The sequence below is a fragment of the Actinomadura harenae genome (genome assembly GCF_003696215.1).
In the GTDB taxonomy this organism is placed as follows: Bacteria; Actinomycetota; Actinomycetes; order Streptosporangiales; family Streptosporangiaceae; genus Spirillospora; species Spirillospora harenae.
The window spans coordinates 57,672-105,699 of the sequence record NZ_RFFG01000022.1; the positions used below are offsets into that span (position 1 = coordinate 57,672).

Sequence of the window (48,028 nt, forward strand, 5' to 3'; positions counted from 1 at the left end):
GGAACCTCCGGCGAGGGCATTCTGGTGCCGGGCAGACCAGACGCCGCATCCGTACCGAAATCACCACCCGTTGCCCATCGACCGGGACGTCGCTGACCGTCCGGCCGTAGAAGCGTGCACCGGCCCGGTCAGCGTCCCGCACACCGGACACTGCGCCGGCTCATCACGAGTACGGGCCATGACCCGAATCAGAACGCTCTCGTCCTCCACGCCCCGATGACCAGGGCAGAAAGCCCCGAGAACACCACGCTCACAAGCTGCTCGATCTCCAGCACGCACCAGCCTGGCAGGCGATCACCCAGCGCCACCACCGACTACGAGACACAGTGGAAAAACATCGACAGAGCCGGAAAACTCGACAATCCCCCGCTCCCGCCCTCCGGTTGGAGGGCGGACCGGGTCAGGGGTTCGTGGTTGGTCAGGGCTTGCGGGGGCTCTTGGGGGTGCGGTGCTGGTCGGGGGTGAGGCGCCGGCGGGTGGTGTCGGCCTGGGAGCGGACGTCGGCCAGGACGTGCGGAGGGACGTGCTGGGCGCGGAAGTAGTCGACCATGCGGGTGAGCGTCCGGTCGGCCAGGTCCAGGTCGCCGGCCTTGGCCTGGACGCGGGCCAGGCGGCGCATGGTGGAGTTGAGGGCGAGGTTGTTCAGGCCGGCCGGGCCGGTGGACGCCTCGATCGCGGCGGACAGCTGGTCGGTGGCGTTCTTGGTGTCGGGCCGGCGGACGCGGATGCGGCCCTCGGAGATGCTCTGGTAGTGGCGTCCGGCGTTGGCGCCCTGGGCGAGGTGGGAGTAGACGGCCAGGGGGTGGTCGGGGAACCGGCTGGACAGTTCGGTCAGGGCGTCGTTGCCCGAGCGCAGGGTGGGGGAGTCGGAGCCGAGCAGCGACATGAGGAGACCGGCCTGCTCGCCCATGAGCAGTTCGCCGGCGTCCTGGTCGGCGGGGGTGAGCGGCAGGCGGACGCGGACCTCCAGGGTGTTGGAGGCGACCTTCGAGCCGTCCGGCGCGGTGTAGAGGGCCCGGACCCGGTAGAGGCCGGGGTCGGTGAAGTACTGGCCGTCCGCGCCGGAGCCCAGGTAGGCCGAGCCGTACAGGGCGGGACGGTCGGTGGTCAGGGTGGTCAGCACAACCTGGTTGTGTCCGCCGCAGGCACCGGTCAGCGGGCGGAACACGCGGGTGGTCCCGGACGGCCCGACGATGGCGATCTTCAGGTTCGCGCTGGTCGGCGACAGGTCGGGATGGACCTGGACGTCGCGTCCGGTGCGGGTGAGCTTGACCTCGACGGCCACGGGTTCCCCGTACAGGAACGGCCGTGCGGACAGGGTGAGGGAGAGCCCGGACCGGTCGATGAGGGGTTCGCTCATCGTGGCCAGGGTGCTGTCGCCGTAGTCCTTGGCGGTGGAGCCGGAGAAGAAGTCGGCGCCGCCGGGGACGACGTCGTTGTAGAAGCCGTGGCGCAGGTGGACCAGTTCGTTGGCGGTGAAGCCGAACCGGAACCGTGCCCAGAAGGCGGCCGATCCCTGGACGGTGTCGCTGAACTGGTACAGGTGGGAGTAGTTCATCCAGGACAGGTCGCCGTACCCGTTGCGGGGGCCGAGCGGGTCGCCGACCCTGGCCTTGTCCCAGGAGTGCGCGAGGTTGAGCGCGTGGCCGAGTTCGTGAACCCAGGTGTGCGGCTCCTCCCGGGTGCCGGGCTCGCCACCGGAGACCTGACTGTCGTAGAAGACGGCCATCCCCTGGCGGTTGCGGCCGGTCGAGTCGAACATGACGCCCACGGCGCTGCCGGGCCCTTGTTTCGACGGGTCGAAGTAGGTGCTGGCCACGAACGCCCAGAGCTTCCACTGCGGGGTGTCGGCGTAGCCGGCGAAGTGCGCGACCATCGCGGCGTGGAGTTCCGAATCCGACCACAGCAGGTCGGAGCCCGCCTCACTGGCGTCCACCTGGACGGGCGTGGCCGCGGCGGCGGACATCTCGATGCCGGCGTCGGCGTAGGCCGAGGCGACCGACACGATCCGGTTGCGGTACCCGGGAGGGACGGGGGCGGTCGTGGTGTCGTAGGACGAGAAGATCTGCTTCCCGGCCACGGCGTCGGTCTCCAGTTCGATCGTCCGGAAGTAGGGCGACTGGAACGCGAGGCCGCTGGAGTAGGAGCCGCCTGAGCTGTAGGGCATCTCCACGCGCGCGGTGGGCGCGTCCGCGCCCGCGGCCGTGCGCGGGACGACGACCTTGACACTTGTGGCCGGGGACGCGCTGGTCCAGGTGGGCGTGCAGGTGGCCACCAGCTCGGTGGCCGAGGCGGTGACGGACGCCTTGCCTCTGAAGGACGAGGCGTAGCTCTGCGTCCCGCCGTTGATCGTGAAGACGTCGCCGCTCAGGGTGTACGTGGGGGCGTTGCCGTCCAGGTCGACGCGCACGACGAACGAGTACGTGGGGGTGTTGACCGCCCAGCGGCCGCTGACCGGCCGGTACTGCGTGGTGAACGGAGCGGGCAGCGGGCCCAGCTGAGGCATGAGCGTGGTCAGCGCTCCGACCCTCTCCGGCCCGGTGTTCCAGTTGAACACGCAGCCGTTCGCCCCCTTGACCAGCAGGCTCCGTTTCTCGAACGCCCTGGAGGTCGGCAGCATCAGCACGTGGTCGAAGTCCGAGCTCCACTCCGGCGCCAGCATCGCCCAGCCCGGTGTCGGCTGCGCGCCCTCGAGGATCGTGCAGTCGCGGGTGCACCCGTTCACCCAGTCGAGAGTGGCGACGCGGTCGCCCTTGAACACGTAGGTCTGCCACGCCGAGCCTTCCTGGCAGGTGTCCATGAGCAGCGCGTCGACCTGGTCGAGGTAGTACTGCGGCAGCATCGCACCCCAGGTGGGGCCGCCTCGGGCCAGGTCCGTCACCGGCCCCTCACTGAACTTCCCGGCACCCTGCTGGTACCAGTACGCCCGGTTCTCCTTGAACAGCAGCATCTGCGCCCAGCCGGTGCCCGGCAGGCTCGGCAGCATCAGCGCTCCCTCGCAGGCGCTGCGGTACGGCTCGGGGAGCGGCTGCCGGCCGAATCCCACCCAGGTGTCCCCGTTGATCGGTCCGTTGTAGCGCAGCCCGCCCCCGTTCGCGTATCCGGTCGAGTCGGCCATCGCGAGCTGGTCGCCGCGAATGAACATCGCTCCCCACCAGTTGGGCACATCGATCGGGTACGCCATGGCCGCGCTGAACCCCGTGTTCTTGATCCGCATGAATCCCATGCCGACCAGCCCCTCCCGGGCGTTCCGGCCCCCGTCGGGCCGGATGTGAACGCACTCTCCTCCCGCCTAACCGAGCCGTTCAACGCCCGCCCGTTCCCGCTACACCGGCGAATCGGAATCAGAAGCCCCGAAAGACCCCTGCCCTCGGACGCGGGAACGGTCGGCGGGTGCCTCACACCGACGATCCCGGCTGGGCTCCATCGCGCCGCGCACCATTCCCTCGTGCCACGGCACCGACAGACCTCGGCCGTAGCGCGGTCGCCCGCCTCGGCTCCGGCGGCGGTCGGCCCGCCGAAACACCGACCTTGCTGCACAGCGTGCTCTCAAGTGCGCCTCGGATGGGTCACGTGGGAAGCAGGTCGCCTTCTGGGGCGCGTGCATTTCGCCGGCGAAGCACCGGCCCCAGGCCGGGACTGGCCATGCGTCCGTAGGGCGTTCCCAACTGTGGCCGATCGGACGGGCCTGACCGTTGCGACGGTCGCCGCAGGCGAACCACGTGAGCGGGGAGGCGCGCGTGGCGCCTCCCCGCTCATCCCCTCGTCAGCGGCGGGTCGTGACCGGGTTCTGCGGCTGGTGGTCACCGGTCACCAGCGGGGTGACGTCGGCGCTGCGCGCGCCGCCCGTGAGGGCCAGGCCGCCGGTCGGGACGTACATGCCCTCGTCGAAGGTGCTGCCGGTCGGGGTGTTCGCGACGGCGATGACCGGCCAGGCGCGTCCGCCCAGGATGGAGGTGGAGATGTAGTCGCCGACCATCACACCCTGGCTGGTGTTGGCGAGCGAGGACAGCGCCATCGGCCCGGCGAGCTGGGTCGGCGCGCTCCAGGACGAGCCGCCGTTGACCGAGGAGGTGTAGCCGACGGTCAGCTGGCAGGTGGAGGCCGTGCAGCTCGCCGACGGGTACCGGTAGTAGGTCACCGCGAGGTCGGCGGACGCGCCGGACGTCGTGGCGTCCACGCCGATGCCGGGGATGAAGTGGTCGCCGCCGTCGCTGGTCACACGTGTGACGGCGCCCCAGGTGGTCTCGCTCGTGGACTTGCTCATCACGATGTCGTTGCCGGCGCAGTTCGACTGGAAGCGGCAGTCCTGCCAGACCGCGTAGGCCGTCCCGGCGGAGTCGATCTCGGCGGACGGCAGCGGGCTGGTGCGCAGGTTCCCGGCGACGGTGTGGGATCGGATGCTGGAGATCTGCACCGAGGAGCTCCAGGTGCCCCCGCCGTTGGTGGAGCGGAAGGACCGGATCTGGCCGTTGTTGCTCTGGTAGGGGACCAGGACGGTCCCGTTGGGCCGCACGACCGGCTGGCCGCCGAGGCCGGTGGAGCCGGTGGTGCCGTCCGTCCAGGTCAGGCCGCCGTCGGAGGACGTCGACATGTGGATGCGGTTGCTCGCGCCGTTGTCGTCGTACTCGGTGTAGCAGTGCCCGTAGGACGGGCTGGACGCGCCGTTGTCGCAGACGATCCAGTTCTTGTCCAGGCTGGCCGAGCCTGTCGCGTTGGCCGTGACGACCGGGTCGGCCCAGGTGTGCCCGCCGTTGGTGGAGCGGCTCGTGACGACGGCCTGGCCGACGACCCCGCTGGTGTCGGTCAGCGCCAGCACGGAGATCATCCACACGCCGTGCCGGGCGTCGTAGGCGACGGCGGCGTCGCTGACCCGGTCGTAGGGGCCGCCGCCCTGGAACTTGGTGACGCCGGGCAGGCAGCCGTTCGTCCAGGTGGCGCCGCTGTCGGACGAGGTGGAGAAGCAGATGTCGGACGAGCCCCCGTCGAAGAACCGCCCGGTCTGGAAGGCCGACACGATCGTGCCGCCGTAGGCGAACGTGTCGGGCTCGACCTGGGTGCGGTGCTGGCTGGTGGAGTTCGTGAACGGATCGGCGCTGACCTGGGTCAGGGCCACGTTGGCCAGCGCCGGCCCGCCGCCCAGCAGGAGCGCGGCGGCGCCCGTGAGCGCGGTGAGGGGCAGGGGAAGGAGACGGTGCAGGGCGAGACGCAGGGGCATGAGAATCTCCCGTGACAGGACGAAGCAGGCCAAAACTCCATCAAGTACGCGAGAGTCGTCAATGAGGAGCGATTGTCCGATTGCGGTCCGTTGCGTCCCGCGCGAAAGAGGACGACGCTGGTGGCGGACCGCATCCACCGAGAGCGGCGCTCCTCAGGGCGTCGCGAACAACGCCGCCAAGAGCCTCAGGCGGGTTCCAGGGGCGGAGCGCAGCCATGGTGAGGCTCACGAACTGAACGGTGACCTGGCCTGAGGTGTCGGGGGCCGCGGTGAGCGCGCGCAGGCAGGACGTCGCGAGGTGGCCGGGGTCATGTCGTCGCGGACCTCGTCCGCGCGGGCGGCATCATCGGGCGTACAGCCGGTCCAGGGCCGCCTGGCTCTCATCGTCGGCGGCGCGGTAGATCACCAACAGCCGGTCCGGGTCTTGGAGCGGTGTCAGCGTTTCGAAATGGACGGCGATCACACCGGCGTCAGGGTGCCGCATCATCTTGCGTCCGCGGCCGTTGACCTTGACCTCTCGCTCGGCCCACAACCGCGCGAACTCCTCGTCATGAGTGAGGCATTCGGTGATGAGGTCGCTCAGCGCCTGGTCCTGCGGATGCGCGGCCCACGCGGTGCGCAGGTGGGCGATCCCCTCGCGCGCGACACGTTCGCGGTCGAGGTAGAGCTCCCGTGTCCGCGGATGCATCAGGCACAACCACATCGCGTTGCGCCTCCGCGGCGGCAGGGTGCCGAAGTCCAGGAGCAGCTTCGCCATCTCGCCGTTCCAGGCCAGGATGTCGTAGCGGTGATTCATCAGCATCGCGGGCAGTGGCGACAGGTCGGTGACCAGCCGGGCCAGCGGCGGCTCCGCGGTGTCGGCGGGCCTGCCGGCATCGCGGGGACGCTGCCGGGCCAGGTCGAACAGGTAGGCGCGTTCGTCGGGGGTCAGGCGCAGCGCCCGGGCGAGCGCGTCCACCACGTCCGCCGACGGCCGCAGTCCGCGGGCCTGTTCCAGTCGCACGATGTAGTCGGTGCTGACCCCGGCCAGTTCGGCGACCTCCTCGCGGCGTAGTCCCGGGGTCCGCCGGGCCCGCCGACGCGCGGGCAGGCCGAGGTCGTGGGGGTCCAGGCGTTCGCGACGGGTCCGCAGGAACGCGGCCAGCTCCTGTGTCACGTCCACGGCGCCGGTGATCATGGTTGATCCAACAGCCGACGTAGGACCGGTGTTCCCAGGAAACGCTCTCCCTTACCCCCGGCCCGCGGCGGACGCAGGCTGGTCCCCGACGACGATCACGAGCACAGGAGGACACGATGACGCTCACCCTCGACACCTACCGGCTGCTGGGCCGCTCCGGGCTGCGGGTCTCGCCGCTGGCGCTGGGCACGGCGACCTTCGGCACCGAGTGGGGCTGGGGAACCGGGCAGGACGGCGCGCGCAGGCTGTTCGACGTCTACCTCGAGCACGGCGGCAACTTCATCGACACCGCCGGCACCTACACCGACGGCAGCTCCGAACGCATGCTGGGCGAGTTCACCCGCGACAACCGCGAACGCCTGGTGCTGGCGACCAAATACACGACGCAGCGCCGCCCGGGTGACCCCAACTCCGGGGGCGCTCACCGCAAGAGCCTGCTCGCGTCGGTGGAGACCAGCCTGCGGCGGCTGAACACCGACTACATCGACCTGCTCTTCCTGCATGTGTGGGACTTCACGACACCGGTCGAGGAGATCCTGCGTGGCATGGACGATCTGGTCCGGCAGGGCAAGGTCCTGTACGTGGCGATGTCCAACGCTCCGGCTTGGGAGATCTCGCGCATGCAGGCGATCGCCGACCTGCGCGGCTGGTCCCCGCTGGTCGCGCTGCAGGTCGAGTACAGCCTCATCAACCGGGACGCGGAACGCGATCTGATCCCGATGGCACGGACGATGGGCCTGGGGGTGACGCCGTACTCACCGCTGGGCGGTGGCGTGCTGTCCGGCAAGTACAGCCGCGCCGACCTCACCGCGACGGGCGCCGACTCCGGTGACAGCAACCGCAAGAGCTTCAACGCCGGTCTGGGCATGGTCACCGAACGCGCCCTCGCCATCGCCGACGTCGTGCAGGAGGTCGCCGCGGAGGTGGGACACACGCCCGCCCAGGTCGCCCTGGCCTGGACCCTGCGGAACCCGGGGGTGACCGCACCCGTCATCGGCGCTCGCACCCCCGAGCAGCTGATCGGAAACCTCGGTGCCCTGGGGGTGGACCTCGCCCCCGACCAACTGGCCCGCCTCGACAAGGTCAGCGCGATCGACCTCGGCTACCCGCACGACCTGCTCGCCGGCGACCACATCCGCACCGTCACCGCCGGCACCCTGAAGATCGAAACCCGCCGCTGATACCCGTCGGAACCGTAGAGATTTCCCCAGTCCCCCAGGGCACGCCGGCTCCGTGTTCTGCAGGGTGGTCCGGATTCGGCCGTTGACCCGGTCGCCGTCCGGGGCGGACGGCCAGGGGCAGATCATGGGGCATGGACATCAACTGCGTGATCGTGGACGCCGTGGACCCGGAGCGGATGGCGACCTTCTGGAGCGAGCTTCTCGACCGTCCGGTGGTCGGACGCATGGGGCCCTACGTGTGGCTTGAACGCAGGAACGGCCTGGGCCTGGGATTCCAGCGCACCGATCAGGCCAAGGCCGGCAAGAACCGGCTGCACCTGGACCTGGAGTCGGCGGACCCGGCCGCCGAACAGGCCAGGATCGAGGCGCTGGGCGGACGGCGCCTGACCGAATACGACCCCGGAGGGTTCCTCGTCATGGCCGACCCCGAGGGGAACGAGTTCTGCGTCATCCCCAAGGGCTCGTTCGAGGTCGACGACGAAGGACGCGCCGACTACCTGACCGGTGGCCGCTGAGGAACACGGGCCACCGGCCATGGCGCCGGACGGCCGGACCTCAGACGGCGGCGTCGAGGTCGGCGCGCACTTCCGGAGGCAGGACGAGTGCGGCGCCCGCCATGGCCTCGTCCAGTTGGCCGATGGTGCTGACACCGGCGATCGGGGTGACGGGCGGGGCGCCGCCGGTCAGCCAGGCGAGGACGATCTGGTTGCGGGTCACGCCGAGGTCGTCAGCGGCCTTGGCCAGTGCCGCCTTCCGGCGGGCGGTTCCCGGGTGGTCGTATGCCTCGGGCAGCGGACGGTCGTCGCGGGTGTAGGCGCCGCCCAGCAGCGGGGTGTACGCCCACACGGCCACGTCACGCTCGGACTCCACGTAGTCCAGGGTCTCGCCCGTCACCCAGCCGAGGCGGTGGTTGTGGCCGGCGACCGGTGCGCCCGGCCGAGGCGCGAAGTAGGAGTAACGCAGCTGAAGGGCGGTGTAGCCGAGCCATCCGTTGGCCTCGGCGATGCGGCGGGAACGCTCGACGCGCCACACGGTGTGGTTGGACGCGCCGAGACGTGCCACGGTCCCGGATTCGGCCAGCTTCGCCAGCGCCCCGACGGTCTCTTCCAGCGGCACGGACCGGTCGTCCATGTGCGTCCAGAGAAGGTCGATCCGGTCGATCCCCAGGCGCTCCAGGCTGCCCTCCGCCGCGGACGCGATCGCGGACGCCGACAGGCCCTCGCGGTTGCCCGGCCAGGCGCCGCCGCCGACCGGCTGGGAGCCCAGCTTGGTGGCGATCTGGACCCGGTCGCGGACGCCCGGACGCTGGGCGAGCCACGCGCCGATCACCCGCTCGCTCTGCCCGCCCTCGGCCTCCGGGTTCGTCCAGAACGAGTAGCAGTTCGCGGTGTCGATGAGCGTGCCGCCCGCGTCGACGAAGCGGTCCAGGATCGCGAACGAGGTCTGCTCGTCGGTCTCGCTGCCGAACTTCATCGCGCCGAGAGCGAGGTTCAGATCTGTCATGGGAGCTCCTTGGTCGAGACGGGCAGAAGTCTGATGCCTGGAGCGCGCTCCAGGTCAACCACGATGAGCGACGCCTGCGGTCGGCCCGCCTCCTGCGACTACGATGAGTGGTCACATGGATGCGCAACGCAGCGAAAGGCGACTCTGATGCGGTCGATCCGACTGACCACGGCAGCCCTGGCCCTGACCGCCGGGACGGCGTTCGTCCAGGCCATGCCCACGGCCTCGGCGAGCACCACGTCCGGCTTGGAGAAGACGTCCGCGACGGCGGTCGTCCGCTCCTGGGACGCGTGTCCGCAGGGGCGGATGTGCGTGTGGCGCCTCCCCAACGGGCACGGCTCGCGAGGCTCGTTCGCCAAGGTCGCGCGCGACCTCAGCGAACTCGGCGGCGGTCTCAACGACCACGCCATGTCCTTCTGGAACCGCACCGACAAGACTTGGTGCATGTACTCCGAGGCCCACTTCGGCGGCGACCGCCACAAGTACCCCCACGAGCCCCTGGCCGGCGCGAAGGGCGACACCGGCCGGTTCGGCTACCGGGTCAGCTCGCTGCGCCCCGCCTTCTTCGGCCGCTGCTGAGACCCCGTGTGAGCCGGGCCCGTCCGCCTCCTGAAGCCGGGCGCCGTACTCCCTCCGGCGCGAAAAACATGCCCCAAATCCGCATGAACTGCGGGCCGGAATGGGCGCGGACGCCGCGGGGTAGGCAAGGTCCAGGGGGAATGATGCCGTTCTTTCTGGATGCCATGATGAGCAGCCGGCCCTACTACCTCGGCGCCGGCCACTGGGGCGTGATCGTGATCGGCCTGATCGTCGTGGTGGCGATACTCGTCGTCCTGCGGATCGCAATGGTCCGGCGCCACCACCGAGGCGGCCACCGGTAGGCCCTCCGTCCGAGAACGGCAGATCAGCACGCCGGCGCGGTGGGTCTCCGGTCAGCCGCCGGTCCACTCCGGAGCGCCGATGGTGTAGATGACGCTGGCCAGCGTGGCGACGGTGAGCAGCGCGCCGTACAGGCGGGACTTCGACACGAGGTTCTCCCGGTTCGGGCTGGTCAACGGCCCTGAGGGCCGGATGCCTGCTGGCTCAGAGTCTTGCCGTCACGCGTGTTGTCCGGAAGGGGTGGCCGCTGGCACCAACCGTCGTGGCACCTTGCTGCCAGGGCCGGCGACCCGCAGTGAGGTCTGGCGCCGAGTCCCCGCGGTTGACCTCCGTGCGAAACGTCCGTCATGGTCTGGAGCGTGGGCACGTTCGAGTGGTGGGATGACGTCTTCCAGCGGCTGCCGCGTGACGTCCTTGACGACTACCTCAGGATCCTTCGTGTCGTCCACCGCCACTTCGAGGGCCGGATCATCAGGGCGCCAGGGGTGAAGGGGAGCGACTGGATCTCCATCGACGACGCGGGGCGGCTGAGTCGCGGGCCCGCCGACGCGTCCCACTTCACTCCCAACCCGTATGCGGGAGAGCGGGGTCAGACACCCCTGGCCGTGGGGCATCTCCGCGACTTGATGGCCGCCTATCCGGACTGTCGCTGTGGTGCTCTGGTGAGGGGTGACGTCCTCGTCATCTTCAGGTTGCCCGGTAGTCGCCGGATCGTCGACACCGCGGTCGATGTCCATCTGGCCCACCGGCCGCCAGCCGGTGTCGAGCACGGGTTCTTCAGGTTCCCGTTCGAGACGGAGGGACGTCTTGTGCGGCGGATGAGGATGGATCCGGACACGGTGGAGTTCGTCGAGCGGGAGCGGTGAGCGTGATGTCTCCGTTCGGTGATCTCGCTGACGGCGGCCTGCACCGGCGGATCAGGACGCCGGAGGAATGGGAGCCGCCGGGCCTCGGCTATCAGCGGGCGCGGGACGATTTCCTCGCCGCCCTCGCCACGACTCCGTTCGCCGACGACCTGATCATGTGCGGCGGTGTCCTGCACGGCGTGTGGCTCGGCGAGACCGTTTTTCCCGCCGACGACTTCTACTTCGTGTCCCATGACCTGATCGGCATGGGCTCGATGAAGTACCTGAAGGGACTCCTTCAGGCGGTCGCCGACGGAGAACCGCGCGGCGAATCAGGGACGCGATTCCAGGCGTCCGGTGCCTCGGCGCGGCAGACCAACCGTTCCGACCGGGAGGACGAGCTGGAGTTCGTCTTCGAGCACGGGTACCCGCAGTACCTGCTCCGCCTGCCGTACCTGGACGCGGACGGCCGCTCCGGACGGCTCATGGTCGAGGTCTGGCACGAGTACCCCGGGCCGCCCTCGGACATCGAGGCCTTCCCCCGGCCCACCGGCGGCGATCCGATCCTGCTCCGCACCGAAACACCGGACGCCAACCTGGAATGCATGCTCCGGTACCTGCTGGCTCCCGCCGAGCAGCATTTCGGTCGCCGGGGGACGGAAGTCCTGCGGCGAAACCGCGCTGTCGCCCTCTACTCCGCGGTGCTCCTGGCCGAGACTCTTCAGCCACACCACGAATCCGGGACGTCGCCGTCCGGGTACGTCCGCCACGGGCTGCAAGCCCCCACGGTGTTCTGGTGGTACACCGCCGAGCATCATGAACACCTCGGCTCCCTTCGCTTCGAATGGCCCGCTGACCTGCCCGGAACGCCCGGGGAATTCGTTCGCCGCCTTCAGGGTGCCCTTGCTCCGCTGCTCGATGTCCCCGCGCGGTTCGAACCGCCCGGACAGAGACGTCACCATCACAAGAACGGCAGCCGACGACGGCGGTGACCAACGCCAGCGGCCTGTTTTGTGCGATCCGCTGGACGCCCCCGAGGGTGAATTCGTGGGGCTGTATGGAAAGCGGATCTCCGCTTGCCGGGCCATTCTCTTCCCCTTCTCCGTGAGGGCGAATCGATGCGGCTGATGCGAGCCTGAGCGTCCCGGTCGAAGGCCTTGATAGGCGCTGTCCGTGCGCGGGGCCGTCCGTGGCGTTGTCCCAGAAGGTGATCTTGTTGTCTTCGGGGGTGCGCCGGGTGCTGGGGCAACGCCTTCCGGAGAGGCGACAGTAAGCGCTTCGTTGCCATATAGACAACAACACAGCCGGATGGCTGAAGAAGTGCAGGGAAAACCGTGGCGAGGTGTTGTGCATATGACATCACTGTTGTAGCTTCACCGATCACCGCAGCTCACCGACCCACGGGGACCTATCGATGGAACTTGACCTCACCGAAGAACGCACCGAACGTGCCCGCCGCATTGCCGAGGCGGGCGGCGTGGCGCAGGCCCTCGACAGCGGGGCGCTCCCGGTGCGGGTGAGCCTGACCCTGTCCGAGGCGCTGGTGCTCGGCCTGCTCCGGCAGCACGTCCGCAAGTTCGTGGTCGTCTTCGGTCACGGGTCCACCGAGCTGGCCGAGGTGCTGCGCGTCTACGAGGACGCCGGGCTGGTCCGGACCTACGCGGTGCGGCATGAGACCGAGGCCTCGCACGCCGCCGCGGCGCTGCGGTGGGTCACGGGCGAGAAGGCGGCGGTGGTCACCTCGATCGGGCCCGGCGCGTTGCAGGCGATGGCCGGGTCGCTGGTCGCCAGCAGCGACGGCCTGGGTGTCTGGCACCTCTACGGGGACGAGACCACCGAGGACGAGGGCCCCAACATGCAGCAGATCCCGAGGCCGGAACAGGGCCTGTTCCTGCGCCTCACCTCCGCCATGGGCCCGGCCTACTCGCTGCACACCCCGCGCGCCCTGCCCACCGCGCTGCGCCGCGGCCTGAACACCGTCGACCACCCCTACCGGCCGGGCCCCTTCTACCTGCTGCTTCCGCTGAACACGCAGCCGCAGGTCATCGAGGACTTCAACCTTCGCGAACTGCCGACCGGGGTTCCGCCGCGCCTGAGCGCCGCCGCGGCCGACTACCGGGCGACCGCGCGCCGGCTCCTGGACGCCGAGAGGGTCGTGGTGAAGGTCGGCGGCGGCGCCCGGGGCTCCCGCCGGGAGCTGGAGGAGCTCGCCGACCTGGTCGACGCCGTCTTCGTCATGTCGCCCGTCAGCCTCGGTGTCGTACCGGCGAGCCATCCGCGCCAGATGATGGTGGGCGGCAGCAAAGGTTCGCTGAGCGGCAACTTCGCCATGGAGAACGCCGACCTGCTGCTCGCCGTCGGGACGCGCTCGGTCTGCCAGGCCGACTCGTCCCGTACCGGGTACCCGCGCGTCCGGCACGTGGTGAACATCAACGCCGACCTCGACTCCGCGACGCACTACAACGAGACGACGGCGCTGGTCGGGGACGCCCAGGAGACGCTGGGCGCGCTCGTCGAGGCCGTCCGGGCCGAGCTGGCCGGGGCGGGCGGGGGAGCCGAGGCGTCCGCCTGGTTGTCGGAGTGCCAGGACGCCCGGCGCGCGTGGGAGCGGATCAAGCAGGACCGGCTCGACCGGCCGACGCTCCACGACCCGGTGTGGGAGCGCGAGGTGCTGACGCAGCCCGCCGCGATCCAGACCATCACCGAGTGGGCGGAGAGCACCGAGGCGGTGACCTTCTTCGACGCCGGGGACGTCCAGGCGGTCGGGTTCCAGATGTCGGCCGAGGAGGAGCCGGGCCAGTCGTTCACCGAGGCCGGCGCCAGCTACATGGGCTTCGCGACCAGCGCCGTCCTGGCGACCGCGATCGGCGACGAGGACTGGTACGGCGTCGCGGTGACCGGTGACGGCTCGTTCACGATGAACCCGCAGGTGCTGATCGACGGAGTGGCGCACGGCGCCAAGGGCTGCGTCGTGGTCCTCGACAACCGGCGGATGGCGGCCATCTCGAGCCTGCAGATCGACCAGTACGGCGTGGACCACGCCACGTCCGACGGTGTCGCGGTCGACTACGTCGCCTGGGCCGGATCGGTGGAGGGCGTCACCGCGCTTCACGGCGGTTACAGCCGCGAGTCCCTGCGTGAGGCGCTGGAGAAGGCGCGGGCGCGGGACGGGTTGTCGCTGATCCACGTCCCCGTCTACTTCGGGGACGACCCGGCCGGAGGGCTTCCCTCGTACGGCCGCTGGAACGTCGGCAACTCGGTGGGAGACACCCAGCGGCTTCGACACGAGATTGGACTCTGAGATGCCCGGCACCGACACGCGCACCTTGCGGGACGTCCTGCCCCCGCCGCTCCTGTTCGTCGACGGCGCATGGCGGGAGTCCGCGGACGGCCGGACCCGGCCCGTGGAGAACCCGGCGACCGAGACCGAACTCACCGCGGTCCCGCTCGCGACCGCCGAGGACCTCGACGACGCCCTCGCCGCCGCGGCGGCCGGGTTCCAGCGGTGGCGGACGACGTCCGCCTGGGACCGCTCGGACGTGCTCCGCCGCATCGCGCAGGTGATCCGCGACGACGCCGACCGGTTCGCGCTGGTCATGACCCTGGAACAGGGCAAGCCGCTGGCACAGGCGCGCGGCGAGGTCCTCGCCTCGGCCGACCAGTTCGACTGGTACGCCGACGAGGCGCGCCGCGTCTACGGCCGCACCGTCGACGGGCACGACACATCCACGCGGATCCTCGTCCGGCGCGAGCCGGTCGGTCCGGTGGCGGCGTTCGCGGCGTGGAACTTCCCGTCGCTGCTGACGGCCCGCAAGATCGCCCCGGCGCTGGCCGCGGGCTGCTCGGTCGTCGTGATGGCGCCGATCGAGGCGCCGCTGAGCACCCTGCTGTTCGCCGAGGTCGCCGAGAAGGCCGGGCTTCCGGCGGGCGTGCTGAACGTCGTCACGGGCGAGCCGGCGGAGGTGTCCCGGCACCTCATCGCCTCCGAGGTGATCCGCAAGGTGACCCTGACCGGGTCGGTTCCGGTGGGCGTCCAGCTGTCGACGCTGGCCGCGCAGGGGCTGAAGGTGACGTCGATGGAGCTGGGCGGGCACGCGCCCGTCCTGGTGTTCCCCGACACCGACGTCCGGCGGGCGGCGGAGGTCTGCGCGCGGGGCAAGTTCCGCAACGGCGGCCAGGTGTGCATCGCCGCCAGCCGGTTCCTGGTCCACGAGTCCGTCGCCGGCGAGTTCACCGAGGCGTTCGTCGAGGAGACCCGCAAGCTCCGCCTCGGGGACGGGCAGGACCCGTCCACCGACATCGGCCCCCTGACCACCGCCGCCCGCCGCGACGCGATCGCCGGCCTCGTCGCCGACGCCGTCGCCAAGGGCGCGACGCTCGCGCACGGCGGCGGCGCGCCCGAGGAGTTCCAGGTCGGGTACTACTTCACGCCGACGGTCCTCACCGGGGTCAGTCCCGACATGCGCGTGATGCGGGAGGAGCCGTTCGGCCCGATCGCGCCCATCGCGACGTTCTCCACGTTCGACGAGGCCATCGCCGTCGCCAACGCGACCCCGTACGGGCTCGGCGGGTTCGTCTTCACCGGCGACCTGACCACCGCGTTCCGCGCGTCCGAGGAGCTCGAGGTCGGGATGGTCGGCGTCAACCACCTCACGATCGCGACGGCGGAGGCGCCGTTCGGCGGCGTCAAGCAGTCCGGCCACGGCCGCGAGGGCGGCACCGAAGGGATCGACGACTACACCGTGACCAAGTACGTCAGCATGCGCCTCGGGGACCTCGCGTGACCGGCGCGAACGACGCCGAGAAGCGGCAGGTCCTGGGCGTGGACCGCGGTCTCACCTCCTACGGGGACGAGGGCTTCAGCCGGTTCCTGCGGCGCGCGTTCCTCGCCTCGGCCGGGTACGACGCCGACGACCTGGACCGTCCGGTGGTCGGCATCGCCGACACCAGCAGCGACTACACCACCTGCCACCGCGAGATGCCGCAGCTGGCCGAGGCCGTGAAGCGCGGCGTCCTGGAGGCGGGCGGGCTGCCGCTGGTGTTCCCGACGATGTCGCTGCCCGAGATCCTGCTGTCGCCGACCTCGATGCTGTTCCGGAACCTCCTCGCGATGGAGACCGAGGAGCTGATCAAGGCCCAGCCGATGGACGCCGTGGTGCTGCTCGGCGGCTGCGACAAGACCGTCCCGGCGCAGCTGATGGCGGCCGTGTCCGCGGACGTCCCGGCGGTCGAGGTGGTCGCCGGTCCGATGCTCACCGGCTCCTGGCGGGGGCAGCGGCTCGGCGCGTGCACCGACTGCCGTGGCATGTGGGCCCGGCACCGGGCCGGTGAGCTGGACGAGGCCGAGATCGGCGACGTCCGGTCGGCGCTGGCGACCACCGGCGGCACCTGCATGGTGATGGGCACCGCGTCCACGATGGCGTGCGTCACCGAGGCGCTCGGGCTCAGCCCGGCGGGCACCGCGACCGCCCCGGCCGCCAGCGGCGACCGGCTCCGCGCCGGGACGTCCGCGGGCCGCCTGGCGGTCGCGGCCGCCCGGGACGACCTGCGGCCGAGCACGCTGCTGAGCAGGGCCAGCCTCACGAACGCGGTCACCGTGCTGATGGCGGTCGGCGGGTCGACGAACGCGATCGTCCACCTGCTCGCCATCGCGGGCCGCACCGGCCTGGACCTGACGCTCGACGACTTCGACGCGATCGCCCGGCGCGTCCCGCTGCTGGTGGACTGCAAGCCGTCGGGGTCGGGCTACCTGGAGGACCTGCACCGCGCGGGCGGCGTCCCCGTCCTGATGAAGACGCTGGAGCCGCTGCTGGACCTCTCGGCGCGGACCATCGAGGGCGGCACCCTGGCCGACCGGCTCGCCGGCGTCGAACCGGCGCCGTCCTGGCAGACCACGATCCGTCCCCTGGACGAGCCGCTCGGCCCGCCGCGCGCCCTCGCGGTCCTGCGCGGGAACCTGGCGCCCGACGGGGCGGTCATCAAGCTGTCCGCCGCGACGCCGGAGCTGACCGTCCACGAGGGTCCCGCCGTGGTGTTCGAGTCCCCCGAGGACGTGACCCGCCGCATCGACGACCCCGCGCTGGACATCACCCCGGACTCGGTGCTCGTGCTGCGCAACGCCGGACCGGTCGCCGCGGGCATGCCCGAGGCCGGATCGTTCCCGGTGCCCAGGCGGCTCGCGCAGCAGGGGATCCGCGACATGGTGCGCGTCTCGGACGCGCGGATGAGCGGGACGTCCTACGGCACCGTCGTGCTGCACGTCGCGCCCGAGGCCGCCGTCGGCGGTCCGCTCGCGCTCGTCGAGGACGGCGACGTCATCCGGCTCGACGCCCCCGCGGGCGAACTGACCCTTCTCGTCCCCGACGACGTGCTCGAACAGCGCCGCGCGCGGTGGACGCCGCCGCCCGCGCCCGACCGGGGATGGCGGCGGCTGAACGCCGAGCACGTGCTCCAGGCCCCGCAGGGCGCCGACTTTGACACACTCAGGCCCGCCCCGCAGGGCTCCCGCGGGGCGCGTACCGGAAGTGGAGACGAGGAGTGAGCACTGTGAGCGACGAGCGAGCGACGGCCACCGGAACCACCGGAACCACCGGAACCACCGGAACCACCGGAACCACCGGAACCACGGGCAGCAGCGGCGCCGCGGGTGAGGGAACGCGGTCGCGGGCGGCCGGGGCGCTCTCGTCGGGACTGGACATCCTGGAGACCCTGGCCGGCAGCGCCTCGGGCATGGGCGTCACCGCGCTCGCCCGCGCCGTCGGGCAGGACAAGGGCAACGCCCACCGCCTGCTGCGGATGCTCGAGGAGCGCGGCTATGTCGAGCAGGACCCGAACACCAAGGCCTACAGCGCGTCGGTGCAGCTGGTGTCGCTGGCCGGGCAGCTGCTGCGCGGACTCGACGTGGTCCACACGGCCCGCGCGACCATGCGGGAGCTGTCGAGCCGGACGGGGGAGGCGGTGCACCTGGCGCGGCGTACCAAGTCCGGCGGCGTCTACGTCGCGCAGGAGCGCCAGGGCGGCGGCATCGTCACCGTCGAGACCGAGATCGGCGGCCAGCCGGTGATCCACGCGACCGCGACCGGCAAGGCGCTGTACTGCCTGGCGTCGAGCGAGGAGCTCGGACGGGTGGCGCCGGAGCCCCTGCGGAGCTTCACGATCCGGACGATCACGTCCGTCACGGCGCTGACGGCCGATCTGGAGAAGGTCCGCGAGCGCGGCTACGCCGTCGACGACGAGGAGCTGAACCTCGACGTCCGGTGCGTCGCCGCCCCGATCTTCGACATGTACGGCACCCCGGTGGCCTGTATCGGGCTGTCGGGGCCGGCGGCCCGCGTCGGCCTCTCACAGGTCGACGAGCTGGGAAGGCAGGTCCGCGCCGCGGCGGTGCGGATCACAGAGGAAATGGGCGGACACGTCCCCGTCACGTTCGGCGTCCGCCCCACACCACCCATGGAGGTTCACGAGTGATTCACGAGAGTACCCGACGCTGGTCGCGGGTGGCGGGCTTCGCGGCCCTGGCCGTGTTCGCCCCGCTCGCCCTCGCCGGTTGCGGTTCGGGCGGCGGCGGCGCGGACGGCAAGACGGTCAGCATGGCGCACTACTTCAGCGACGCCCTGGGAGCCAAGGCGTTCAAGTCGATCACGACGCTGTGCACGCAGCAGACCGGCCGCACCATCAAGAACAGCCCGATCCAGCACGAGGCGTTCAAGGACTCCATCCTCGTCCAGCTCGCCGGTGGCAACCCGCCCGACGTGTACTCCTACTGGGCCGGAGCCAAGACCCAGTACCTGGTCGACCAGAAGCGCATGGCGCCCCTCGACGACTTCTGGGCGAAGAACGACCTCGACAAGTCCATCCCGCAGTCGCTGTCCAAGGCGTCCGCGGAGTACAACGGCCAGAAGTACCTGCTGCCGTTCGACTACCACTACGTCGGCGTCTTCTACAACCCGAAGGTCATGGCGAAGGCGGGCGTCACCACGATGCCCAAGACCTGGGACGAGCTGATGGCCGCCGCCGCCAAGCTCAAGGCCGCCGGGATCACGCCGTTCGCCCTGGGCTCCAAGAACCAGTGGCCCGCGCAGTTCTGGTTCGACTACCTGCTGCTGCGCACCGCCGGCCCCGACTACCGCCAGAAGCTGATGGCGGGGCAGGCCAAGTACACCGACCCGCAGGTCAAGACGGCGTTCTCGATGTGGAAGGAGCTCTTCGACAAGGGCTACTTCAACAAGAGCCCGAACGGCATCGACTGGCCGGACGCGGCGGACATGGTCTCCAAGGGCCAGGCCGCCATGACGCTGAACGGCACGTGGGTCACGGGCTACTGGGACGACAACAAGGTCCCCGCCGTCCAGGGGTATGACATGTTCCCGTTCCCCGAGGTCACGCCCGGCGTGCCGCAGGCGGCGCTCGGACCGGTCGACGGCTGGGCCCTGTCCACGGCCGCCCCCAACAAGGCCGCCGCCGACGACCTGCTGAAGTGCCTGTCCGGGCCCGAGGCCCAGCGGGACATGGCGCTCGCCCAGGGCGCGCTCGCGCCGAACAAGAACGCCGACCTGACGTCGCAGAACGAGGTCATGCACAAGGCGGCCAAGGAGGTTCAGACCGCCAGCACGTTCGTGTTCAACTACGACCTCGCGACGCCGCCGGAGATGTCGGAACCCGGCCTGAACATGATCCAGAAGTTCGTCGACGACCCCTCCAAGCTCGACGGCGACCTGCAAGAGGCCCAGTCGGCGGCGGACGGCGCCTTCAAGAAGAACTAGGCGCTCCACCAAGACCCAGTAGTCCGCGGTAGCGGTCACGGCGGGGGACCCGCCGTCACCGCTGCCCGCCCTGCCCTCGACGGGCCTCGACAGGAAGGAACAAGGAGTGTCGACGCGACGCATCGGCTGGGCCACAGTGTTCTTGGCCGTGCCTCTGATCGCCTATGTGGCTGCCGTGGTCGGTCCAGGGCTGTACTCCTTCTACTACAGCCTCACCGACTGGAACGCCGTCGGCGGCACCGCCACCTTCATCGGCCTCAAGCACTACCGCGACATGGCGGGAGACGAGCACTTCTGGCTGGCGCTGAAGAACACCGCCATCTGGACGGCCGTCGCGGTGGTCGTCCCGACGGTGGTCGGGCTCGCACTGGCCCTGGGCCTCGCCCAGGTCCAGCGGATGCAGAGGCTGATCAAGTCCCTGTTCTTCCTGCCGCTGGCGCTCTCGCTCGTCGTGGTCGGGCAGGTGTGGTTCTGGATCTTCCGGCCCGAGGACGGGCTGCTGAACCTCGTCCTCGGGCACGTGGGGCTGGGGTCGTGGCAGCACTCCTGGCTCTCCGACCCCAGTGTCGCGTTCTGGTCGGTGCTGGTCGCCTGGTGCTGGCAGCAGGTCGCCCTGGCGATGGTGGTGTTCCTCGCCGGTCTGACCGGGGTGCAGCAGGAGCTCGTCGAGGCGTGCAAGGTGGACGGCGCGAACGCCCGCCAGCGGCTGTGGCACGTGATCATCCCGGCGCTGCGGCCCGCGTTCGCGGTCGTGGTCTCCCTGTCGATGATCAACGCCCTGAAGAGCTTCGACATCGTCTACGTGATGACCGAGGGCGGCCCGTTCCGCAAGACCGAGACGCTGGCGCTGCTCGTCTACCGCACCGCCTTCAAGACCTACGACTTCGGCTACGCGAGCGCGGTGTCGGTCGTGCTGTTCCTGATCACCCTGGTCACCATCGGCCTCTTCTTCGCCTGGACCAACCGAGAGGACCACCAGAATGCCTGAGACAGCCGTCCTCACCCGTGGACCGGCCGGGGAGGAGAGCAGCGCGGACGAGGGCCGTCACCACGACGGCGCCGGGCGCGGCGGACGCGCCGGACGCCGGGGACGCGGCGAACGTAGCGGCCGGGCCTTCGCGATCGTCCTGCTGCTGATCTTCGGGATCGGGTTCCTGACGCCGGTGATCGGTGTCGTCCTGACGTCGTTCAAGTCCAACCCCGAGATCGCCGCGCACGGGCTGTGGACGCCCAGCGGCGACCTCACGACCGACAACTACCTGAAGGCGTGGTCGGACGGGAACGCCCGCACGTACCTGCTCAACTCCTTCCTGGTCACCGTCCCGGCCACCGTCATCTCGGTCGTCCTCGGCAGCCTGGTCGGCTACGTCGTCGCCAAGCTGCGGCCGAAGGGCTCCGGCCTGATCACGCTGTTCTTCGTCGCGGGCCTGTTCGTCCCGCCGCAGATCCTGCTGATCCCGCTGTTCAAGCTGTTCAACGTCAACGGCCTCTACGACACCCTCTGGCCGATGATCATCGTCCACGGCGGCTACGGCATCTCGCTGTGCACGCTGGTCATGCGGAACTTCTTCCGCTCGGTGCCCGACGAGCTCCGCGAGGCCGGGCTGATCGACGGGGCGGGGGAGCCGCGCATCCTGGCCTCGGTCATCCTGCCGGTGGCGCGGCCCGCGCTCGCCGCGCTGGCCACCCTGCAGTTCACCTTCATCTGGAACGACTTCCTCTACCCCCTGGTGTTCACCCGCTCGGACGAGGTGCGGACCGTCATGGTCGGCATCCTGTCCCTGCAGGGGCAGTTCTCCGTCGCCTACGGAACCCAGGCCGCGATGGCGGTGCTCGCGAGCCTGCCGACGATGGCCGTCTTCATCGCCTTCCAGAAGCACTTCATCGCCGGTATCACCTCCGGCGCGGTCAAGGGCTGACCCCCCTCTAACTAGGAGAGCACTGTGATCCGACTGGGAATCATCGGCTGCGGCCGCATCTCGGATCTGCACGCCCAGGCCTACCTGGACCACCCCGGCGCGACGATCACCGCCGTCGCCGACACCGACCCGGGCAACCTCGCCACCCGGGGCGCGGCGTGGGGCGTCCCGGAGAGCGCCCGCCACCAGGACTACCGCGACCTGCTCGCGCGCTCGGACGTCGACGCCGTCGAGGTCCTGGTGCCGCACCACCTGCACGCGCCGATCACCCTCGACGCGATGAACGCCGGCAAGCACGTGTCGCTGCAGAAGCCGATGGCCCTGTCGATGGACGACGCGACGACGATGGTCAAGGCGGGCCACGACCTCGGCGTCACGTTCAAGGTGTTCGAGAACTTCGTGTTCTACCCGCCCGTGGTCCGCGCGCGGGAGCTCATCGAGAACGGCGAGATCGGCGAGCTGCTGAGCATCCGCGTCAAGTCGAACCCGGGCTGGAGCCCGACCGCCTGGGACGTCCCGGCCGCGGCGTCGGCGTGGCGGATCGACGAGGCCAAGTGCGGCGGCGGGCCGCTGGTCTTCGACGACGGGCACCACAAGTTCGCGATCGCCTGGTACTTCCTCGGCCTCGCCGACCGCGTCCACGCGTTCATCGGGTCCACGATGGACGGCCTCCTCGACGCGCCGTCCATGGTCAGCTGGACCCACCCGGACGGGCAGGTCGGCTCCCTGGAGGTCGTCTACTCCCCGGACCTGCAGCTCCACACCGAGCAGTACGCGCAGGACGACCGGGTCGAGATCACCGGCACCCGCGGCGTCATCTGGATCACCCGCGGGCACGGCCGCATGCTGGACGTCCCGCCGGTCATCCTCTACCGCGACGGCGAGACGCGCGGCTTCTCCGACATGCCGACCGGCTGGGAGACCAGCTTCCTGAACTCCGGGAGGCACTTCGTCGACGCGCTCCTCGGCGGGACGGCGCCGTCCCTGACCGGTGAGGAGGGACGCGACGTGCTGTCCTTCGCGCTGGCCGCCCAGGAGTCGTCGCGGACCGGCGGCCCCGTGTCCCTGGCGTCCGGCGACCGCCGGCCCGTCGGCCCCCTGCCCGGCCGGGAGCCGGGGCAGCCACGGGAGACCGGTCTTGGCTGACCTCGTCGGAGCGGTGGACCACGGGACGACGACCACCCGCTTCATGGTCTTCGACCAGGGCGGACGCGTCGTCGCCAGCGCCCAGGTCGAGCACCGGCAGATCCTGCCCCGGCCCGGCTGGGTCGAGCACGACCCGGCCGAGATCTGGGACAACACCGTCCTGGTCATCGAGAAGGTCATGGCCGACACCGGTCTGACCTGGCGCGACCTGGCCGCCCTCGGGGTGGCCAACCAGCGTGAGACGACCGTCGTGTGGAACCGCCGCACGGGACGTCCCTACGGCAACGCCGTCGTCTGGCAGGACACCCGCACGGACGCCCTGGTCAGCACGATCGCGGCCGACGACCGGGGCCGGCTCGTCCGGCACCGGTCGGGCCTGCCCCCGGCCACCTACTTCTCCGCGGGCAAGCTCCGCTGGATCCTCGACAACGTCCCCGGTGTCCGGGAGGACGCCGCGAAGGGCGACGCGGTCTTCGGCACCCTGGACACCTGGCTGCTGTGGAACCTCACCGGCGGTGTCGACGGCGGCGTGCACGTCACCGACGTGACCAACGCCAGCCGCACCATGCTCATGGACCTGGAGACCCTCGACTGGGACGAGGAGCTGCTCGCCGTCTTCGGCGTCCCGCGGTCGATGCTGCCGGAGATCCGGTCCTCGTCCGTCGCGTCCGGCTACGGCCGGACGACCGGCACCGGGCCGCTGCAGGGGCCGGTGCCGCTGACCGCCGTCCTCGGCGACCAGCAGGCCGCCATGGTCGGCCAGCTGTGCCTGGCGCCGGGGGACGCCAAGAACACCTACGGCACCGGCAACTTCCTGCTGCTGAACACCGGCACCAGCCTCGTCCGGTCGGACAACGGGCTGCTGACCACCGTCTGCTACCGGTTCGGGGACCAGCCGCCGGTGTACGCGCTGGAGGGATCGATCGCGGTCACCGGCTCGGCGGTGCAGTGGCTGCGCGACCAGATGGGGATCATCCGCGACACCGCGGAGATCGAGGCCCTCGCCCGCGAGGTCCCCGACACCGGCGGCGTCTGCTTCGTCCCGGCGTTCTCCGGCCTGTTCGCGCCGTACTGGCGTGCGGACGCGCGCGGCGCCGTGGTCGGGCTGACCCGGTTCAGCGACCGGAGGCACCTCGCGCGGGCGGCCCTCGAGGCGATCTGCCACCAGAGCCGGGACGTCGCCGAGGCCATGGAGAAGGACTCCGGCGTGAGACTGAACATCCTGAAGGTGGACGGCGGGGTGACCGCGAACGACCTGTGCATGCAGATCCAGGCGGACCTGCTCGGCGTCCCGGTGAGCCGTCCCGTCGTCGCCGAGACGACGGCGCTCGGCGCCGCCTACGCGGCCGGCCTCGCCGTCGGCCACTGGGCGTCCACCGCCGACTTGCACGACAACTGGCACGAAGGCCGGCGCTGGCTCCCGGGATGCTCCGAGGAGCACCGCGCCGCGGCCCGTGACGAATGGCATCGGGCGGTCGCCCGCACGCTGAACTGGGTGGAGATGTGATGACGACCCGTGCTCGGACCCTGGGACCGGAGTCGCGCCGGCGTGCGCCGGCGGACCTGACGGAGGCGGACCTCGACGTCCTGATCGTGGGCGGCGGCGTGGTGGGCTGCGGCGCGGCGCTCGACGCCGTCACGCGCGGCCTGCGCGTCGGGCTGGTGGAGGCGCAGGACTTCGGCTCGGGCACGTCCAGCCGGTCCAGCAAGCTGATCCACGGAGGGCTGCGCTACCTCGAACAGCTCAACCTCGGCCTCGTCCGGGAGGCGCTGCAGGAACGGTCGCTCATCCTCAGCACCCTCGCCCCGCACCTGGCCCGTCCCGTGCCGTTCCTCTACCCGCTGCGGCACCGGGTCTGGGAACGCCCCTACGTCGGCAGCGGCGTCTTCCTCTACGACACCATGGGCGGACGGCGCGGCGTCCCTGGACACCGCCACATGAGCAAGCGGCGCGTGCTCCGCGAATCCCCGGGCCTGCGCGACGACGCCCTCATCGGGGCGGTGAAGTACTACGACGGCCAGACCGACGACGCCCGCTACACGATGCTCCTCGCCCGGACGGCCGCGCACTACGGCGCGATCTGCGTCAACGGCGCGCAGGCGGTCCGGTTCCTCTACGACGGCCCGAGCGTCGCGGGCGCGGTGATCCGCGACGGGGAGACCGGCCAGGAGCACGAGGTGCGGGCGCGGCACACCATCAACGCCGCCGGGGTGTGGACGGACGAGATCCAGCAGATGGGCGCCGCGCGGGCGCCGTTCGACGTGCGGGCCTCCAAGGGCGTGCACATCCTCGTCCCGCGCGACCGGATCGAGCTGTCGGCGGGGATCATCAGCCGGACCGAGAAGAGCGTCCTGTTCATCATCCCGTGGGCCAAGCACTGGATCATCGGCACCACCGACACGCCCTGGGACCTGGACCTGCGGGACCCGTCGGCGAGCCGCAGCGACGTCGACTACATCCTCGACCACGCCAACGACCTCCTCAAGAACCCGCTGAGCAGGGACGACATCGTCGGCGTGTACGCCGGGCTCAGGCCGCTGCTCGCCGGGAACAGCGACGAGACCGCCGAGCTCTCCCGCGAGCACGCCGTGGCGAGCCCCGTCGATGGACTCACCGTGGTCGCGGGCGGGAAGTACACGACCTACCGCGTCATGGCCAAGGACGCGGTCGACGCCGCCGTCCGCGACCTGCCCGAACCGGTCCCGGCGTCGGTCACCCACCGCCTTCCCCTGCTCGGAGCGGACGGGTTCGCGGCGGCCTGGAACCAGCGCGCCCTCCACGCCCGCTCGAGCGGCCTGCCGGTCCAGCGGGTGGAGCGGCTGCTCCGGCGCTACGGGACGCTCACGTCCGAACTGCTCGGGCTGATCGACGAGGACCCCCGGCTCGGCGAGCCCCTGGAGGGAGCGGAGTCCTACCTCAACGCCGAGATCCACTACGCCGTCCTCGCCGAGGGCGCCCTCCACCTGGACGACCTGCTGAGCCGGCGGACGCACGTCTCGATCGAGACCCCCGACCGGGGCCGCGCCGCCGCCCGCCCGGCCGCGGAGATCGCCGCGCCGCTGCTCGGCTGGGACGAGGCCGACGTCGACCGGGAGGTCGCCAGGTACCACGCGTGGGTGGAGGCCGAACTGCGGTCGCAGGCCGCCCCCGACGACCTCACCGCGGACGCCGTCCGCCGCGAGGCCCTTGCCGGCTGAACCGCTCCGGGGACGGGCCGGGCACGCGACACGTGCCCGGCCCGATGTGCGTCATGGGGCTTTGGCCGTACTCGTGGTCGGTCGCATGCTGAGGCGGCCGCCTCTACACCGGCGTCAACGGCGCGATCAAAGCGGCCTGCTGACCGTCCCCGGCCGGGACCGTCATCGCTCGGACGGCTCGTTCCACAGGGGCTCGATGCCGAGGGCCGCGCATGCGCCGTCCACGGCCGCGCGCCGGAGCTCGTCCTTCGGGACGTCGGAGAACTGGAGCGTGCAGTCCTGGAGGCCGCCGAACGCGATCACGGCCCGGGTGGCCTGCTCCAGCGTGGGCTCGGGGCCCTGCAGCAGCCTCACCAGCCGGTCGCGCCACCCCAGCAGCAGATCGATCATGCCCAGGTCGGCGAGGGTGGTCAGCTCGTTGAGCATGAGCAGGATGCCCTGGCGGTTGCGGTGGTGGAAGTCGAAGTAGCCCTCCAGCAGGGCGCGCTGGTCGACCTCGTCCAGGGCCTCCTGGGCCGTCAGGAACGCCTCCTCCTCGTCGAGGATCGGCTGCACGATGCTGCGGACCAGCGCCTCGCGTGAGGAGAAGTGGTAGTAGAGCGCCGGCTTGGTGATGCCGAGGCGGTCGGCGATCTCCTGCAGGCTCGTCCGGTGCACGCCCTTCTGGGCGAACAGCTCGCGGGCGACCTCCTGGATCCGCTGCTTGGTGTCGGTGGGACGCGCCATGTCCCCAGCCTATCTGACTTAACGGTAGGTAAGTGCCCGAGGTATACTTACCTACCGTTAAGTCAGTGAGGAGGCATGCTCATGCGGATTCTCATCTCCGGCGCCAGCGTGGCGGGCCCGGTCCTGGCCTACTGGCTCACCCGGCACGGCTTCTCCGTCACCGTCGTCGAGCGCTCGGCCGCCCTGCGCAAGGCCGGCGGCCACGCGGTCGACCTGTTCCGTCCCGCCGTGGACATCACCGAGAAGATGGGCGTGCTCCCGCGCGTCGAGGAGCGGGCCACCGGCACGACCCGGATGACCGTCCACCCCGAGGGCGGTCGGCGCCCCGTCCGGGCCGACCTGACCAAGATCTTCGGCGCCGCGTCCGGACGGCACGTCGAGGTCATGCGCGACGACCTGAGCGAGATCTACCACCGCGCCACCCGCGACGACGTCGAGTACGTCTTCGACGACTCCATCACCGCGATCTCCCCGGACGGCGAGGTGCGGTTCGAGAACGCCCCGCCCCGCCGCTTCGACCTGGTCGTCGGCGCGGACGGCCTGCACTCCAACGTGCGCCGCCTGGTCTTCGGCGAGGAGTCGGCCTTCAGCACCTTCATCGGGGCCTACCTGGGCGTCCTGACCCTGCCCAACTCCGCCGGGCTCGACCGCGAGCTCGTCATGCACGTCGGCGTCGGCCGCACCGCCGGCATGTACGGCGCGCGGCACCTTGGCGACGCGCGGGCCCTGTTCCTGTTCCGGAGCGAACGCGAACTCGACTACCACCACCACGACGTCCCCCGGCAGAAGGAACTGCTGCGCGAGGCGTTCACCGGCCTCCACCCCGACGTGGACCGCTGGCTGGACGAGCTCGGCCGCACCCCGGCGTTCTACTTCGACTCGATCACCCAGCTGCGCATGGACACCTGGTCGCGGGGGAGGGTGACGCTCGTCGGCGACGCGGGCTACTGCCCCGGCCCGGCCGTCGGCGGCAGCACCACCCTGGCCGTCGTCGGCGCGTACGTCCTCGCCGGGGAGCTGGCGCGGGCGGGCGGCGACCACGAGACCGCGTTCCCCGCCTACGAACGCGCGATGGCGGACCACGTGCGCGGCAGCCGCGAGGTCGCGCTGAGCGCCGCGAAGACCCTGATCCCCACCTCGCGCCTCGGCGTGACGGGACTCGCCCAGGGAGCCCGCCTCGTCTCCGCGCTCCCTCCGGGGCCCGGCCGCGCGTTCCTGCGCCTCGCGAGCAAGAGCGGCCGCGTCTACAACGCCATGACCGTAGACGACTACTCACCGTCACCGGCGCCGGAGGTCGCCGTCTGAGGCGGACACGGCCCCGCCGATCGTCCGGCGCGAGCACAAGGGCCGGTCAAACTGGCACCGCCGGTGGTCGCACTGTGTGACGATCCCTCCGCGGCCGGTTTGGGGACGTCCACGGATTTGGGTAGCGTGCGGTGATCGAATGGTGATGGTGCGGGTTTGCGGGGTCTCATGGGGTGTTGTGGTAGCGTGCCGCCAATCTTCGGCCAGGGCGGGAGGACGGCGTGAGGGAACGTGAGCCCGCCTCCCGGCGCGGGCGGATCCTCGGGGTCGGGCTGGCGCTGGCGGTGGCCGCGCTCGCGACGCAGACCTCGGGCGCGTCGGCCGCCCCCGAGGCCCCCAAGGACGACAAGGCCGAGTTCGCCAAGCTCAAGAAGCGCTCCGACGCGCTCGCCAAGGAGTACCGGGGCGAGCTGGTCTCCCTGGACGAGGCGAAGAAGGCGGCCCAGAAGGCGGGGACCGGCGCCGACCGGGCCACGCGCGAGTACGAGGTCGCGCGGAGCGCGGTCGGACGGCTCGCCGCGTCCTCCTACATGTCCGGGCAGCTCGACACCGTGCCGATGGTGACGGCCGCGGACAGCGAGCGGGCCGTCCATGACGCGGCGGTCGTCGAGCACCTGGCGCGCAACAACGGCCGCAAGATCGAGAACCTGCGGGCCCTCACCGACCAGGCGAACCGCGCCCGCGAGGACGCGAAGGCCAAGCTCGCCGAGGTCCGCAAGGAGATCGACGACCTGGAGGGGCAGCGCGACCGGGTGCGCAAGCTGCTCGCCAAGTACAAGCCCGAGAAGCCCGTCCAGTCCGGCAAGCCGGACGGCGCGAGCGGCACCAAGTCGCCCATCATGGGCAACACCATGACGCCCCGCATGCGGACCGCCATGCAGGAGATCGACGCCAAGTTCGGGCCGTTCCCCGCGATCGGGTGCGCGCGCCCCGGCGACCCCCAGGACCACGGTTCCGGCACGGCCTGCGACTTCATGGAGAACGCGGCCGGCCGGATGCCCAGCGCGTCGGCCCAGGCCCACGGCGACCAGGTCGCGCAGTACGTCATCTCCAACGCCTCACGCCTCGGCATCAAGTACGTCATCTGGAAGCAGCGCATCTACGACATGCGCAGCGGCAGCGGCTGGAAGGCGATGGAGGACCGGGGCGGCATCACCCAGAACCACTTCGACCACGTTCACGTCTCGGTCCTCTAAGGGACCGAGACGGGACGGGGCGGGCTCACCACCAGTTGCTCTCCAGGGCCTTGCCGGTGCCGCCGGTCTCGTCGAGGCCGTCCAGGCGCGCCATCGCGTCGGCGGGCAGCTCGAAGTCGAAGATCTGCCCGTTCTGCTCGATCCGCTCCCGGTGGACCGACTTGGGGATCACCGGGATCCCGCGCTGGATGCACCACCGCAGCAGCACCTGCGCGGACGTCCGGCCGAGGTCCGCTGCGATCTCCGCGACGGTCGCGTCCTTCAGGACGCTCCCGGTGCCGAGGGGGCTGTAGGCCTCCAGGGCGATGCCGCGCCGGCCGCAGTCCTCGAGCAGTGCCCGCCGGAAGGCGTGCGGGTTGAAGTGCACCTGGTCGACCACCGGCTGCCGCTCGGCGATCGCCGACACGGCCGCGAGGTCGTCGGTGTTGAAGTTCGACACCCCGATCGAGCGGGCGTACCCCAGCTCGGCGGCGCGCTCCATTCCGGGCCACGCCCACTCCGGCCCGCCCGCCGGCCAGTGGACGAGGTACAGGTCGACGTGGTCGACACCGAGCCGCCGCAGGCTCTCCTCGGCCTCGTGCACCGGGTCCTTGGAACGCGGGAGGAACTTGGTCGTGAGGTAGATGTCCTCACGGTCGACACCGCTCTCCTTGAGTGCCTTCCCCACGCTCGCCTCGTTGCCGTAGACCTGCGCCGTGTCAATGTGCCGGTACCCGGCGTCGAGGGCCCAGCGGACCGCGTCGACGCACTCCGGCCCGTCCGGCACCTGCCAGACGCCGAGTCCCAGCAGCGGCACCTCCGTGCCGTCCGCCAGCACCCGCGCCCGTCCGTCCTGCGTAACCGCGTCAGTCGTCATGCCTCCATGATCTCCGATCGCCGCCCCGCTCCGCGCGGCGGCACCTCGCGTAGGCTCCACGGCTGGAACCGGGAGGAAACGCGTGACGACGAGCACGGTGCACCGCCTCGATCTCGATGATCCGGCGGTGCTGCGGACGGTGTGGGAGATCCAGCGGGCCGCGTACGCGGTGGAGGCCGAACTGATCGGGTTCGACGGCATCCCGGCGCTGCACGAGTCCCTGGACGACCTGCGGGGATGCGGGGAGGAGTTCCTCGGCGCCCGGGACGGCGGCGAACTGCTCGGGGCGGTCTCCTGGACCGTCCTCCAGGACGGGACGGTCGAGATCGGCAGGCTCGTCGTCCACCCGTCCGCGCACCGGCGCGGCCTCGCCTCCGCCCTGCTGGACACCCTGGACGCCGAGGCCCCCGCCGCGCGGACGCTCGTGTCGACCGGAGCGGCCAACCACCCGGCGCTCGCCCTCTACAAGAGACGCGGCTTCGAGGTCGTTGAGGAGCGAACGGTCGAGGGCGGCCTCCGGATCACAGGGCTGGAACGTCGCGCGTAGCCGACACCGCGCGTAGCCGACACCGGGCGTGGCCCGCGCCGGGCGGAGCCTGCGCCGCGCTCACCCTGCACAGACTGTCAACGAGGGGCCAATTCCCGTCCATTTCGGCGGGCGGGAACTGGGCCGCGGACGGTCCGGATGCGATTCTCGGGCCATGGCCTACGACATCACGGAGCCCTACGGGCCGCTGATCGAGTCCACGGCGCGGGTCGCGGTGTGGAACGTGTGGGCGCGGTTCGGACCCTGGCGGGAGCGCGAGCGGGCGATCCTCGCGGTGCTGGACGGCGCGGACGCCGACGTCGTCGTGCTCCTCGAGGCGTGGGAGACCGCCGACGACGCGCAGGCCGACCGGATCGGCGCCCGCCTCGGCCTGCCGCACCGGGTCTTCCGGGGCCTGCCGGACGAGATGTCGCCGGACGGCGGGCTGTCGGGAGTCGCCGTCCTGTCGCGGTGGCCGCTCTCGCGCCTGGGGGAGCAGCGCCTCGGCGACCAGGACGGCTGGGACGGCGGGTTCGCGGTGTTCGCGCGCGCCGACGGCCCGCGCGGCCCGCTCCAGGTGTTCGGCGTGACGCTCGGCTGGAAGCTCGGGCACAGCGCGCAGCGGCAGCAGCAGGTCCGGGACCTCGGCGCGTTCGTCCGGAAGGAGGCCGACACGCAGGCTCCCGTCGTGGTCGCCGGGGACCTGAACGCCGCCCCGGACAGCGACGAGGTCAGGATGCTGACCGGACGCGCCGCCGTCGGGGCGCCCGGCCTGGTGTTCTACGACGCCTGGGAGCTGGCCGGGGACGGGACGCCCGGACACACCTGGTGCAACGCCAACCCCTGGGCCCGTCCGGTCCTGTGGCCGGACCGGAGGATCGACTACGTGCTGTCGGCGTGGCCGCGCGGCGGGGGAGCGGGCCATCCCGTGCGCTGCGACCTCCTCGGGACCTCGCCGGTGGAGGGCGTCATGGCGTCCGACCACTACGGCGTCGTCGCGGACCTCCGCTACTGACGTCCGGTACTGACCACCACGCCACATTCCCGGATATTGAGAAGCCGATAAGGAAAATCAAGCTTCTCAGGTTGATGGATTAAGAAAATAAAGGTACAACTGACCTGCAAGGGTGTCGACGACAGCAGCGAGGGGCCGCGGGTGGACTGGCAGGAGCTGACGGACCTGACGCAGGGGCGGCCGTTCGTGGTCGAGCGCGTCCGTCTCGACGGGAGCGGCGTCGTGGTCGAGGGGGCGTTCGAGCCGCCGCAGCTGGCCCGGCTCACCGCCGACGACCAGGTGTTCGTCGCCGCGTTCGTGCGGTCGCACGGCTCGATCAAGGAGATGGAGCGGATCTTCGGGGTGAGCTACCCGACGATCAAGTCCCGGCTGAACCGGATCGCCGGGAGCCTCGACTTCGTCGACACCGACCCCGAGCCGACCGGCGCCGACGTCGTCGACCGCCTGCGCCGGGGCGAGATCAGCGCCGAGGAGGCGCTCGCCGAACTGGAGAGGTCCCGATGATCCCCCAGCTGGTGACGGTGGGCTACCGCCGTTCCGGCGGGCGCCGCCGCCGGATCCACCTTCCCGTCCTGCCGGTCGCGCTGCTGCTGTCGCCGCTGCTGCTGCTCGCCGTCCTCGGAGGACTGGTCGCGTGCGCCGTCTTCCGGATCGCGCCGATGGGCGCGCTGCGCGGCACCGGCAGTGTCCTGTGGGCGCTGCCGGGCACGTTCTTCGAGGTCGAGGAGGGCTCCATGGCCTTCCTGGTCAGCGTCCGATGAGCCAGAGGAGAGCACGGCGATGAACGACCAGGGGCGCCAGATCCTGCAGATGCTGGGCGAGGGCAAGATCACCGCGGACGAGGCCGAGCGGCTGATCGACGCCCTCGGACGGCGGCGGCCCGAGCCCGAGCCCGGCGCCGCCCCCAGCGGCGGCCCCCGTCCCAAGTACCTGCGCGTGGTGGTGAAATCCACGGAGGACCCCGTCGGGCCGCCGACCCTCGTCAACATCCGGGTCCCGCTGCAACTGCTGCGCGCGGGCGTCCGGCTCGCGAGCCTCATCCCCCCGCAGGCGCTGACGAAGGTCAACGAGGGCCTGGAGCAGTCCGGGGTGCCGATCGACCTCACCCAGCTCAAGCCGCAGGACCTCGAGGAGCTCATCGAGCACCTCGGCGAGGTGTCGGTCGACATCGACGACCCGACCGCCACGGTCCAGGTGTTCTGTGAGTGAGAGGGCGGGTGTTCTGGGCATGACGGTGCGGGCGTCCGACGCGGACCGCGACCAGGTCATCGAGCAGCTGCGCGCCGCCATCGCCGACGGGCGCCTCGATCCCGCCGAGTTCGACGAGCGCGTGGACGCGGCGCTGACCGCGCGCACGCTCGACGCGCTGACCCCGCTCGTCACCGACCTGGTCGTGAGGCCGGGCTCGGGTGCCGCGCTCACGCCGCCGTCCGCCGGTCCGCCCGCCGAGCTGCTCACCATCAAGGAGCGGCACGGCTCGGTGCGCCGCGACGGCGCGTGGGAGCTGCCGCGGCGGCTGGAGCTGCGCACCAAGTGGAGCGATGTGCTCCTCGACCTGTCGACCGCGGTGTACTCCCTGCCCGAGCTGGTCATCGACCTCCGCGTGCAGGGCGGTGACGTGGAGCTGGTCCTCGCGCCGGGCATGATGGTCGACGCCAACGGGCTGTCGGCCCGCCACAGCACGCTGTCGATCAGCAGGGGCACGACCGACCACGCGCCGCGGACCCTGCACGTCCACCTGATCGGACGGATCCGGCACGCGCACCTCGACACCCGCTGGCACTCACCGACCCCATGACCTGGGTGCGTGAGAGAGTGCCTCATGCCCTTGAGCGCGCACGAACTGAGGACGTCGGTCGCCGTTTCGGACATTCAGGAGGCGGTCGCGTTCTACGAAGGAAAACTGGGCCTGCCGCTGCTGAAGTCCGGCCCCAGCGCCCGCATCCCCGGCGGAAGCCGCGTCTACGGCTCGGGCGGCGGACCGGCGCTGAACGTCTACCAGTCGGCCACCGCCGGGAAGAGCCCGGCGACGCTGGCGACCTGGTACGTCGACGACATCGACCAGGTCGTCGACGAACTCGGCTCCTCCGGTGTCGAGTTCCTGCGCTACGACCAGCTGGAACACGACGCCAAGGGGATCACGCCCCGCGCCGGCGGCGGACGTATCGCCTGGTTCCAGGACCCTGACGGCAATACCTTCGCGATCGAGGCCGACGTCTGATTCCCTGAAGCCGTGGCCGTCGCCCTCAGGGGGCGAGACGTCGGGGACGTCAGAAGGACCTGGACATGGAACTTCGTGAGTACGCGCGGCACGACGCGGTGGGGCTGCGGAAGCTGATCGCGGCGGGGGAGGTCACCGCCGCCGAGGTGGAGAGCGTCGCGCGCGAGGCGCTGGACGTCGCCGACGCCGAGGTGAACGGCCTGGCGCTGCCGCAGTTCAGGCCCGCGCTCGATCACGACAAGGACGGACCCTTCGCCGGGGTGCCGTTCCTCATCAAGGACCACGGGCCGGTGGCGCAGGGGGTTCCGTTCACCATCGGCAGCAGGGCCCTCCCCGGCGTCATCGCCCGGAACGACAGCGACCTGATGAGCCGGTTCCGTGCCGCGGGCCTGGTCACACTGGGCCTCACCACCGTGCCGGAGCTGGCGATCAGCTTCTCCACCGAGTCGGTCAGGTACGGGCCCACGCGCAACCCGTGGGATCCGGCGCGGGGCGTCGGCGGGTCCAGTGGGGGCGCGGCCGCTCTGGTCGCCGCCGGGGCCGTTCCCGTCGCCCACGGGAGCGACGCGGCCGGGTCCATCCGGGTTCCCGCGTCCTGCTGCGGGCTGGTGGGGCTCAAGCCGAGCCGGGGCCGTGTTCCGTGCGGGCCCGACATGGGGGAGCCGCTGTTCGGGATGGCCTACGAGTTCGTCCTGACCCGAAGCGTCCGCGATGCCGCCCATCTGCTGGACGTCGTCCAGGGGCCGGGCCTCGGGGACAAGTACACCGCTCCGCCTCCGCAAGGCCGGTACGCCGACGACCTGGGCGTCGAGCCGGGGCCGTTGCGGGTGGCGCTGACCACGTCCGCATGGTCCGGAGCGACGGTGGACCCGCAGGTGGCGGCAGCGGCGATCCAGGTGGGCCGGACGCTGGAGGGCATGGGGCACGCCGTCACCGAGGACCGTCCTGCTCTCGACTGGGACGACGCCATGGAATGCGCGAAGGCCATGACCGTGGGGATGGCCGCGCCGCTGCTCATGAGCCCCCGGCGACCCGACCCGGCCAAGATGGAGGCGGTGTCCCGGGAGGTCCTGGGACTCGCGGGGGAGTACAGCGCGCTGGACCTCCTGGCCGTCTTCGCCGCGCAGAACCGGGTGACCCGGTCGGTGGCCGCGTTCTTCACCGGGTACCACCTGCTGGTCACGCCCACACTCGGCGGGCTCCCGGCGCCGCACGGCACCCTGCGCTACGACGACCCCGACCACACCGTGACGAGCTGGCTGCGGTCGATCTTCGACTACGGGCCGTTCACCGTCGTCTTCAACATCTCCGGGCAGCCCGCGATCAGCCTGCCGCTCGGCGAGAGCGACGGCGGGCTGCCGATCGGCGTGCAGATCGTCGCGCCGTCCGGCCGTGAGGACCTGCTGCTCCAGGTCGCGGACCGGTTGGAACAGGCGATGCCCTGGGAGCACCGGATCCCTCCGCACGGCGTCGGCCGCTGACGGGAGAGCCGAGGGTCAGCGGCCGGGGACGTGGGGTTCGACGATCTCGCCCTCGGCGGACGACCGCAGCGCGGCCTCGATGACCTCCAGGCCGGCGATGGCGTCGGTGAGGGTGACCGGGGGCGGGGTCCCGTCGCGCAGAGTGCGGGCGACACCGGCGTAGAAGTCCTGGTAGGAGCCCGGGTCGGTGGGTTCGGGCCGCTCCGCGCCGGAGGTGCCCAGCCGCCCGTAGGACGCGGGCGGGGCCTGGCCCCAGCCGTCCTCCTTGGGGGTGTGGCCGACGCGGAGGGCGTCCTCCTGGCCGTCCATGCCGTGGACGGTGTAGGCGGCGCGGTCGCCCAGGACCCGGAAGCGGGGGCCGAGGTCCGCGGCGGTCGCGCTCATCCACAGGTGCGAGCGGACGCCGCCGGGGTGGACGAGCGCCACGAACGCGTCGTCCACGCTCTCCGCGCCCGGACGCCGGACGTCCAGCTCCGCGTAGACGCGTTCCGGCCGTCCGAACAGGGCGATGGCCTGGTCGATGAGGTGCGAGCCGAGGTCGTACAGGATGCCGCCGGCGTCGCGGGGGTCCGTGGTCTCCTTCCACCCCGGCTTGACCTGCGGACGCCACCGTTCGAACCGCGACTCGAACCGCTGGACACCGCCGAGCGCGCCCGCGCCGACCAGCCGCCGGACGGTCTGGAAGTCGCCGTCCCAGCGCCGGTTGTGGAACGGGATCACCGGGAGCCCGCGCACCGCGGCGAGCGCGGCCAGGGACCGCGCGTCGGCGGCGGTCGCGGCGACCGGCTTGTCCAGCACCACGGGCAGGCCCGAGGTCAGGGCCGTCCGGGCGAGCGGGACGTGCAGCCGGTTCGGCGCGGTCACCACGACCAGGTCGAACTCGCCGTTGGTCTCCCACACCCGGTCCGGGCCGTCGAGGACGCGGGCGTCCGGGTAGCGGTCGCGGGCGGCGGCCTGCCGCTCGGGGTTGCCGGTGACGACGGCCGACAGTTCGAGACCGGGCACGGAGGAGATCAGCGGGGCGTGGAACACCGCGCCACCGGTGCCGTATCCGATCAGGGCCACGCGTAGGGACATAATCCGATCATCCCGGATGACTTCTCGCAGGTCAAAGCCGGGGTGACGCTCCGTGTCGGAACGCGTCCGGTTTCCGCCCGCCACCGAGACCCGACAGAACGGTACGAACCGGGCGTCTTGTGCACGGCTCGCGCGGGCGCGGGACGAATCGGAGACCGCGGGGCGTCGTACGCTTATGGCTGTCGGGCGGACCGGAGGGAAATCGAGCGTGGCCAAACCAGTGATCGTGACAGTGGACGACGACCCGGGCGTGTCCCGGGCCGTGGCCCGGGACCTGCGCCGCCGGTACGCGGAGACCTACCGGGTGCTGCGGGCCGAGTCGGGGCCGCAGGCCCTGGACGCGCTGCGCGAGCTGAAGCTGCGCGGGGACGACACGGCCGTGCTCGTCGCCGACCACCGGATGCCCGAGATGACCGGCGTGGAGTTCCTCGAGGAGGCGATGGACCTCTACCCGTTCGCCCGCCGCGTCCTGCTCACCGCCTACGCCGACACCGACGCCGCGATCCGCGCGATCAACGTCGTCGACCTCGACCACTACCTGCTCAAGCCGTGGGACCCGCCGGAGGAGAAGTTCTACCCGGTCATCGACGCGCAGCTGGAGGCGTGGCGGCGCACCGACCGGCAGCGTCCGGGCGAGCTGCGGGTCGTGGGGCACCGCTGGTCGGCGCGGTCCTACGAGGTGCGCGACTTCCTCGCCCGCAACCAGGTGCCCTACACCTGGCTCCTGGACACCGCGCCCGAGGCCGCCGAACTGCTCAAGGCCGCGGGCGACCCCGAGCTCCCGCTCGTCGTGACCGCCGACGGCACCAAGCTCAGCGCCCCCACCGACGCCGAGCTCGCCGCCGTCGTCGGGCTGACCACCGCGCCCGGCGCGGACTTCTACGACCTCATCGTGGTCGGCGGCGGCCCCGCCGGCCTCGGCGCCGCCGTGTACGGCGCGTCCGAGGGGCTGAACACCGTCCTGATCGAACGGCACGCGTCCGGCGGGCAGGCGGGGCAGAGCTCCCGGATCGAGAACTACCTCGGCTTCCCGGACGGCGTGTCCGGGGCGCAGCTCGCCGACCGGGCCCGCCGCCAGGCCGTCCGGTTCGGCGCCGAGCTCATCACCACCGGCGAGGTCACCGGCATCGCCGCGCACGGCCGGGCCCGCGTCGTCACGCAGGCGGACGGCACGACCGTCGCCGCGCACGCGGTCATCCTCGCCACCGGCGTCTCCTACCGCCGCCTGGAGGCCCCGGGCGTCGAGGACCTGGTCGGACGCGGCGTCTACTACGGCGCGGCCACGGCCGAGACGCCGAGCTGCGCGGGCGAGGAGGTCTACGTCGTCGGCGGCGCGAACTCGGCCGGCCAGGCGGCGGTGAACCTCGCGAAGGTCGCCAAGAAGGTGCACATCCTGATCCGCGGCGAAAGCCTGGAGAAGTCGATGTCGCACTACCTCATCGAACAGATCGCCGAGCTCGACAACATCGACATCCACCCGAACACGATCGTCACCGAGGGACGCGGCGAGGACCGGCTCGAGCGGCTCGTCCTGTGCGGCCCGGACGGGGAGCGGATCGTCCACTCGCACTGGCTGTTCGTGTTCATCGGCGCCGAACCCTGCACCGACTGGCTGAGCGGCGTCTTCGAACGCGACGACCACGGCTTCGTCGTGACCGGCCCCGACCTGGTCACCGACGGACGCCGCCCGGCGGGCTGGGAACCGAACCGCCAGCCCTACCACCTGGAGACGAGCCTGCCCGGCGTGTTCGCGGCGGGCGACGTCCGGTCCGGTTCGATCAAACGCGTCGCCTCGGCCGTCGGGGACGGCGCGATGGCCGTCGCGCTCGTCCACCGCTACCTCGAACAGGCATGACACCCGCTCCCTGAGCGGGTCAGGGACGGAAGATGCACTCGGCGATCGTCGCGTGCTTCTTCCAGCCCAGCGTCTCGTACAGGGCGTGCCCGGCGTCCGTCGCGCCGAGGACGCCCTGGACCGCGCCCAGCTCCACGGCCCGGTCGGTGAGGGTGTGCATCACGAACCCGCCCAGCCCTCGCCGCCGGTGCCCCTCCTCGGTCCGCACCCGGTCCACCACGACGGCCTCGCCGAGCACCGCCATCTGCCCCTTGGCCGCCTGCTCGCCCGCCGCGTCCAGGACCGTGGCGTGGACGACGTCGCCGACACGTTCCAGGGAAACCGTGTACCCCTCGGGCGCGACCGGACGCGCGGGCGCCAGGTCGACGGCCATCAGGTGACCGGTCTCCTCCCAGGCCACCACCCATCCCGGCGAGATCCAGGACTCCACGTCCCCGGGCTCGGCGGGCATCTTCATCCAGGTCCGCGGCTCGGTCACCGACACCGCCGCGTCGCGCACCAGCTGCTCCTCGGTCACAGGAAGAACGTGCCGCCCCACTTCGGCGGGGTTGTCGTCCACCTGGATGTAGTAGCCCCACGGCTTCGCGACGGGCGGAGGCGTGCGCCGCGACACCGCCCAGCCCGCGACCCACGTCCTGACGATCTCCTCCGGCACGGTCCCTCCCGCCCCGACCGCCCAGAGCGGTCATGTCATGATCATTAGTACTTGTGGAACCTTACACTCCGCCTCGCGCCGGGACCGGGGTGAGATCGACGACCGGTCGCCGACGCCCAACGCTCTCGGCCGGACCGGCCGCGGCATCGAGTTGACGGACGTGTCCGGTAGGGCTTGTGGGATGACGAATGGCGAAGCGTTGAGCGAGTGGACGTTGGAGCGATCCTTCGAGTCGTCCTCGGGGGAGGTGCGCTGGAACGTTCTGGGAGCGGCGGACGCCGAGCCCGTGGTGCTGCTGCACGGCACTCCGTTCTCCTCGTTCGTCTGGCGGGGGATCGCGCGGGCGCTCGCATCACGGTTCCGCGTGTTCGTGTGGGACATGCCCGGCTACGGCCAGTCGGCCAAGTTCGCCGGACAGGACGTGTCGCTCGCGGCGCAGGGCAAGGTCTTCACCGAACTGCTGGAGCACTGGGGACTGGACGCGCCCCGCGTCGTCGCCCACGATTTCGGCGGCGCGACCGCGCTGCGCGCCCACCTCCTGCACGGTGCCCGGTACGACCGTTTGGCGGTGGTCGACCCGGTGGCTCTGGAACCCTGGGGATCCCCGTTCTTCCGGCTGGTCGGAGAGAACGCGCCGGTGTTCGAGCAGCTGCCGCCCGCGCTGCACCGGGCGCTGGTGCGCGAGTACGTGACCTCGGCGTCCGGGCCCGGCCTGCACCCGGCGACGCTGGACGCGCTGGTCGAGCCCTGGCTGGGCGAGGACGGCCTGCCCGCGTTCTACCGCCAGATCGCCCAGGCCGACCAGCGGTACACCGACGAGATCCAGGGCCGCTACCCCGAGATCGACCTGCCGGTGCTGGTGTGCTGGGGCACCGCCGACACCTGGATCCCGGTCGCCAAGGCCCACGAGCTGGCCGGCCTGATCCCCGGCGCACGGCTCCACCTGGTCGAAGGCGCGGGTCACCTCGTCCAGGAGGACGCCCCCGCCGAACTCACCGCCGCCCTCCTGGGGTTCCTCGGCGCCTGAGGTTCTTCGAGGCCCTCCGGGGGAATCTTCGAATACGCTGCTCTGGTTTCGACGCAAGGAGCAGTGAGATTTTGGATGGTCAAGGAGGAACCATGACGGCCGTCGAGCCCGCCGAGCTACGCCGCCTGTTCCTGTTCGAGGACCTGGACGACGAGAAGCTCCAGTGGCTGGCGACCTACGGTTGGGTGCGGACCTACGCCGAGGGCGAGACGATCTGCGCGCAGGGCGACCCGGCCGAGTTCTTCTACGTCCTCCTGGACGGCCAGATCGCGATGACGGCGCAGGTCCGCGACCACCCGGTGGAGATGACCCGCTCCGAGCAGCCCGGCGTCTACGGCGGCGCGGTGCAGGCCTACATCGGCGAGCGGATCGAGCAGCGGTACGCGCACTCGCTGCGCGCACTGCGCCCGACCCGGATGTTCGAGCTGCCCGCGCGCAAGTTCGGCAAGGCCGTCCGCTCCTGGTTCCCGATGGCGACGCACCTGCTCGAGGGCATCTTCTTCGGGATGAACAACGCCCGGCGCCTCGTCGACCAGCGCGAACGCCTCACGGCCCTCGGAACCATCACCGCCGGGCTCACCCACGAGCTGAACAACCCGGCCGCGGCCGCCGCGCGCGCCGCCTCCGAACTCGGCGACCGGCTCGTCGGCGCGCAGAAGCGCCTGGTCGAGCTGGCCTCGGGCGGCGTGGACTGCGAGCACATCGCCCGGCTCGTCGCGCTGCACGACCGGCTCGTCGGCGCCGGGAAACCGCAGCCGTCCCGCGACCCGATCGCGGTCAGCGACGCCGAGGACGAACTCGGCGACTGGCTCGACGAGCACGGCGTCGACGACGCCTGGGACCTCGCGCCGTCCCTGGTCGCCGCCGGAATCGGCGTGGACGACGCGGAGAAGGTCGCCGAGATCGCGGGCGACCGGATCGGCACCGCCATGGCCTGGCTCACCGAGACGCTCGAGGTCGCGCAGCTCCAGTCGGAGATCTCCGAGGCGACCACCCGGATCACCGGCCTGCTCGACTCGGCCCGCCAGTACTCCCAGCTCGACCGCGCCCCCTACCAGAGCGTCGACCTGCGCACCCTGCTCGACAGCACGCTCACCATGCTGAAGCGCAAGGTGCCGCCGGACATCCGCGTCCACACCGACTACGCGTCCGACATGCCGCCGGTCCCGGTCTACGCGGCCGAGCTGAACCAGGTCTGGACGAACCTGATCGTCAACGCGCTGGACGCCATGGAAGGCTCGGGCACCCTCACCCTCCGCACGTTCCGCGACGCCGACCAGGCCGTCGTCGAGATCGCCGACACCGGCACCGGGATCCCCGAGGAGAACCTCGACCGGATCTTCACCCCGTTCTTCACGACCAAGCCCGTCGGCAGCGGCACCGGTCTCGGCCTCGACATCTCCTGGCGGATCGTGGTCGGACGCCACGGCGGCGACATCCAGGTCGAGTCCAGCCCCGGCGACACCCGCTTCCAGGTCCGCCTCCCTCTCACCCCGGCCGCCGCCCCCGCGACCTCCGAGGAGGACTGAGGTCAGGACGGCCCGAGGACCCGGCCGGTGACCAGGCCACGAGCGCCGGCCGCGAAGAACTCCTCGGGGGCCTGCTCGGCCAGGCCGAGGACGACGCCCTGACTGAGGCCGATCATGAGTGCCCGCAGCGCGGTCGCCAGCCGCCGCGCCTGCCGCTCCGTCACGGCGTCCCCCTGATGTGACCTGCCCGCGAACAGGTCGGCGAGGCGCCGCTCATGCGCCTGGATGGACGCCGCGAGCCGCTCTCGCAGATCGGGGTCGCGCAGGGCCGTGTCCTGAAGGCTGACCTCGAACGACAGATGCCCGAGCGCGTCGGGGTCCTCACAGGCGCGCCGGTAGAACCGGGCGAAGGCCTCGACGCTCTCCAGCAGGTCCAGATCGGCGGGGACCGCCTGCTCGATCCCCTCGTAGTGCGGCCCGAGGTAGTCGGTGACCAGCGCGATCAGCAGGCCGTTCTTGCTCCCGAACAACGAGTAGACGGCCCCGGTGGTCAACCCCGCCCCCTCGGCGATCTCGTCCAGCCGGGCGCGGTGACCGTCCCTGGCGACGATCCGCCGCGCGGACTCCAGCAGGGCGCTCCGATTGCGCTCCTTGGCCTCCGCCCTTGTCACTCTCATAATCTCATTATTACAGTAATCCGATTATGAGAACAGTGGAGTACATGCGCCGGGTGCCCGGCCACACCGTCTTCCCGTCCGTCGACGTCCTGGACGCCGAGCTCGACGCCCTGGCTGCCGCCCACCCCGACCTGGCACGCGTCCGCACGGTCGGGACTTCTCGGCTCGGCGATCCCCTGCGCGTCCTGCCCGTCGGCGACGGCCCGGCGGACGCCGTCGTCATCGGCGGCCCGCATCCCAACGAACCGGTCGGGTTCCACACCGTCACCGCCCTGGCCACGCTGCTGTGCCAGGACGACGCGCTCCGCGAATCACTCGGGTTCCGCTGGCACATCCTCGCCTGCGCCGACCCGGACGGCGCCCGCCTGAACGAGGGCTGGTACGGCAGCCCCGGCGACCGCCGCGCCTACGCCGAACACTTCTACCGCCCCGACCTGGCCGACCAGGTCGAATGGACCTTCCCGCTGTCCGTGGGGGAGTACCGCTTCGACCGTCCGCTGCCGGAGACGTCAGCGCTGATGCGACTGATGGACGAGGTGAAGCCGTCCTTCGTCTGCTCGCTGCACAACGGCGAGTACCAGGGCGCGTTCTTCTACCTCAACCGCGACGACACCACCCTCGCCCACAAACTGACCGAACTCCCCGGCATGGAGGGCCTGCCGCTCCACCACGGCGAACCGGAACTGCCCGGCTCGCGCCCGATCGCCCCAGCCGTCTACCTCACCCCCAGCGGAGCACAGGTAGGCGCGGCCTTCGGCGCAGGCGCCAGCAGCGCCGACTACGCCGCCCGCTTCGGCGCCCTGCACCTCGTGACCGAGGTACCCCTGTGGGCCAGCAAACGAGTGGCCGACCAAACCGAGACCACCACGCCCTACCGGCAGATCCTCGCCGCCGCGACGGCCGCCCGACGCGACCTGATCGACACACTGGAAACCGCCCTGAACGCCGTCGCGGACGACCTGACCGTCCACTCACCGTTCCGCCGCTCCACCGAGGCCACCCTCCAGACCTTCCGCACCCTCACCGAGGAAATCGAGCCCGCCGAGACGCCGTCCGGACCCGAGCGGCCCGCGACGGTCGCCGAGGAGTTCGACCACCGCCAAGCCGTCCACCTGTTCCGGCTCCGCCTGCTCGGGACGTTCCTGCGCATGCTCGACGCCGAGATCAGCGCCGGCAACCCCACCCCGGCCATCCGCGCCCAGCGCAACCTGCTCACCGAACGCTTCGACCGCTGGCTCGCCGAAGCCGAAACCGACCCCCCAGGCCAGCCGGTCGAGATCCGCAAGCCGGTCGCAGTGCAACTGGCCGCCATTCTCCTCGCCGCCACCCACGCGACCTGAACCTGAGTCAGTGGTGACCGAAGGCCAGGCCATGACCGGGCCCGGAGTCGCGGTACACATCACCGTGCCCCCAGCTCAGCACCTCGAACCGGACATGGACGGCGTGCACGCGGACCCCGGTGAGCTCCGCCATCATCTCCTCGGACAGATCGACGATGGCGGGGATGTCGTGCTGCGCGATCGCCCAATCGGCAGGCCCGAAGTCCTCCACAACCCCAGTGACCCGGCGCCCGCGGTAGCCGATCCGGACACGAGTGCCGAGCGGCCAGTACGGACTGGCGACCGTCCGATACGACATGCGAGCCCCGCGCGCGGTGGCCTGATCCCAGAAGGACGTGGCGGTCGCCGTCCCAGACGGTAAACGAGGCCGCCTCCGAGAAGGAGCCGGCAAGGGCGACCGCGCCACAACGCCCCTTGTCCGCTGCCGCGCGCTGTCATGACTCGCACGCGCCGGGCCCTTCTCACCGAACGACTTGGGCGTCTGCAAGGCGAACGCGGCGGCGGCCCCACCGACCAGGACCGTCCCGGTGATCGGCACGATCAACAGCGCCGCGATCCGCCCGCGCCCCCGGGACGTCTGGTCGGGCGGGGGCTCCGGGCGGGCAGCAGGGTGGGCCTCGGGGAGCTGGAACTCGACCAGGAGCGCCGCGAGATGCTGCTCCATCGCGCGTTCGGAGATGTCGAGCAGCTCGGCGAGCAGCGCATTGCAGTGCCCCGCCACGATCAGCCCGAACACCTCCGTCTCGCGTGGTGTGAGCGTGGCCTGGTTGTGCCGCAGAACGCGGGTCGTGCCATCGTCGTCCGGCTCGGGGACGTCCGGCCCCTCGGCCCGCAGGATGAGCCTGGTGAGCCGTACCAGCTGGTCCGCCGCCTCCCGGGCCGGTCCGTTCACGCGCCTCACCCTCCAGAAAATCCCGCAATTCGGATACTGAGAGTCATCAAGTATCGACAGTGCGGAGTGTAGGGTCCGTGCGCGGGCAACGGAAGGTCTGACAGAGGTAAAGAGCGACAAGAGTGACCAGTGGGGTCAGTGCGCCGCCTGCACCTGGCTCCAGGCCGTCCGGCGGACGGTGGCAGAATCGGCTCGTGAGCGACGTGAACACGCCGGACGAGGCGTCCGGGACGGCGGCCTGGCACGGCCGGATCGAGCATGTGCGCGGCGGCGCGCTGACCGGCGACACCGCCCAGACCTCGGGCATGCGCCGACTGGAGGCCATCTCCGGCCGGACGGTCGGCTCCGAGCGGCTGTGGATGGGCCGGACCCACGTCGCCCCGGCGACGAACTCAGGCGACCACCACCACGGCGAAGCCGAGACCGCCATCTACGTGGTGTCCGGCCACCCCGTGCTCGTGTTCGCCGAAGGCGACCACGAGGTGCGGGTTGAAACGGAACCGGGCGACTACGTGTTCGTCCCGCCCTACGTCCCGCACCGCGAGGAGAACCCGTCCCCAGACGAAGAGGCCGTCGTAGTAATCGCCCGCAGCACCCAGGAGGCCATCGTCATCAACCTCCCCAACCTCTGGCCCACCCCCGACCCCGAATAGCCCCCTCGGCCATCACCGGCCCTTCGGACGAGACCCCGTCCCCGACCTGATGGCTCCCGCTTCAGCGACTCGCAGCAGCAGCCGCCAACGGTGGAGTCGCCACGTCCGTGCCGGTCCGAGTCTTCTCAGGTGTAGCCGTCCCCGAAGTCGCCCATAGCCTCGCGGAACTCTGGGGAGCGGACGTGGTCGAGCATGTCGACCAGGTCCTGGAGTCCCGAGGCGTCGATCCAGATCCGCAGTCCGTCGACACGGGCCCCGTGGTTGAGCAGCGTCACCCACACCACCACCCCGACATGGCCGGAGACGCGGTGCGGCTGGATGTCATGAATGCAGCCCGCAGACAGCGGCGAGGAAGCCAGCGCCGCACGCACCCGCCGCGCGAACTCCTTCCCGGCTGCCTCGCTGTCGCCCTCAAGCATCCAGTCCATCGCTGAGGCGTCCCGTCGAGCAGAGGCTGCCTCAGAGCACCGTCGTGCCCAACGGCGCGCCAACCGAACCAGCCGCGCACGAGCCCCTTCTCTCATTGGCCGTCTCCTGCCGTGCCCCGTCCGATGGACGGGACGTCGCCGCTGTCGAGCCGGTCCAGGGCGTTCTTGGCGTAGCCCAGCAGCACAAGCGACCCGCTCAGTGTGTCCCCGCATGAGCCGAGGTTGACGATGGCCTCGTCCAGGGCGCCCAACGTCGCCTGTCCCGTGCCGCCGCCCTCACACGGAACTGCGCGATAGGCGGACTGCAACTCCTTTTCGATCTGCCACAGCACGTCGAGAAGCTGATCGAAGGTCTGCGCGAGCAGATCCAGCAGGAACCCTGTCTCGTCCAGGGGACGCGGTGCCCAGGACGCCGATCGGAGTTTGGTGACCGAGTCGGTCACGGCCTCGGCCAGCGGCAGCGCCGACACGTTCGGTCCTGCGCGTTCAGCGATCGGCACGGCCACCAGGCGGCCAAGGACGGGACGGCCGGCCAGGCCCGCGTCCTCCTGCGTTCGGCCAAGGCCACCGGTCCGTTTGGTCCACTGCATCACGCAACTCCCGAGGATTGATCGCTTCCACCAACCGCAGCCCCTTGCGCGCCCACACCAACGCCCACCACGAACCCGTGTGCACGCGTTACCAGGCTGACTCCACCCACCCGAACTCCTGCTGGATCGCCCGCGCCACCACCTGCGCGTCCCCCAGGGAAGGAGGTCCGACCTGACCGCCCCCCTCCCGAGCAGTCGGAGGCCCCACGGATCGAACGAGGGCACGGCCGGGGTAATCGCTGCGCATCACGTCACCGGCACGTCGGCGAACGGCACCGCCAACACATGCGCGATCGCATCGGCCGCCCGCCTCGGTTCGTCCACAGGGCACAGCGGCTCCAGGTCCGGCGGTTGGTTGCGCTCAGGGGCCGCCCACGCCCACCACCAGAGCGCGTGATCACCCCCATTGGGGCGACACCACACCTCCTGGTTCAGCCTCGGCGCCATCAACGCACCCAACTTGTCGTCCGGAGCGGGATCACCAGCAGGGTTCCGCACCCACACCACCCCGTGCCCGTGGACGCGGATCTTCAGACCGCGCGCCTCCAGCTCGGCGACCAGGGCGCGCACAGCCGGAGCACACGCCGCCGCCTCATCCATCGTCAGTCGCGACTCACTCACCGCGCACCCTTCAGCCTGGGAGCGGGCCCCAGGCCAGGCCGACGAGTGAGGAGGCCAACGCAGGCCGAAACCCACTTCCATCCATGCCTTCGGAAGCCATTGCAGCGTTCTGACTCACACTGAACGTTTTTCAGCGGGGTCTGTGGGTTGGGTGATCACAGCATGATCGCGGACGGCGCGGCGGGCCCGGGAACGTGGAAAGCCCCTGGTAGGACGGGTGATCTCTCACAACCGACCGTCCCCACCAGAGGCTTCACATGCTGTTCTATCGTTCTTCGCTGCCGTTGTCGCGTCAGACCCTGAACTACACGACCGGAGTGGTCCGCCGGCACCGCACGAGCATCGGCAGCCGAGGCCGAGCACTCACACCGGGTGCGCAAGCGTTGATGGTGCTGGTCTACCTGCGGAAAGGCGAAACGTTCGCCGGCCTGGCGGCCGGGTTCGGGGTGTCCACCTCGACCGCGTGGCGCTACGTCAACGAGACCGTCCAGCTGCTGGCCGCCCGCTCACCCAAGCTCGCCCAGGCGTTGCGCAAGGCCGCCCGCGACGGGCTGCTGTACCTGGTGCTGGACGGCACGCTCATCCCGATCGACCGCGTCGCCGCCGACCGGCCGTTCTACTCCGGGAAACATCGACGGCACGGCATGAACCCGCAGGTCATAGCCGCACCCGACGGAACCATCGTGTGGGTGTCGGGCGCGTTGCCCGGCTCGGTCCACGACCTGACCGCCGCCCGCATCCGGGACATCCCACGAGAGCTGGACGCCGCCGGGTTCCTGGTCCTGGCCGACAAGGCCTACCAAGGCACCGGCGGACCGCTACTCGTCCCCTACCGCGGAACCGGCAAACCCGAGTCGCAGAAGACCGCCAACCGAGCCCACGCCCGGCTCCGCGCACCCGGCGAACACGCGAACGCCCAGCTCAAACACTGGGCCATCCTGGCCAAACTCCGCTGCTGCCCACACCGAACCGGCCACCCCGCAAAAGCCATCCACATCCTACACAACCGCGAAACTCAAGCACGCTGAAAAAGGCTCAGTACGTGATTCCCAGGGAGCTGTTCGACGAGTTCAACTCCTTCCCTCGATCCCCCTGGAGTGGCCGGTGATGGACCCTTCTGATCGGCTAGAGAAGTGGCAGCTCGTATTCGCTATTGTCGTGGCCAAGATGCCGTACGGGCTCAGGGCAAGGGTGCCATCGGGAGAGATTGGCGTTGTGGACCGCGTGTTGATCCATGACCTCCCCTTGAGGGAAGCCGAGTGGCCCAGTGTGGGGGCTGAGATCCTGGTGGTATGTGGCGGATATACTAGTGGTGGGCAACTTCGGCTGAGTGCTCGCGAGTCGGATATCGACATCGCGGGGGCAAAATTGAAGAAGGCCCAGGCGGAGCATGACTGAGTACCGCAGCTAATTGGTTCTCTCTGCACGACTTGGCCCCGCCGGCGTTTTGTCCGGCGGGGCCTAGGGTTGTCCCGTAACGGTCGGGTGCTGTGCGCGATGATCTTGGTGTGGAGCGGGTGTTCTGTGCGGATGACCAGGTGTGGGTGCCGACGTTCACGGGGTTGTCGGTTCGGCGGTTCCGTCGTCTGG

General features: G+C 70.9%; 45 protein-coding genes and 1 pseudogene (1 of these 46 running past the window's edge). 32 read left to right on the forward strand and 14 right to left on the reverse strand.

The window, feature by feature from the left end:
* The 4 genes and pseudogenes from EBO15_RS46015 to EBO15_RS14695 form a co-directional block, all read right to left on the reverse strand.
* Window positions 1–275: pseudogene (locus tag EBO15_RS46015) on the reverse strand (transposase family protein) (its annotated part extends 167 nt beyond the left edge of the window); the annotation flags it as partial.
* Between the two features lie 143 nt (window positions 276–418).
* Window positions 419–3,226 carry a zinc metalloprotease gene (locus tag EBO15_RS14685; protein ID WP_122194941.1) on the reverse strand — a complete coding sequence of 936 codons (2,808 nt, stop codon included), beginning with the start codon at window positions 3,224–3,226 and terminating at the stop codon, window positions 419–421.
* Window positions 3,227–3,766: 540 nt separating this feature from the next.
* Window positions 3,767–5,218 (reverse strand): sialidase family protein, encoded by a 1,452-nt coding sequence (locus tag EBO15_RS14690; RefSeq protein ID WP_122194942.1) that lies wholly within the window; start codon window positions 5,216–5,218, stop codon window positions 3,767–3,769.
* Between the two features lie 343 nt (window positions 5,219–5,561).
* Window positions 5,562–6,395: a helix-turn-helix transcriptional regulator gene (locus EBO15_RS14695; RefSeq protein ID WP_122194943.1), complete on the reverse strand. Its 834-nt coding sequence runs from the start codon at window positions 6,393–6,395 to the stop codon at window positions 5,562–5,564.
* A 116-nt stretch (window positions 6,396–6,511) separates the two neighbouring features.
* On the opposite strand from EBO15_RS14695, the gene EBO15_RS14700 reads away from it, so the two are divergent.
* Window positions 6,512–7,576 carry an aldo/keto reductase gene (locus EBO15_RS14700; RefSeq protein WP_122194944.1) on the forward strand — a complete coding sequence of 355 codons (1,065 nt, stop codon included), beginning with the start codon at window positions 6,512–6,514 and terminating at the stop codon, window positions 7,574–7,576.
* Window positions 7,577–7,707: 131 nt separating this feature from the next.
* The gene (locus EBO15_RS14705; protein WP_122194945.1) at window positions 7,708–8,091 is read left to right on the forward strand and encodes a VOC family protein; all 384 of its coding nucleotides are present in this window, start codon (window positions 7,708–7,710) and stop codon (window positions 8,089–8,091) included.
* Window positions 8,092–8,131: 40 nt separating this feature from the next.
* Here the strand turns inward: EBO15_RS14705 and EBO15_RS14710 are convergent, their stop codons facing one another.
* Entirely contained in the window at window positions 8,132–9,079 is a 948-nt protein-coding gene (locus tag EBO15_RS14710) for an aldo/keto reductase (RefSeq protein WP_122194946.1), read from the reverse strand.
* Between the two features lie 147 nt (window positions 9,080–9,226).
* On the opposite strand from EBO15_RS14710, the gene EBO15_RS14715 reads away from it, so the two are divergent.
* The 14 genes from EBO15_RS14715 (at window position 9,227) to EBO15_RS14775 (ending at window position 25,828) form a co-directional block, all read left to right on the forward strand.
* On the forward strand, window positions 9,227–9,658 hold the full coding sequence (locus EBO15_RS14715) for a peptidase inhibitor family I36 protein (RefSeq protein WP_158628235.1): 432 nt from the start codon (window positions 9,227–9,229) through the stop codon (window positions 9,656–9,658).
* Between the two features lie 167 nt (window positions 9,659–9,825).
* Window positions 9,826–9,960 carry a hypothetical protein gene (locus EBO15_RS46805; protein WP_267898405.1) on the forward strand — a complete coding sequence of 45 codons (135 nt, stop codon included), beginning with the start codon at window positions 9,826–9,828 and terminating at the stop codon, window positions 9,958–9,960.
* Window positions 9,961–10,317: 357 nt separating this feature from the next.
* Entirely contained in the window at window positions 10,318–10,824 is a 507-nt protein-coding gene (locus tag EBO15_RS14720) for a hypothetical protein (protein ID WP_147481503.1), read from the forward strand.
* Between the two features lie 2 nt (window positions 10,825–10,826).
* Window positions 10,827–11,795: a hypothetical protein gene (locus EBO15_RS14725; protein ID WP_122194949.1), complete on the forward strand. Its 969-nt coding sequence runs from the start codon at window positions 10,827–10,829 to the stop codon at window positions 11,793–11,795.
* A gap of 422 nt (window positions 11,796–12,217) precedes the next feature.
* Window positions 12,218–14,104: a thiamine pyrophosphate-dependent enzyme gene (locus EBO15_RS14730; RefSeq protein WP_122194950.1), complete on the forward strand. Its 1,887-nt coding sequence runs from the start codon at window positions 12,218–12,220 to the stop codon at window positions 14,102–14,104.
* A gap of 1 nt (window position 14,105) precedes the next feature.
* Window positions 14,106–15,587, forward strand: coding sequence for an NAD-dependent succinate-semialdehyde dehydrogenase (locus EBO15_RS14735; protein WP_122194951.1), 1,482 nt, complete (start codon window positions 14,106–14,108; stop codon window positions 15,585–15,587).
* Complete coding sequence (locus tag EBO15_RS14740) at window positions 15,584–17,344, forward strand: dihydroxy-acid dehydratase (RefSeq protein WP_199744535.1); 1,761 nt, start codon at window positions 15,584–15,586, stop codon at window positions 17,342–17,344. The genes EBO15_RS14735 and EBO15_RS14740 overlap by 4 nt, the downstream gene beginning before the upstream one ends.
* Before the next feature lie 5 nt (window positions 17,345–17,349).
* The gene (locus EBO15_RS14745; protein WP_122194952.1) at window positions 17,350–18,270 is read left to right on the forward strand and encodes an IclR family transcriptional regulator; all 921 of its coding nucleotides are present in this window, start codon (window positions 17,350–17,352) and stop codon (window positions 18,268–18,270) included.
* Entirely contained in the window at window positions 18,267–19,565 is a 1,299-nt protein-coding gene (locus tag EBO15_RS14750; protein WP_199744536.1) for an ABC transporter substrate-binding protein, read from the forward strand. The genes EBO15_RS14745 and EBO15_RS14750 overlap by 4 nt, the downstream gene beginning before the upstream one ends.
* Window positions 19,566–19,671: 106 nt before the next feature.
* On the forward strand, window positions 19,672–20,553 hold the full coding sequence (locus tag EBO15_RS14755; protein WP_122194953.1) for a carbohydrate ABC transporter permease: 882 nt from the start codon (window positions 19,672–19,674) through the stop codon (window positions 20,551–20,553).
* Window positions 20,546–21,484 (forward strand): carbohydrate ABC transporter permease, encoded by a 939-nt coding sequence (locus EBO15_RS14760; RefSeq protein WP_122194954.1) that lies wholly within the window; start codon window positions 20,546–20,548, stop codon window positions 21,482–21,484. Before EBO15_RS14755 ends, EBO15_RS14760 begins: the two co-directional genes overlap by 8 nt.
* A 24-nt stretch (window positions 21,485–21,508) precedes the next feature.
* Complete coding sequence (locus tag EBO15_RS14765) at window positions 21,509–22,630, forward strand: Gfo/Idh/MocA family protein (protein WP_122194955.1); 1,122 nt, start codon at window positions 21,509–21,511, stop codon at window positions 22,628–22,630.
* Window positions 22,623–24,137: a glycerol kinase GlpK gene (gene glpK / locus EBO15_RS14770; protein ID WP_122194956.1), complete on the forward strand. Its 1,515-nt coding sequence runs from the start codon at window positions 22,623–22,625 to the stop codon at window positions 24,135–24,137. Before EBO15_RS14765 ends, glpK begins: the two co-directional genes overlap by 8 nt.
* Complete coding sequence (locus EBO15_RS14775; RefSeq protein WP_122194957.1) at window positions 24,137–25,828, forward strand: glycerol-3-phosphate dehydrogenase/oxidase; 1,692 nt, start codon at window positions 24,137–24,139, stop codon at window positions 25,826–25,828. Before glpK ends, EBO15_RS14775 begins: the two co-directional genes overlap by 1 nt.
* Window positions 25,829–25,990: 162 nt before the next feature.
* Here the strand turns inward: EBO15_RS14775 and EBO15_RS14780 are convergent, their stop codons facing one another.
* Window positions 25,991–26,554, reverse strand: a complete 564-nt coding sequence (locus EBO15_RS14780; protein WP_122194958.1) for a TetR/AcrR family transcriptional regulator — start codon at window positions 26,552–26,554, stop codon at window positions 25,991–25,993.
* Window positions 26,555–26,635: 81 nt separating this feature from the next.
* On the opposite strand from EBO15_RS14780, the gene EBO15_RS14785 reads away from it, so the two are divergent.
* Together EBO15_RS14785 and EBO15_RS14790 are read left to right on the forward strand one after the other, a co-directional pair.
* Window positions 26,636–27,859, forward strand: coding sequence for an FAD-dependent monooxygenase (locus tag EBO15_RS14785; RefSeq protein WP_122194983.1), 1,224 nt, complete (start codon window positions 26,636–26,638; stop codon window positions 27,857–27,859).
* A 221-nt stretch (window positions 27,860–28,080) separates the two neighbouring features.
* Window positions 28,081–29,055: a coiled-coil domain-containing protein gene (locus EBO15_RS14790; RefSeq protein WP_233616194.1), complete on the forward strand. Its 975-nt coding sequence runs from the start codon at window positions 28,081–28,083 to the stop codon at window positions 29,053–29,055.
* A gap of 25 nt (window positions 29,056–29,080) precedes the next feature.
* Here EBO15_RS14790 and EBO15_RS14795 read toward each other — a convergent pair whose 3' ends face one another.
* Complete coding sequence (locus EBO15_RS14795) at window positions 29,081–29,911, reverse strand: aldo/keto reductase (protein WP_158628236.1); 831 nt, start codon at window positions 29,909–29,911, stop codon at window positions 29,081–29,083.
* A gap of 82 nt (window positions 29,912–29,993) precedes the next feature.
* Here EBO15_RS14795 and EBO15_RS14800 point away from each other — a divergent pair, with 82 nt between their 5' ends.
* From EBO15_RS14800 to EBO15_RS14835, 8 genes are all read left to right on the forward strand, one after another.
* Window positions 29,994–30,458 (forward strand): GNAT family N-acetyltransferase, encoded by a 465-nt coding sequence (locus EBO15_RS14800; protein WP_122194985.1) that lies wholly within the window; start codon window positions 29,994–29,996, stop codon window positions 30,456–30,458.
* Between the two features lie 154 nt (window positions 30,459–30,612).
* The gene (locus tag EBO15_RS14805; RefSeq protein WP_122194960.1) at window positions 30,613–31,452 is read left to right on the forward strand and encodes an endonuclease/exonuclease/phosphatase family protein; all 840 of its coding nucleotides are present in this window, start codon (window positions 30,613–30,615) and stop codon (window positions 31,450–31,452) included.
* Between the two features lie 141 nt (window positions 31,453–31,593).
* The gene (locus EBO15_RS14810) at window positions 31,594–31,956 is read left to right on the forward strand and encodes a DUF2089 domain-containing protein (protein WP_122194961.1); all 363 of its coding nucleotides are present in this window, start codon (window positions 31,594–31,596) and stop codon (window positions 31,954–31,956) included.
* Entirely contained in the window at window positions 31,953–32,213 is a 261-nt protein-coding gene (locus EBO15_RS14815) for a hypothetical protein (RefSeq protein WP_122194962.1), read from the forward strand. The genes EBO15_RS14810 and EBO15_RS14815 overlap by 4 nt, the downstream gene beginning before the upstream one ends.
* Before the next feature lie 19 nt (window positions 32,214–32,232).
* Window positions 32,233–32,661 carry an SHOCT-like domain-containing protein gene (locus EBO15_RS14820; RefSeq protein ID WP_122194963.1) on the forward strand — a complete coding sequence of 143 codons (429 nt, stop codon included), beginning with the start codon at window positions 32,233–32,235 and terminating at the stop codon, window positions 32,659–32,661.
* Entirely contained in the window at window positions 32,654–33,250 is a 597-nt protein-coding gene (locus EBO15_RS14825; RefSeq protein WP_233616195.1) for a DUF1707 SHOCT-like domain-containing protein, read from the forward strand. Before EBO15_RS14820 ends, EBO15_RS14825 begins: the two co-directional genes overlap by 8 nt.
* 24 nt (window positions 33,251–33,274) lie before the next feature.
* Window positions 33,275–33,673 carry a VOC family protein gene (locus tag EBO15_RS14830; protein ID WP_122194965.1) on the forward strand — a complete coding sequence of 133 codons (399 nt, stop codon included), beginning with the start codon at window positions 33,275–33,277 and terminating at the stop codon, window positions 33,671–33,673.
* Window positions 33,674–33,738: 65 nt separating this feature from the next.
* Window positions 33,739–35,154, forward strand: a complete 1,416-nt coding sequence (locus EBO15_RS14835) for an amidase (protein WP_122194966.1) — start codon at window positions 33,739–33,741, stop codon at window positions 35,152–35,154.
* A gap of 15 nt (window positions 35,155–35,169) precedes the next feature.
* Here EBO15_RS14835 and EBO15_RS14840 read toward each other — a convergent pair whose 3' ends face one another.
* A complete protein-coding gene (locus tag EBO15_RS14840; protein WP_122194967.1) occupies window positions 35,170–36,231 on the reverse strand; it encodes a Gfo/Idh/MocA family oxidoreductase in 1,062 nt (353 codons plus the stop codon).
* Between the two features lie 208 nt (window positions 36,232–36,439).
* Here EBO15_RS14840 and EBO15_RS14845 point away from each other — a divergent pair, with 208 nt between their 5' ends.
* The gene (locus EBO15_RS14845; RefSeq protein ID WP_233616196.1) at window positions 36,440–38,086 is read left to right on the forward strand and encodes an FAD-dependent oxidoreductase; all 1,647 of its coding nucleotides are present in this window, start codon (window positions 36,440–36,442) and stop codon (window positions 38,084–38,086) included.
* Window positions 38,087–38,105: 19 nt separating this feature from the next.
* On the opposite strand, the gene EBO15_RS14850 is transcribed toward EBO15_RS14845, so the two are convergent.
* The gene (locus tag EBO15_RS14850) at window positions 38,106–38,741 is read right to left on the reverse strand and encodes a GNAT family N-acetyltransferase (RefSeq protein WP_122194969.1); all 636 of its coding nucleotides are present in this window, start codon (window positions 38,739–38,741) and stop codon (window positions 38,106–38,108) included.
* Window positions 38,742–38,922: 181 nt separating this feature from the next.
* Between EBO15_RS14850 and EBO15_RS14855 the strand changes: the two genes are divergently transcribed.
* Window positions 38,923–39,768: an alpha/beta fold hydrolase gene (locus EBO15_RS14855; RefSeq protein WP_122194970.1), complete on the forward strand. Its 846-nt coding sequence runs from the start codon at window positions 38,923–38,925 to the stop codon at window positions 39,766–39,768.
* Between the two features lie 92 nt (window positions 39,769–39,860).
* Window positions 39,861–41,297, forward strand: coding sequence for an ATP-binding protein (locus EBO15_RS14860; RefSeq protein WP_122194971.1), 1,437 nt, complete (start codon window positions 39,861–39,863; stop codon window positions 41,295–41,297).
* Window positions 41,298–41,299: 2 nt separating this feature from the next.
* Here EBO15_RS14860 and EBO15_RS14865 read toward each other — a convergent pair whose 3' ends face one another.
* Window positions 41,300–41,914, reverse strand: coding sequence for a TetR/AcrR family transcriptional regulator (locus tag EBO15_RS14865; protein WP_122194972.1), 615 nt, complete (start codon window positions 41,912–41,914; stop codon window positions 41,300–41,302).
* Between the two features lie 26 nt (window positions 41,915–41,940).
* On the opposite strand from EBO15_RS14865, the gene EBO15_RS14870 reads away from it, so the two are divergent.
* Window positions 41,941–43,254 (forward strand): M14 family zinc carboxypeptidase, encoded by a 1,314-nt coding sequence (locus EBO15_RS14870; protein ID WP_199744537.1) that lies wholly within the window; start codon window positions 41,941–41,943, stop codon window positions 43,252–43,254.
* Window positions 43,255–43,261: 7 nt separating this feature from the next.
* Here the strand turns inward: EBO15_RS14870 and EBO15_RS14875 are convergent, their stop codons facing one another.
* Window positions 43,262–44,146, reverse strand: coding sequence for a LuxR C-terminal-related transcriptional regulator (locus EBO15_RS14875; RefSeq protein ID WP_158628237.1), 885 nt, complete (start codon window positions 44,144–44,146; stop codon window positions 43,262–43,264).
* A gap of 194 nt (window positions 44,147–44,340) precedes the next feature.
* Between EBO15_RS14875 and EBO15_RS14880 the strand changes: the two genes are divergently transcribed.
* Complete coding sequence (locus EBO15_RS14880; RefSeq protein ID WP_199744538.1) at window positions 44,341–44,799, forward strand: cupin domain-containing protein; 459 nt, start codon at window positions 44,341–44,343, stop codon at window positions 44,797–44,799.
* 125 nt (window positions 44,800–44,924) lie between these two features.
* Here the strand turns inward: EBO15_RS14880 and EBO15_RS14885 are convergent, their stop codons facing one another.
* From EBO15_RS14885 to EBO15_RS14895, 3 genes are all read right to left on the reverse strand, one after another.
* Window positions 44,925–45,227, reverse strand: coding sequence for a hypothetical protein (locus tag EBO15_RS14885; RefSeq protein WP_122194974.1), 303 nt, complete (start codon window positions 45,225–45,227; stop codon window positions 44,925–44,927).
* A gap of 92 nt (window positions 45,228–45,319) precedes the next feature.
* The gene (locus EBO15_RS14890) at window positions 45,320–45,820 is read right to left on the reverse strand and encodes a hypothetical protein (protein WP_147481504.1); all 501 of its coding nucleotides are present in this window, start codon (window positions 45,818–45,820) and stop codon (window positions 45,320–45,322) included.
* A gap of 243 nt (window positions 45,821–46,063) precedes the next feature.
* Window positions 46,064–46,387 carry a hypothetical protein gene (locus EBO15_RS14895; RefSeq protein WP_122194976.1) on the reverse strand — a complete coding sequence of 108 codons (324 nt, stop codon included), beginning with the start codon at window positions 46,385–46,387 and terminating at the stop codon, window positions 46,064–46,066.
* 308 nt (window positions 46,388–46,695) lie between these two features.
* Here EBO15_RS14895 and EBO15_RS14900 point away from each other — a divergent pair, with 308 nt between their 5' ends.
* Window positions 46,696–47,466: a transposase family protein gene (locus tag EBO15_RS14900; RefSeq protein ID WP_122194977.1), complete on the forward strand. Its 771-nt coding sequence runs from the start codon at window positions 46,696–46,698 to the stop codon at window positions 47,464–47,466.
* The last annotated feature ends 562 nt before the right edge of the window (window positions 47,467–48,028 follow it).

What these genes read in the sequence shown, in the direction of transcription:
- EBO15_RS14685 (WP_122194941.1), bottom strand. Translation starts at nt 3,226, where the DNA reads ATGGGATTCATGCGGATCAAGAACACGGGGTTCAGCGCGGCCATGGCG.
- EBO15_RS14690 (WP_122194942.1), bottom strand. Translation starts at nt 5,218, where the DNA reads ATGCCCCTGCGTCTCGCCCTGCACCGTCTCCTTCCCCTGCCCCTCACC.
- EBO15_RS14695 (WP_122194943.1), bottom strand. Translation starts at nt 6,395, where the DNA reads ATGATCACCGGCGCCGTGGACGTGACACAGGAGCTGGCCGCGTTCCTG.
- EBO15_RS14700 (WP_122194944.1), top strand. Translation starts at nt 6,512, where the DNA reads ATGACGCTCACCCTCGACACCTACCGGCTGCTGGGCCGCTCCGGGCTG.
- EBO15_RS14705 (WP_122194945.1), top strand. Translation starts at nt 7,708, where the DNA reads ATGGACATCAACTGCGTGATCGTGGACGCCGTGGACCCGGAGCGGATG.
- EBO15_RS14710 (WP_122194946.1), bottom strand. Translation starts at nt 9,079, where the DNA reads ATGACAGATCTGAACCTCGCTCTCGGCGCGATGAAGTTCGGCAGCGAG.
- EBO15_RS14715 (WP_158628235.1), top strand. Translation starts at nt 9,227, where the DNA reads ATGCGGTCGATCCGACTGACCACGGCAGCCCTGGCCCTGACCGCCGGG.
- EBO15_RS46805 (WP_267898405.1), top strand. Translation starts at nt 9,826, where the DNA reads ATGAGCAGCCGGCCCTACTACCTCGGCGCCGGCCACTGGGGCGTGATC.
- EBO15_RS14730 (WP_122194950.1), top strand. Translation starts at nt 12,218, where the DNA reads ATGGAACTTGACCTCACCGAAGAACGCACCGAACGTGCCCGCCGCATT.
- EBO15_RS14735 (WP_122194951.1), top strand. Translation starts at nt 14,106, where the DNA reads ATGCCCGGCACCGACACGCGCACCTTGCGGGACGTCCTGCCCCCGCCG.
- EBO15_RS14760 (WP_122194954.1), top strand. Translation starts at nt 20,546, where the DNA reads ATGCCTGAGACAGCCGTCCTCACCCGTGGACCGGCCGGGGAGGAGAGC.
- EBO15_RS14775 (WP_122194957.1), top strand. Translation starts at nt 24,137, where the DNA reads ATGACGACCCGTGCTCGGACCCTGGGACCGGAGTCGCGCCGGCGTGCG.
- EBO15_RS14780 (WP_122194958.1), bottom strand. Translation starts at nt 26,554, where the DNA reads ATGGCGCGTCCCACCGACACCAAGCAGCGGATCCAGGAGGTCGCCCGC.
- EBO15_RS14785 (WP_122194983.1), top strand. Translation starts at nt 26,636, where the DNA reads ATGCGGATTCTCATCTCCGGCGCCAGCGTGGCGGGCCCGGTCCTGGCC.
- EBO15_RS14795 (WP_158628236.1), bottom strand. Translation starts at nt 29,911, where the DNA reads ATGACGACTGACGCGGTTACGCAGGACGGACGGGCGCGGGTGCTGGCG.
- EBO15_RS14805 (WP_122194960.1), top strand. Translation starts at nt 30,613, where the DNA reads ATGGCCTACGACATCACGGAGCCCTACGGGCCGCTGATCGAGTCCACG.
- EBO15_RS14815 (WP_122194962.1), top strand. Translation starts at nt 31,953, where the DNA reads ATGATCCCCCAGCTGGTGACGGTGGGCTACCGCCGTTCCGGCGGGCGC.
- EBO15_RS14820 (WP_122194963.1), top strand. Translation starts at nt 32,233, where the DNA reads ATGAACGACCAGGGGCGCCAGATCCTGCAGATGCTGGGCGAGGGCAAG.
- EBO15_RS14830 (WP_122194965.1), top strand. Translation starts at nt 33,275, where the DNA reads ATGCCCTTGAGCGCGCACGAACTGAGGACGTCGGTCGCCGTTTCGGAC.
- EBO15_RS14835 (WP_122194966.1), top strand. Translation starts at nt 33,739, where the DNA reads ATGGAACTTCGTGAGTACGCGCGGCACGACGCGGTGGGGCTGCGGAAG.
- EBO15_RS14840 (WP_122194967.1), bottom strand. Translation starts at nt 36,231, where the DNA reads ATGTCCCTACGCGTGGCCCTGATCGGATACGGCACCGGTGGCGCGGTG.
- EBO15_RS14855 (WP_122194970.1), top strand. Translation starts at nt 38,923, where the DNA reads ATGACGAATGGCGAAGCGTTGAGCGAGTGGACGTTGGAGCGATCCTTC.
- EBO15_RS14860 (WP_122194971.1), top strand. Translation starts at nt 39,861, where the DNA reads ATGACGGCCGTCGAGCCCGCCGAGCTACGCCGCCTGTTCCTGTTCGAG.
- EBO15_RS14865 (WP_122194972.1), bottom strand. Translation starts at nt 41,914, where the DNA reads ATGAGAGTGACAAGGGCGGAGGCCAAGGAGCGCAATCGGAGCGCCCTG.
- EBO15_RS14870 (WP_199744537.1), top strand. Translation starts at nt 41,941, where the DNA reads ATGAGAACAGTGGAGTACATGCGCCGGGTGCCCGGCCACACCGTCTTC.
- EBO15_RS14885 (WP_122194974.1), bottom strand. Translation starts at nt 45,227, where the DNA reads ATGGACTGGATGCTTGAGGGCGACAGCGAGGCAGCCGGGAAGGAGTTC.
- EBO15_RS14900 (WP_122194977.1), top strand. Translation starts at nt 46,696, where the DNA reads ATGCTGTTCTATCGTTCTTCGCTGCCGTTGTCGCGTCAGACCCTGAAC.